This is a genomic window from Bacillus sp. BC08, assembly GCF_054326875.1.
Map to the genome: position 1 here is coordinate 461372 of NZ_JBTGPA010000037.1, position 57671 is coordinate 519042.

Consider the following 57671-nt stretch of genomic DNA (forward strand, 5'->3'; position numbering starts at 1 on the left):
AATTTTATTATACAATATTTGTATTGGATTTTGGGAAAATAAAGAAAAACGGAGTGGTTCATAGTGGGGATAGAGAGTAAAGAAATAAAATCGATTATTTCAACAGAGGAAGAATTACGGGAAATATTGGGGCAACCAAGTGAGCGAGCGTTAAAGAAAGTTATTTCATCATTAGACCACCATTGCGTAGATTTTCTGTCAAAATCTCCTTTTCTAGTATTGTCTACTGCAAATAAATTAGGAGAGTGTGATGCTTCGCCGAGAGGAGACGCACCTGGATTTGTATTCGTATTAAATCATAATAAAATTATTATTCCAGAAAGACCAGGTAACCGTCGTATAGATTCCATTTTGAACATTATTTCAAATCCATACGTAGGGTTACTCTTTTTGATTCCAGGTCTTGGGGAGACGCTCCGGATAAACGGCCGAGCGTATATTACAAACGACGAAGAGATATTGCAAGAAATGCAGGCGAATGGACGCAATCCGTTACTTGGAATTGTCGTTGAAATAGAAGAGTGTTATATTCATTGTGCAAAAGCTTTTATCCGATCTAAGATGTGGGATCCAGAATCATGGTTGAATAAAAAAGAGTTACCTTCAGCAGCAAAAATGTTGCTGGAGCATGCGAAAGTAAATACTTCTGAAGAAGATGTTGCACGTTCTTTAGAAGAAAGTTATACGAAAAGATTGTATTGAAAAAATTTTATTAATATAGTTTTGTAAGGTGGATATGTACGCGTTATAAAATGGGATATTTATATATGAACTGTTGATTTATAAGGTGGAAAAATTACAAAATAGGTAAATCAAGTGGTAGTTGCATAATGTTATTTTGAAATACAATAAAAAATGATTTTGAAAATTGTTAGTAAAAATAGGCTTGCTTTTTGAAAAGTTGATAACTATAATAAGTTAACAAATAGACATGAACGAAAAAGTAACGATAAGGACACGAAATCATTTTTACGGTTTACAGAGAGGGAAGTCAAGGGTGTGAGCTTCCTAACACGAGAAATGGTTTTACCACCTTTGAACTTCAATAGTGAACGAGTAATCTAGTAATTATTGACGGAATCAGCCGTTATCTGAACTTGAGCAATCTAGGGGGAAATACGTCTAGGTTGGAACAAGGGTGGAACCACGAAAACACATTCGTCCCTTTCCTAGGGATGAGTGTGTTTTTTTATTACTTTGAAAGGAGGTGCTGTAACATGAAACGATTTGTACGTACGGAAATAACCACTACCTGCATGATTAAAAAGCAGAGTAAGGTGATTGATAAAGATAAAAAATAGAATTGTAGGAGGAGATTAGAAGATGAATAACGTTATTAATGTTGGGGTGTTAGGCTTAGGTACGGTCGGAAGTGGTGTTGTCCATATTTTGAAAGAACATTATAAAAAAATTGCACTTGATACAGGGTATGAAGTGAAGGTAAAGACAGTCGTTGTACGTGACTTAGAAAAAGAACGTGATGTTTGTATTGATGGAATCGTAGTAACAAGTCATGTCGATGAAGTTCTAAATGATTCAAATATTGATATTGTAGTAGAGGTAATGGGCGGAATTGAAGAAGCAAAGCAGCACATTGTTAAGGCTTTACGAAATAAGAAGCATGTCGTAACAGCAAATAAAGATTTAATGGCTGTATACGGTGCAGAACTTCTCCAACTGGCGAACGACAATGATTGTGATTTATGTTACGAGGCAAGTGTAGCGGGCGGTATTCCGGTGTTAAGAGGATTAACAGACGGATTAGCATCAGATCAAATTGAAAAAATAATGGGAATCGTAAATGGTACAACAAATTACATGTTAACAAAGATGAGTCAAAATGGATGGTCGTATGAAGAGGCATTACAAGAAGCACAAAAATTAGGTTTCGCAGAATCAGATCCAACAGCGGATGTAGATGGGCTAGATGCAGCAAGAAAGGTAGCCATTCTTGCAAACTTAGGTTTTTCGATGAATGTTTCTTTAGATGATGTGCAAGTAAGAGGGATTCGAAAGGTCGAAAAAGAAGATTTACAAATGGCTGAAAAGTTAGGGTTTACTATGAAATTAATTGGGAAAGCAGAGAAACAAGGATCAGCCATTCATTTAAGTGTAGAACCGACACTTTTACCAAGCCATCATCCATTATCGAATGTAAATAATGAATTTAATGCAGTATATGTTCACGGTCAAGCGGTAGGAGAAGTAATGTTTTACGGCCCTGGAGCTGGGAAGTTACCGACTGGTTCTGCTGTAGTAAGTGATATTATTTCAATTGTTAAAAGTATGAATCAAGTTCCGAATAATAAAAGTGCGTTAAAAGAACCAGAACCGTATGAATTACAAGGAGATGAAGAAGTCGTTTCGAAATATTTCTTACGTATTTCATTACGAGATGAACCTGGGATGTTGCAAAAAATAACAGAATGTTTCGTTAATTATTCTGTAAGTTTAAAAGAAGTAATTCAATTACCTTTAAATCGTGAACTTGCAGAAGTCGTTGTTGTGACACATCAAACTTCAAAGTATCAATTCGAACGAGTACTAGGAGCGATAGAAGATGTCGCAAGTGAAATAAACAGTTATTACATTATTGAGGAGGAAAAACAATATGTATAAAGGATTATTAAAACAGTATGCTTCTTATTTACCGGTGAATGAAAATACACCTGATGTGAGCTTAATGGAAGGAAATACACCGCTTATTCCGTTATTAAATATATCAAAACAATTAGGAATTCAGTTATACGGTAAGTATGAGGGAGCGAATCCGACAGGTTCTTTTAAAGATCGTGGTATGGTAATGGCTGTTGCGAAGGCGAAAGAAGAAGGTTCGGAGGCAATTATTTGTGCATCAACAGGTAATACTTCGGCATCGGCCGCAGCATATGCGGCACGCCTTGGAATGAAATGTATAATCGTAATCCCTGAAGGAAAGATTGCACATGGAAAATTAGCGCAAGCAGTCGCCTATGGAGCTGAAATCATTTCAATAGAAGGAAATTTTGATGATGCACTTAAAGCTGTAAGAAATATTGCTGCTGAAGAGCCGATTACATTAGTAAACTCAGTAAATCCTTATCGAATTGAAGGGCAAAAAACAGCAGCATTTGAAATTTGTGACCAGTTGCAAAGTGCACCAGATGTTTTAGCGATTCCTGTTGGAAATGCTGGAAATATTACAGCGTACTGGAAAGGTTTCTGTGAATATGAGAAAGAAAAAGGCTATAAGAAGCCAAGAATTCATGGGTTTGAAGCGGAAGGAGCAGCTGCTATTGTAAAAGGACATGTCATTGAAGAACCTGAAACAATTGCAACAGCGATTCGCATCGGTAACCCAGCGAGTTGGTCATATGCAGTAGAGGCTTCTAAGCAATCTCACGGTGAAATAGATATGGTATCAGATGAAGAAATATTACATGCGTATAGATTATTAGCCAAAACGGAAGGGGTTTTCGCTGAGCCAGGATCAAATGCTTCATTAGCCGGCGTTATTAAACATGTTCAATCTGGAAAAATCAAAAAAGGAGAGACAGTTGTTGCGGTTTTAACTGGAAATGGGTTGAAAGATCCTGATATCGCAATCTCTTCTAATACATTAGATATTGCAAGTGTTTCAAATGATATAGAACAAATTAAAGAGCATATAAAAGGGGTGATTATGTCGTGATACCATTAAGTATTCGTGTTCCTGCTAGTACAGCGAATGTTGGACCTGGATTTGATTCAGTAGGAATAGCTTTGTCATTATATTTAGATGTAGTAGTAAAAGAGAAAGCTGATAAATGGGAAGTAATTCATTCCTTTGAAGAATCAATTCCGACAGACGATAAAAATTTAATCGTTAGCACGGCATGTAAAGTGAGTCCTTCTTTATTACCCCATATAATAGAGGTTACTAGTAATATCCCGCTAACAAGAGGTCTAGGAAGTAGTGCATCAGCCATTGTAGCAGGGATAGAGCTTGCGAATCAACTTGGCAATTTGAACTTAACAACTGATCAAAAAGTTCAAATTGCTACAAATTTTGAAGGACATCCAGATAATGTTGCTGCTTCTATATTAGGAGGAACTGTAATCGGAGCACTTGATGGAAAGAATGTTTCGGTTGTAAGAATTGAAAGTAAGGAATTAGGTGTAATCTCTCTTATTCCAAATGAAGAGTTAAATACAGATGAAAGCCGATCTGTATTACCAGAGGTGTTTCCATTTCATGAAGCAGTTAAGGCTAGTGCAATCAGCAACGTATTAGTAGCTGCGTTTTGTCAAAAGAAGTGGGAAGTTGTAGGTGAAATGATGGAAAGAGATCATTTTCACGAGCCATTTCGTTTAGAACTGGTCCCGTTATTACCATCTATTCGTAAATGTGCAAAAGAATTTGGAGCATACGGCACAGCGCTTAGCGGTGCAGGCCCATCCATTTTCATATTGACGCCATATGATAAACGTCAAGAAATTGCTGAGCAATTAGCGAGAGTATTTACGTCTATGAAAGTGTGTGAGCTAGAAATCGATCATAGAGGAATTACTGTAAATAAAGAAGAACATATAGGGCTAAAAAAAAGCTAGCATTGCTAGCTTTTTTTGTTGTAAATATCTTTTCAGTGGGCATATAAAAGAAAAGTAATAATGTATAATTTAGTAAAGCGTGTATTCATTTGGAGGTGATCGTATGAAGAAAGAGTCACCAGAAGAAAAAAGAGAACGTATAAGGCAAAGTGAATTGAAAAATAATCCTACCGGTTCTTTAAAGGATGGATTAAACAGAGCTGAATCCGGTAGTCCAGTTGATATGACAGGTGGTATGAATTGGAAAGGTACAGCGCTAGTAATTTTAGTGCTAGTTTTAGGCTATATTATATACACTTATTTTTTAAGTTAAGAAATGCACGTTAAAGTTATGAATTATTTGCTTTTATAAGTAGTGAGGATTGTATTACATATACTTTAAGTAAATTATAGTTGTTCATACACACTTATTTATAATACTCAAAATAGAGCTAGCGTTATGCTGGTTCTATTTTTTTGCCACATTCCTGTAACAAAGCCCCTGTATATTCAGTGGTGGAGGTGCAGAAGATGAAAAAAATGATAACGATATGTCTTCTTACAACTATGTCATTTTCGACTTTAGTTGGGTGTGATGTAAAAGGTAACAATGCTGTACAAGAGTCTAAAATAAAGAAAGCGACGTATAAAGAGTTTACTTACGATGTAAATCCAGAGACTTTCACGTTAACTGTAGAACATGATGGTGTAAAGGAACAGGCGTCACAGCCTTTACCGAAAATGAAGGTGTCGAATGTGAAAAAAGATAAGGGGCGCACATCATGGGAATACCCAGATCAAAAAGTAAAAGTGAATGTAGAAAAGAAAAAAGATCACTTAAATATTGAAGTGGAATCAATTGGTGCAGAAAGCTTCACATGGCCGAAAGTACAAGCTGAAAATTATACACTTCCGTTATGGGAAGGAAAGCAAATTCCGAGTAATGATGAAAATTGGAAGAAGTTTTTAAAGGATGATGCATATTCATTTGCTGAATCATTTTCTATGAAGTTTTTTGCATTAAACGGTGCGAAATATTCCATTGTATATATTGCGAACAATATGTTTAATAATGAATTGAAATTTCATTCGGATCCGAAAATAGGATTTGATTTTATACATGAATTCCCGAATATAAATAAAAATAAAACATATGGATTTCAATTATATGTGACCAATAATGATGCAGTCAGTATTGCTAAACTGTATAAGGATAATATTACTGGAAAAGGTGAATTTAAAACATTACAAGAAAAGGCTAGAAAAAATAAAGAGATTGAAAAACTTTATGGTGCGGCTCATTTTTATTTTTGGAATCAAAATGGTTTGTCTGACAGTAACGTAAATTGGCCGAAGATAAGAGAACAAATAAATAGTCCTGTGTTTAGCCATATAAAAGAGCTTATTCAAAAGAATAGTTCGGAGCCTGGAGAATTGAATGTATTTGAGCAAGTAAGTAAACAAGATTTCATTGATCAGTACCAAAAAAATGTTATTTTGCGTTATGTAAATGAAGTATTATCAATGAAGGAATTGTATAAAGAGGATATTTTCCCAAAAGTTGATCAGAAGGCTAGTGAGTTATTAAACAAAGGCGTGGATCAGTTATCGAAGATGGAGTTATATAACTTAAATAAGCATGTATTAAAGTCGGCGCTCGGTGATGCGATTGAAGAAGTAAGTAAATGGGGTAAGGCAGATGGAACGGATATTATAAAGGAAATGAAAGCAGCAGGAATAGACAATGCGTGGATTGGGTTACCGAACTGGGAACAAGGGTATATGCAGCCGGATTTCGTGACAGAAGCTAAGAAAATGGGATATTTAGTTGGCCTGTATGATTCTTATCATTCTATTCACGAAAAGGCTGATAAAAATTGGAATACAGCTTCTTTTCATGATCCATCGTTATATGAAGAGGCAACTGTGACGAAGAAAAATGGAGAAAAAGTGCAAGGGTTTTTAGGTAGAGGGCGAAAATTAAATCCAACTTTATCTCTTCCTAGTGTAAAAGAGCGAATGAACGATATATTACAAAATGGACCTAAATATAATTCATGGTTTATTGATTGTGATGCGACAGGTGAAATTTATGATGACTATTCAGCCAAACATATAACAACACAAGAACAAGATTTGAGAGCAAGGTTGCAACGCATGGATTATATTGCACAAGAAAAAGGTATGGTAGTTGGTTCAGAAGGTGGAAATGACTTTGCAAGTAGCACGATTGCATTTGCTCACGGTATTGAAACACCGGTTATTAAATGGGACGATGAAGATATGAGGAAAAATAAAATAAGTCCGTATTATGTGGGCGGATATTGGTCACCGAATCAAAATGTTCCAGAAAAATATGCAAAACAAGTACCGTTGAAAGAAGAATATAAACAAGTTTATTTAAATCCAGTATATTCGGTACCGTTATATAAATTAGTATACAACGATTCTGTAATTACAACGCATCACTGGGAATGGGGAAGTTTGAAAGTAAAAGATGAGGTAGGAAACCGTATGTTATATGAGTTATTGTATAATGTTCCTCCGTTATACCATTTAGATGAAGTAGAGTGGAATAAGCATAAACAAGAAATTACGCAGCATCTGAAAGTTTGGAATGAAGTTCATGAAAAGGCAGTAAAAGAAGAAATGACGAACTTTGCATATTTGTCAGAAGATAAATTAGTCCAATCTGCTTCATATGGAAAAGATATTAAAGTTATTGTGAATTTCTCAAATGAAGAGGTAGAAATAGATAAGGCGAAACTAAAAGCAAAATCCGCTGTTATTTATAATCATGGGAAGAAAACAATATATACACCGCTTGAGGGATAATATGAAATGTATTGTTGCATTCCTAATTTTTCAGGTGAAAATTGAAGGGTTCAAAACGAATAAATTTATCCCGCTTTAATGGGCAGTAAGACCCCCACCTCAAAATTCAGCGAAAGCAAAGAAGTTAGGTGGGGGATCAACTGCCCATAAAAGTCCGATTGGTGAGGGCTGATAATCAGTGGGGGATGAAGAAAACCCCCACTGATTAAAGTTTCACTTTATAAATCTGTAATTTCGGATGTTACGGAGTGTTAAATTTTTGAAGTTGAAAAATAGTGACTTGCCAAAAATAAGCACGAGAGTATAATGTGAAATGGAATACATATTGGATTCATCATGTAACCTTACAAAAATGTAAGGTGTTTGAAAGGAAATTCAATATGAAGATTGCTAGACATACATTATACTAGGGAAAGAGAAAGAGAGGCGAATGAAGATGAGCTCTGAATTAGAACAAAATACGAGAAACAATAAAAAACGTTCTAAAAGAAAGTCAATAAAATGGTTCATTTTAATTCCATTTTTCCTACTTATTTTTGGAGGAGTAGGATATGGATCATTAATATATAATAAAGCAAAAGCTGTTGTAAGTGATGCGTATGCACAAATTGATAAATCATCAAAACGTGATAAAGAAGTTGAGCCTTTAAAGGATAACATCTCTATTTTAATTATGGGTGTAGATGGTAGTGAAATGCGAAAAAGTCAATACGGAGAAGCAGTTCGAACAGATGCACTTTTATTAGCAACAATTAATAAAGATGATAAATCAGTAAAATTAGTAAGTATTCCGCGTGATTCACGTGTATATATTCCATCTAGAAAGAAATTAGATAAAATTACACACGCACACGTATTTGGTGGTGTTGAAAGTACACGAGATACAGTGGAAAGATTTTTAAATGTTCCTGTTGATTATTATGTGAAGTTTAACTTTGAATCATTCGTACAAATTGTCGATTCACTTGGTGGTATTGATATTGATGTACCTGTTACTTTCACAGAGCAAGATAGTAAAGACCAAGCAGGTATGATTCATTTAGAAAAAGGCTTCCAACATTTAAATGGAGAACAAGCACTTGCACTTGCAAGAACGCGTAAAATTGACAGTGACGCAATGCGTGGCCAAAGACAACAACTTGTAATAGAAGCAATTGCAAAAAAAGCAATGTCTGTCCAATCTATTAGCAAAATGGGCTCTTTACTTGATGCGGTTGATAAAAATATGAAAACGAACTTAACTTTCGATGATATGATTGCTATTACAAAAAATATGGCAGGATCTAATTTGGAAATGGAAAAAATGCAAATAGAAGGTACGGATAAACGTATCGGAGGTATTTATTATTACATTCCAAATGAAAAAAATGTGAAAGATATTTCGAAAAAATTAAATGATCATCTAGGTGTAACACCAAAACCAGTTCGAAACGAATAATAAAAAAAGATTGGCTTTCGCCAATCTTTTTTTAATCGGAATGGATTTGTAACTTTTCTGTAACGATTTTTTATTTTAGAAAAATTATACTCATATGTATGAGAATATTGGAGAAGCAAAAAGTAAAGGAAAATAATGAAAATCTGTAATAAGGAAAGATATCATATGCAGAAATGGATAGGCATTATGGGAATCATTTTTATGCTGACTGGATGTAAAATGTCTGAAGCTCCAACAAGTTTAATGGGTGCTCCTGCCAATGAAAAATGGATAAATGAACTAAAAGAGCAAGTAGATAAAGATTTGCCTGTAAATTATCGATTGCTTACTCCAATGTCTAATAAAGATAAACAGATGATTTGGTCAATGGATTTTAAACAAGATAATAAGAAAGAAGCCATCTTATTTTATAAATTGCCGAATGAAGATCATAGCTTATATTTAGCTGTATATGAAGAAGTCGGAAATGGCTGGAAAGTAAAATCCACGCATAAATTTGATGGTGGAGATATAGATATCGTTGAAGTCGGTGATTTTACAGGGAACGGGAAGCGAGAGTTATTAATCGGAATTTCAGTAAGTCGTGAATCGTTAGAACATGTTATGTATGTTTTTTCGGAAGAAAATGAAGATATGAAGGAAATATATAATCGAAGTTATACGAAGTTATTCATTGAGGATTTAAATAAAAATGGATTGAAAGATATAAGCCTTGTTACATATGAAAAGGATGAGAAATTGACAGTTGAGTTCATGGAACAATTTAAGACTTTATCTGAAGCGTCATTCGATCCATTTATAAATAGCATTCAAAGAATACAAATGGGCCGCATTTCTAAATCACTAAAAGCGGTTGTAATTGACGCAGGTGTTGGCGCTCATTCAGGGATAACATATGTAGCAAAATTTGATAAGGGTCATTATGAACCACTACCTATAGATGGAAAAGGAGACTTATTCAATGATTATGTAGTCGAAAGCAAAGATATAAATGAAGACGGCATTATTGAATTTGTTCGTACAGTGCGTCCAAAAGGATGGGAAGAAGTATCGTACGGAGAGAGCAAGATGTTTGAACGTTATATTCAGTGGAGTGAAGATGGAATTAAACCGATAGAAGAAAGATATGTAAATATAGAGAAAGGTTATTTTGTCAAAATCCCGCAAGTGTTAATTGGAAAAATAACTGTCCCATTTCAGCGAGAAGCATCAGATGTTCAAAAGTTTATAGATACTACGACAAATGAACTATGGCTTGAAGTCCGTATATTTAAGCGGAAAGAATGGTTCAAAATAAAAGGTTACGAGGCAGCAGTGAAAACGGCTTCTCACGTATACGCCGTACCGAAACAATCACATTTTAAAAAAGTGAAAGCATATGTAAAACCGCTAGCGGATTATCAACAAGAGTAGGGAGGTGGAAATTATGCCAACAATTTTAGTTTTAGAAGATGAAATGCCAATTCGTAGTTTTATCGTCTTGAATTTGAAACGTGCTGGATTTTATGTGTTAGAAGCTAGTACGGGAGAAGAGGCGTTACAGATTTTATGTGAACATACTGTTGATGTAGCATTGCTTGATGTAATGTTACCAGGAATTGATGGTTTTCAAGTTTGTAAATCTATCCGGGAAGAAAATAAAAAAATAGGTATTATTATGTTAACCGCACGCGTACAAAATGAAGATAAAGTACAAGGACTAGGAATTGGTGCAGATGATTATATCGCAAAGCCGTTTAGTCCAGTGGAATTAACTGCACGTATACAATCGTTACTAAGAAGAATAGAAGTACATGATGAAAAAGGGAATACGATCATATCTGGCCCGTTTTCGTTAAATGTTATAGAAGAAAGATTATATAAAAGTGGACAATTAGTTGATTTAACCCCTACAGAGTATATGATATTACAGTATTTGATGAATCAGGCTTCAAAGCCGGTTTCACGTGATGAAATTTTAAATATGATTTGGGGAACGAATTATGTAGGTGAGACGAAAGTAGTAGATGTAAATATGAGGCGGTTACGCCAAAAGATAGAATGTAATCCATCAGAACCTGAATTTATTCTTACTGTGTGGGGAAAAGGATATGTGTGGAAGGAAAGTATAAGATGAAAAGAAAAGTGACTTTATATTTTATGACGGTCATTATACTTATGCTTGTATTATTTGAAGTCGTATTTTCAGTCTCCATTTATCGTTATTATTATAATGGTATTGTGCAATATATAGAATCTCATGCGAAGACGAGTACACGATTTTTCTCTGAATACAATTCACTATACTTTATTCGATTGCAAGAATACAGCGGTGATATAATTGAGAGCTTTCAGTTAGAAGGAACAGAATTACAATTAATTGATCGACATGGTACGATTATACAGTCATCAAGTGGACGAAAGGTAGAAGGTAAAATAGTTATTCCGTATACGTTACTAGAAGGAGAAATGTATCATCAAGTGACTACTACGAAAGACAATGTGAAACAATTAGAAGTGATTAGTCCGCTTATTCATCAAGGACAAACGATTGGTGTTTTGAAATATACGACTGTTTTAACGAATGTAAATGCCAAGATTATCGAAATCATTATGTTTACTATTTCTGTAGGCATTGTTATTTCAGGAATTGTCTTCTTAATCAGTAGACGATTAGCGAATTCGTTTGTTAAACCTATCGAATCTATTATTCATGCTTCTTCACAAATTGCAGAAGGTACATTAAAGAAGAAAATTAAAGAGGATTATCCTGGTGAATTAGGTGAGTTGGCACATAGTTTAAATCATATGTCTAATAAAATAGAAAAAGCGGAACAGATGAAAAATGAATTTATTGCTTCGATTTCTCATGAAATACGAACGCCTTTAACTGGAATTAAAGGTTGGAGTGAGACGTTAAAAACGGTAGATCATTTAACGGAAGAAGAGATAAAGCAAGGCATGGGAATTATATCAGGTGAGACAGACCGATTGATTCATTTAGTAGAAGAATTGCTAGATTTTTCAAGATTACAATCAAATCATTTCAATTTATATAAACAAAAGGTGCAATTATACGATATACTAGAGGAGACGATTTGGCAATTAACTCCTAATGCTGAAGAGAAGCAAATGCAATTCATCAAAACTATAGAACGAATTGAATTGATGGGAGATCGAAATAGGCTAAAGCAAGTTTTCTTGAATATTGTTCAAAATGCCATTAAATATTCACATAAAAATGGTAAAGTATATATTGAAGCGACTAAAAATGAAGGACAAGCAGTGATAAAGGTGAAAGACGAAGGGATTGGAATTGCTAAAGAGCATTTACCATATATAGAACAGTCATTTTACCAGATTAATAACCATGCTACAGGTGCCGGTCTTGGTTTAGCTATCGTAAAAAAAATGGTAGAGCTTCATGGAGGTACACTTAGTTTTATAAGTAAAGAAGGAATAGGAACAACTATTTTGATAAAACTCCCATTATAATACATATATATATCTGTTTATATAGTGTAATAAAATAAATAGATGTATAATTATATTGGGTGATTTATATATAAGATTAATAGGGAGAGGAATTCGATAGAATGGAAAAAGCTTTTAAAATTAAACGAGTAGTAGTCGTTTTAATAGCGATTGCAGCAGTAGCTATTGGGTATTTCATGTTTCAATCCATTACTTCACCAGCAAAGGCTGTTGCAAAACAAGAAAACGTAGTACAGCTTGCAAGTGAACAACCGAAAGTAGAAATGAATAAAACGGCACCAAGTCGTTTTAATGGGAAAGAAAGAAAAGTTGCTTATCTTACATTTGATGATGGCCCAGGGAAATATACGGCTGAATTGTTAAATATGTTAAAACAGCATGATGCGAAGGCGACTTTCTTTTTAATTGGCGCGAATGTGAAACAGTTTCCGGATTTAGTGAAACGTGAAGATGCAGAAGGGCATTATGTTGGAATGCATAGTATGACACATAATTTTGCAAAGTTATATGTAAATGGCGAATATGTTAATGAAATGAAAGAAGATCAAGGCTTAATTGCAAATATTATCGGGAAATCACCTAAATTAACACGTCCACCATACGGATCGAACCCTGGTTTAAATGAAGCCCTTCGCAATAAAGTAGTAGAGGGCGGTTTAAAAGTATGGGACTGGACAATTGATTCTTCAGATTGGAAATATAATAAAATGCAGGTTGATGCAGCGGCAGCACAAATTGCTCAAAATGTAATAACAAATGCAACAAAACCACAGGAAGTTATTTTAATGCATGACATTCACCCACAATCAGTTGCTGCTGTGCCAGCAATTTTAAAAGGGTTAAAAGAAAAGGGTTATGAGTTTGAAGCTTATCATGAAGAGAGTCACTTCCCAGTGAATTTCTGGCATGATAACCGTATGTAATGGAGGAATGAACGTTGAAGTATGGAAAAGTAGCAGTAGTTGGAGCACTATCAGTAGGACTATTAACAGGTTGTTTCGGTGAAAAACCAGAAGAAAATCTTTATACAGCTTTTGAAACAGCGGCAACACAAGAAAAATCATTAGTTGATGAAGCGAAGAAGTTAGAGAAGTTAGAGAAGGAAGGTCAAGAGCTATATTCTCAAATTTTACAAGAAGGTAAAGATCATAACGACGCTGTTATGAAGAAGATAGAGCAAGCTACTGCAAATGTAGATGACCGTGAAAAAGTATTGAAAAATGAAAAAGAAATGCTAGAAAAAGCTCAGAAAGAAACAAAATCTGTGCAAGGAAATATAGAGAAGCTTGAAGATAAGAAGTTACAAAAACAAGCGAAAGCAGTAGAAGAGTCGTATAAAAACCGTTATAATGCATTCCAAAAGATGAATGAAAATTATACGAAGGCGTTAGCGACTGAAAAAGAACTGTATGAAAAATTAAAAGTAAAAGAAACGAAATTAAAAGAGATTGGTGAAAAAGTTAAAGCTGTTAATGAATCAACTGTGGAAGCACAAAAATCAAAAGAGCAATTTAACAATTTTACCAAAGAGTATAATGACAGTAAATTAGCATTCTACAAAGATGCAGAGATTAAGATTAAAGATCAGAAATAAAGAAGAATCTTAAGCAAAATAAAAAGCCGGAGAAACATCGTTACAAATGTTTTTTCGGCTTTTTACGTTAAATGAATAGAAAAGACTGGAATTGATATCATAAAAGAGTTATAGTGAATTATTCCAAGGGAAACATTGTAAAGTAAGGAGACTGGAAATATGTCATATGAATTTTTACTCAAATTAGGTTTAGCACTCTTTTTAGGATTATTCATCGGGATAGATAGGCAGCTAAAGAATAAACCGCTTGGTGTGAAAACAAGTATGGTTATTTCTGTAGCAAGTTGTTTAATTACGATGGTTTCAATTGAAGCCGTACATGTATATTCTGTTCCAGGGCATACAAATATGGATCCAATGCGTCTAGCTGCTCAAATTGTGAGTGGTATTGGTTTTCTTGGGGCAGGTGTTATTTTACGAAGAAGTAATGATGTTATTTCCGGGTTAACGACAGCTTCTATGGTGTGGGCTGCTTCAGCTTTAGGTATAGCAATTGGGGCAGGATTTTATTTACAAGCGACGGTTGCTATGATTTTAATTATTTTAGCGATTAACGTACTTCCACAACTTGTGAAAATTGCAGGTCCGTATTCATTAAGACAAAAGGATTTATCTATAAAAATTACTGTAAAAGAGCATCATGAGTTAGACGGTATATTTAAGCAAATTAAAAATTTAGGTATGCATGTGAAACGCGTAAAAATTAAAGATATAGATAGTGGAGCATTTCAGCAACTGGAGATGGTTATTTTAGCTCCAGAAGACTTGTATACGACGGAGTTATATAGTTCCCTAAAAGAGATTGATCGAGTAGTTTCAGTTGAAGTGGAAAGTAGATAATGGTGATAAAAAAGAGTGAAGTGAATTCACTCTTTTTTTCATTTGGATTTTTAAGGAAAGAAATTGATATAATGGTGAATAACAAGGGGGAGAAATGATGGGAATACATATAAGAAGAGCGGTAAAAGATGATATACCAGGTGGTATAGCAAAGGTGCATGTTGATAGCTGGAAAACAACATATAAAGGGATATTTTCTGACGGATTTTTAGAAAATATAACGTATGAGCAACGAGAAAAACAATGGAAAAACATTTTTCAGCAAGAAGATAAATATCAATATAGATTTGTAGCAGAGACGTTAGATGGAACAATAATTGGGTTCATTGACGGGGGAGTTGAAAGAAGTGGTGCATATAATTGTGATGGGGAATTATATGCGATCTACCTTTTACAAGAGTATCAAGGAATGAAAATAGGCCAAAAGTTATTTCAAGTTTTTTTATCGGAATGTATAAAGAATGATATGCAATCACTTTTAGTATGGGTTGTTACGAATAATCCTTCTAAAAAGTTTTATGAAAAATTTAATCCAGAAAAAATTGATACGAAATTTTTAGATAGAGTACAGGTGGAAGAGACAGTGTATTGTTGGAGAGATACGAAATTGTTATATAAACAGTTATGTGGATTAGTATAAATAATAATATTATGTAAACGAAAAGTGGAGAAAGGTATACCAAATAAGGTATACCTTTCTCCACTTTTTGATGAATTTATAAAAAATAGTAGGTAATTAGTTTGAAAACAAGAATTTTTCAAGTGTGTTTTTAACTAGATTAAAGAAAAAAAAGAAAACAAGAAAAATTAAATCAGATGAAAAAATTCTGAAATATACTATTGAATTGAATATCGTTATCAATTAGAATCATAATTGATAACGATATTCAATTGTTGTTTATAGTATGAAATTTCGATAGCTTAATATAAAGAGGAGGACCAATATGCAGCATGCGAAACAAATCGCAGAACATGCAACATTACAAAGTTTTTTAAACTGTTATTTAAGGGAAACAGGGAGTGGAGAATGGATTACAGAGGATGAAAAAATGAAAAGTATCTTCAGTAATACGTTGAATAGAGATATAGTCCCCACATATTTATATTGTCGGCTATCGGCACAGAACGTTACTTTGTATGGAGAAGTTATATATAAATCACCAACAGATCGCCATTTATTTGGAGAACAATTTTATTATCAAATTGGAGATAGTAATTCTGCTATTAAAGCTGATTATGTGACAGTTATTACATTCTTAACAAAAGAGATGTCTATCAACTATGGAGAAGGGACGAATCCTGCCGAACTTATGCTTCGAGTTATACGTAGTTGTCAAAATATTGAGGGATTTATAAAAGAGAGAATAGAAGATACATCTGCATTATATGGTTTCCATACATCCTTTATAGAAGCGGAGCAATCTTTATTATTTGGACATTTAACGCATCCAACCCCAAAGAGTAGACAAGGTATTTTGGAATGGAAAAGCGCAATGTATTCTCCAGAATTAAAAGGAGAATGTCAGCTTCATTATTTCAGGGCACATAAAAGTATAGTAAAGGAAAAATCATTATTATTTGATTCTACAACAGTAATTCTAAAAGAAGAGTTACGTAATGATGAGATGGTGAGTAAGGAATTTATATCGAAGTATTGTAAGGAAGATGAATATTCATTACTTCCAATTCATCCCCTTCAGGCAGAATGGCTATTACACCAATCTTACGTACAGGATTGGTTAAATCAAGGAGTACTTGAATATATCGGTCCGGCCGGTAAGTATTATATGGCAACATCATCACTTAGGACGTTATATCATCCCCACTCAAAATATATGCTTAAGTTTTCATTTCCAGTAAAAGTAACAAATTCAATGCGCATTAACAAATTGAAGGAACTAGAAAGTGGTCTTGAAGGAAAGGAAATGCTAAATACAGCGATTGGTGAAGTGTTAGAAAAGTTTCCGGGTTTTGATTTTATTTGTGATCCAGCATTTATTACATTAAATTACGGAGCAGAAGAATCTGGATTTGAAGTAATAATACGAGAAAATCCTTTTTATAGAGAACATGCAAATGACGCTACATTAATTGCTGGACTAGTGCAAGATGCTATACCTGGAGAACGTACTCGTTTATCGAATATTATTCATCGACTAGCAGATGTAGAAAGTAGAAGCTGCGAAGAAGTAAGTTTAGATTGGTTTAGGCGATATATGAATATTTCTTTAAAGCCGATGGTATGGATGTATTTACAGTATGGTGTTGCGTTAGAGGCTCATCAGCAAAATAGTGTTGTTCAACTAAAGGACGGTTACCCGGTAAAATATTATTTCCGTGATAATCAAGGGTTTTATTTCTGTAATTCAATGAAAGAGATGCTTAATAATGAGTTAGCTGGTATTGGAGAACGTACTGGAAATTTATATGACGATTATATTGTAGATGAAAGATTTCGTTACTACTTAATTTTTAATCATATGTTTGGACTCATTAATGGATTTGGTACAGCTGGATTAATTCAGGAGGAAATTCTTCTCTCGGAATTAAGGTCGGTACTTGAATCATTCCTTCCTTATAATCGTGAACCTTCGACCTTTTTAAGAGAATTGTTAGAAGAGGGTAAATTGGCATGCAAAGCAAATTTATTAACGAGATTTTTCGATGTCGACGAGTTAAGTAATCCTTTAGAACAAGCAATTTACGTACAGGTACAGAATCCGCTCGTTAGAGAAGTGGCTGTCCGTTCATAAATAACGTTAAAATTTCACGTAATACAAATAATGGTATTTTAATAAGATGGAGGAGCTTATGAGAGTGGACATGTATCATACGAAAATATTGAAAGCGCTTGAATCAGAAGATTACATTTCAGTGCGAAGAAGAGTGTTACGTCAATTAGTAGAATCGTTAATTTATGAGGGAATCATTACGCCAGTGCGTATAGAAAGTGAAGAACAAATTCTTTTTCTTATACAAGGACTCAATGAAGAGAACAAAAGTGTCACGTACGAATGTTATGGAAGAGAACGAATGACATTTGGACGTATTTCTATAGATTCATTAATAGTAAGAGTTCAAGAGGAAAAACAAGAAGTACAATCAGTTTCGCAATTTTTAGAAGAAGTTTTTCGAGTTGTTAACGTAGAACAAACGAAATTAGATTCTTTTATTCACGAATTAGAACAAACGATATTTAAGGACACGGTTGCACAATATGAAAGACATAATAAGGTGAAATATACTCAAAAATCATACGATGACTTTGAAAGCCATTTAGTAGATGGCCACCCATATCACCCTATCTATAAAGCACGCATTGGATTTCAGTATCGTGACAATTTTCAATATGGATATGAATTTATGAGGCCAATAAAACTTATATGGATTGCAGCGCATAAGAAATATGCGGCTGTAGGTTATGAAAATGAAGTGATTTATGACAATATTTTAAAAGGTGAGATAGGCGCGCATACATTAGAAACGTATATGGAACGAATTCACAGTGCGGGATGTAATCCAAAACAGTACGTGTTTATACCTGTACATCCTTGGCAATGGGAGAATTTCATCATTCCAAATTACGCTGATCATATACAGGATAAAAATATTATTTATTTAGGACAATCAGCGGATGATTATTGCGCGCAACAATCAATGAGGACGTTAAGAAATGTTACGCATCCAAAGAGACCATATGTAAAGTTATCGCTGAACATACTTAACACTTCAACACTCCGTACGCTGAAACCATATTCGGTTGTGAGTGCACCAGCTATATCGAATTGGTTAAGTGATATCGTAAGTCGGGATTCTTATTTAAGGGATGAATCACGCATCATTTTGTTAAAAGAATTTTCGAGTGTAACGTATGATACAAATAAGAAAGCCACATATGGTTCATTAGGATGCATTTGGCGTGAAAGTGTTCATCTTCATTTAGATGAGCAAGAGGATGCGGTTCCCTTTAACGGCTTATATGCAAAAGAGAAAGACGGTACACCAGTTATTGATATATGGTTAAACAAATGTGGGATAGAAAATTGGCTACGATTACTGATTCAAAAAGCGATCATACCAGTTATACATCTTGTGGTAGAGCATGGGATGACGTTAGAATCACACGGACAAAATATGATTTTAGTTCATAAAGAAGGGTTACCTGTCCGTATTGCATTAAAGGATTTCCATGAAGGGCTTGAGTTTTATCGTCCATTCTTAAAAGAAGTTAATAAATGTCCGGACTTTACTAAAATGCATAAAACGTATGCGAATGGAAAAATGAATGATTTCTTTGAAATGGATCGTATTGAATGTTTACAAGAGATGGTATTAGATGCACTGTTCTTATTTAATGTAGGAGAATTAGCTTTCGTACTTGCGGATGAATATGAGTGGAAAGAAGAAAGTTTTTGGATGATAGTGGTCGAAGAAATTGAAAATCATTTTAGAAAATATCCACACTTGAAAGATAGATTTGACAGTATTCAGCTATACACTCCTACATTCTATGCTGAGCAATTAACGAAGCGTCGATTATATATGGATGTGGAATCGCTCGTTCATGAAGTTCCAAATCCATTGTATAGAGCAAGACAACTTAACAAACAAAAATCAGTTGTTACAGGGGGAAATTATGCTAATCGTTAATAAAGAAGAGTATAGCAAAAGTGATTTTGATTTGAGGTTACAAGTTTATGAGGAAATGGAGCAATTTCAAGAAGCAGAAGGAAAGAGGTTTGCGCTTTGTCTGAAAGATCCATTCGATATTATTACGCTTGTGTTTTTCTTAAAAGAAAAGAAGGCCTCAGTATTACTTATACATGAAGATACGCCAAAAGAAACGGCTATTGAAATGGCAAAGCGTGCAAATTGTATAGGGATTTTATATGGAGAATTTAGTGGTTTTACGAACTTAGAAGTAGTGAATGCTTTACTAGAAGAGCCCTCTTTATTGCAATATAGTTCTGGAACTACGGGTGAACCGAAACTGATTCGTAGAGCATGGACGGAAGTGGATACAGAAATTGCTGCTTATAATGAAGCTTTAAACTGTGAAGTAGATGAAGTACCGATCGTTATGGCTCCTGTTTCACATTCATATGGACTTATATGTGGTACGTTATCTGCAATTACGAGGGGAAGCAAACCTATCATCATTACGAATAAAAATCCTAAATTCGCCTTAAATGTCGTTCGTCATACAGAAAAACATATTATATATGCAGTACCACTTATGTTACATATTATGGGGAGTTTCCCGCAAGGAACGTTTCAGTTTCATAAAATTATGACATCAGGAGCGCCTTTACCAGAAGCATTGTTTTATAAACTAAAAGAAACGACAACATATATGATGCAACAATACGGATGTTCTGAAGCAGGTTGTATTAGTATATGTCATGATATGAAAAGCCATTTAGATTTAGGAAATCCACTACCTCATGCGAGTATAAGCATAGGTTCAGATGAAAATATGCCTGAAGAAATCGTAGTGAAAATGAATGATAAGGAAATTTTCACGAAAGATTTGGGCTATAAATCTGAGCGCGGCCTTCATTTTATGGGGCGAATGGATGATGTGATTAACGTTTCAGGATTAAAAGTCTTTCCTATAGAGGTAGAAGAAACGATGCTTCGATTAGAAGGCGTTCAAGAGGCAATTGTATATCGAGGGAAACATCCTGTGATGGGGGAAATAGTTAAAGCAAAAGTAATCTCTCATATTGATCCAGTTCGAATAAGAGAATGGTGTATGGAGCATTTACCAGCTTATAAAGTTCCGCATGAGATTGAAAGTGTAACTGAAATTCCGAAAAATAAAACTGGAAAAGTAAGTAGAAAGCTACTAAAGATGGGAGAGGTTACAACGTGAGACGTGAAACATTAAAAAATGAAGTTTTGAAAATTATGACAGAAAAAATGGAACTAAAAAATGTAACGCATTTAGAAGAAACGATGCGTTTAAACCAAGATTTATATATAGATTCGGTAATGATGTTACAACTTATAGTTTACATAGAAATGGATGTAAAGCTATGCATTCCAGAAGATGAGGTAGACCCAAAAGCTTTTTTTACTGTAGGATCTTTACTTGATTTTATGGAGGAGTTACAGCCGGTATAAGAAGTGAATGTAAATAACTAACCTTTAGGAAAGTGGATGAGAATATGACTTCAATTAAAGTTCACTGTTTAGTGAGTTGTTTTTGCGAAATTATAAAAAGGCGTAGCGATATTGATTTTCGTCCCTTTTATTTTGGACTATGGGACGGCGATTTTGATATAACGGAAGGTGGTATTATATCGTATCACTCCGAAAATATTAACCATGAAAATTATTTATTATGGTATGAAAAGTTGTATGGCGTAAAAGTGTACGAATGGTATGATCATGCAAAAGATAAGGATAACAATGTAGAAACGTTTTTACAATTAGTAGAAAACAAGCCGGAGAATCGCTATGTCATTGTAATGGTAGATATGTCTCTATTGCCAGAGAGGGAAAATAAATTCCATCAAAAACCGTTTCCGCATTATTTAATGTTATCAAAGACGGAGAAAGAAGAAGAATGGTTCATGCTAGATCCTGATTTTCGCTGGGAAGGGAATATGGAAAGAGAAAAAGTGATTCACTCTGTTCAAGATAACCCATTTGGTGGAGGGTATTTCATTGATGTAGAAGAAATTCAGGAACCAACAGAAGAAATGGTAGCAAGTTATTTCATAGAAACTTTCAAAAAAAATGACAATGAACTGACTATGGAGCTGAAAAATTTAATTATAAAAATGGCAAATGAAGAAGAAGGGTATTCGCTTTCTGGCCTTATAGCGGCAGTAAAACAAATACCAGTACTTGCAATTCGTAAATATAGTTATGAACATGCCTTTGCATATTTCCGTGAAACGTTGCAATATTCGGAGCAAGAGTTTGATTATTGGTGTGATCGGGTAGAAGATATTGTACAAGGATTTACAAATGTACAGTATCGTACAATTAAAATGGCAATGATGAATAATAAAGGTATGTTATTAGCAATTGTTGAAAAGTTGGATGAAATGAATGCAATTGAGCTGCAAATAAAGGTTGAATTAGAGAGACAGTTTTTATTATGGAAAGAAATGAAAACAAACGAGTCTGTCTTAGTATTAAAAAAACCTAACTGAATTTAAGATAAGGGAGTTCGAACCTATGAAATATTCATTATGTACTATTTCCTTTCGTCATCAATTAATTTCATTTACTGATATTGTTCAATTTGCATATGACAACGGTTTTGAAGGGATTGAATTGTGGGGCACTCATGCACAAAATTTGTATATGCAAGAGTATGAAACGACAGAACGAGAATTGAATTGTTTAAAGAATAAAAACTTGGAAATTACGATGATAAGTGATTACTTAGACATATCCTTATCGGCAGATTTTGAAAAAACGATAGAGAAATGTGAACAACTTGTAATACTAGCTAATTGGTTTAAAACGAACAAAATCCGTACGTTTGCTGGACAAAAAGGTAGCGAAGATTTCTCGGAACAGGAGAGGAAAGAGTATGTGAATCGTATTCGCATCATTTGTGAAGTATTTGCTCAGCATAATATGTATGTACTTTTAGAAACGCATCCAAATACGTTGACGGATACGTTGCCTTCCACTTTGGAATTATTAGGAGAAGTAGATCATTCGAATTTGAAAATAAACCTGGATTTTCTTCATATATGGGAGTCTGGAGCAAATCCAATAGACAGCTTTCATCGACTAAAGCCGTGGATACAACATTATCATTTTAAGAATATATCGTCAGCAGATTATTTACATGTGTTTGAACCTAATAATGTATATGCAGCAGCGGGAAGTCGAATTGGTATGGTTCCATTATTTGAAGGTGTCGTAAATTATGATGATATTATTCAGGAAGTGAGAGGTACTAACCATTTTGCTTCACTCGAATGGTTTGGACATAATGCGAAAGATATATTAAAAGAAGAAATGAAAGTATTAACAAATAGAAATTTAGAAGTAGTAACTTCTTAATATAAAATGATGTAAGAGTCTCTCATCGTAGAGACTCTTTTTTTATAAAAAACAATAACCAAAAATTACCATGTATTTAAATTGAAATTTAACACAATTTATATATAAATAAGGAGGTGATTGGTAATGGCTAGAAATCGTAATTCTAATCAATTAGCATCACATGGAGCACAAGCGGCTTTAGATCAAATGAAATATGAAATTGCACAAGAGTTTGGTGTACAACTTGGCGCTGATACTTCTTCACGTGCGAATGGTTCTGTAGGCGGTGAAATTACAAAACGTCTAGTAGCGATGGCAGAACAACAACTTGGTGGCGGATATACTCGCTAATCGTAGAAGGTTATAGGAGAAAGGAAGGATTCTTCCTTTCTTTTTTTTTTCAATTAATTGGTATGGATATATTGCGAACGGGATTCAAAGAATAGGAATAATACTATATTTCCCCCAATTTCTTTTGTTGTAAATGGGAAGTAGTAAAGATGTAATAGCCCTGGTGGAATGAAACATTACGTTCCAGCAGGGCTATTATATGGTAAGAAATATACGATGAAAGGGTTCCGAAGCCAACATGTTAAAAAAAGAAACCTGTTGTTTAATTGCGCTTGCATCAGTTCCACTTGTTATGACATTAGGGAATTCAATGCTTATTCCAATCCTACCGACTATCGAAAAGAAATTACATATTTCATCGTTTCAAGTATCCATGATTATTACAATTTATTCTATTGTAGCCATTTTACTTATACCGATTGCTGGTTATTTATCAGATAGATGGGGACGAAAGATGGTAATGGTTCCGAGTTTGCTGATTGCGGCTATAGGAGGAGCGATAACTGGTTGGGTATCTTGGAAAGTTGATAATCCCTACACTTGGATATTGATCGGTAGAGCGATTCAAGGTATTGGTGCTGCTGGTGCAATGCCAGTTGTTATACCGTGTGTTGGTGATTTATACAAAGATGAAAAACAAGTTAGTACAGGTTTAGGAATCATTGAAACATCCAATACATTTGGAAAAGTGCTGAGCCCTATTTTAGGATCTGCTCTTGCTGCCATTGTATGGTTTTTACCATTTTGGGCGATTCCAGTTTTATGTGTAGTATCAATTGTTTTATTACTTGTTCTAGTAAAGGCAAAGAAACAAGAAGGAGAAGTACCACCACTTAAAGAATTTATAAAATCTATTCTCGCTACGTTTCGAGAAAAGGGAAGATGGTTGATTGCCATTTTTGCATTAGGTGCAATTATTATGCTTATTTTATTCGGAATTCTCTTTTATTTGTCGACTATACTGGAATCAAAGTATGACATTCATGGTATATGGAAAGGGTGTGTGCTTGCTATCCCGTTACTCGTTCTCTCACTAAGTTCATATATGGCCGGTAAAAAAATTGGAGATAATCAAAACGTGATGAAGAAGTGTATTTATATTGGTTTTTTAATGGCTTCTGCTTCAGTCATTATTCCTTTATTTATAAAAGGAATCTATTTACTACTTCTTTGTCTCGTTATTATGGGAATCGGAATTGGTATGGCACTCCCATGTTTAGATGCTTTAATTACACAAGGGATTGAAAAGGAGCAAAGGGGGACGGTTACGTCATTTTATAGTTCCATGCGATTTATCGGTGTAGCAGCTGGACCACCTCTATATTCTTTTTTCATGAAAGGTGCTGACCATGAAGTGTTTTATTTAACAAGTATATTCGCTGGTATTGGCGCTGTTATAGCAATGATTTGGATTAAACCAGCAAAAGATGAAAAGACGGTAAAACAGAAACCGGAACCTACTTCATAATTTGTAAGAGAATTGCATGATGTTTTATAGATCATGCAATTCTCTTTCGTTCATTAAGAATAAGTCACTTTTGTTAACATATAAAGTGCGACACCCCATATGATGAGACCCGAAAATTTATTTAATAATACGATTGTCTTTCCAGTTGAGTCTATTCTTTTTAGAAATTTCCCTGCTAAAGCTAAGCTAATAAACCAAATCCAAGAAACGATAATAGTTGCCAGTGTGAAAGCCCATTTTTCACTTCCTATGTATTGAATAGAATTTGTTCCAATTACACCGATTGTATCTAAAATTGCATGTGGATTTAATAACGAAACCGATGCAGCGAAAAGGATTTGCTTTTTTAAGGGCATGCTGTTTTCTTGTTTTATATCGTTGGAAGGGTTACTTCTCCAAATAACAAAGCCCATATATAGGAGAAAGAAAAATCCAATTATGTATAACGTGTTAGTTAACCAAGAAAAAGTAAGGAGTACAAGGGAGACACCCTGCACCGCAATTAATATGAGCAACGTATCACATATAGAGGCAGTTAATACTACAGGAGCAGCCCTCCAAATGTTTGGTTGGCTCGCACCTTGGTTAAAGACGAAAACATTTTGGACACCTAATGGAATGATAAGACCAAATGCAAGAATGATACCATGAATAACTGCTTCACTCATCATATTACCTCCTATTTAAATTTATTATGATAGTGTATATTGTATAGAAGAAATGAAAATTTGTATCCATCCATATGGTTGGGGAGGTTACCAACCAAAAAGAATATAAGGTGATATGATGGAAAGATTCGTTTGGAAACCAAATATGTCTCTTGCGACACCTCTGTATAAACAAATAGAAACGTATATAAAAGAAAGAATCGTTAATGGAGAATGGACTGTTGGAACGAAATTACCTTCACAAAGAGATTTGGCACATACATTTGGTGTGAACCGGAGTACAATTGTAATGGCTTTTGATGAGCTAGTGGCAAAGGGATACATTGAAGGGAATGGCAGGAAAGGGACAATTGTTGTAAATAATAATGTGAATACCTTAGCTTACGCCCCGCCACCTAATTGGCAGTCTTATGTAGAAACAGGACTTCATTATCCGAACCTTCCTGCTATTCAAGAGATTAATCAAGCTGAATTTTATCCGCATGTAATTCGTTTAGGAACAGGTGAGCTCGCGCCAAGTCTTTTACCTGAAAAAAAGATGAAAGATGTTATGAATAAGTTTTTAAAATCGAGCTTGATACTTGGGTATGAAGAACCGAAAGGGAATTTCTATTTAAGGAAGAAAATTGCGGACTATTTAAAAGGACATGGTGTATATGTAACTCCTGATTCTATATTAATTGTTTCAGGAGCAATTCAAGCTTTGCAACTTATTTCTATGGGGCTTCTTCCAAAAGGGGCATCCATCTTATTAGAAAAACCATCTTATTTATATTCTCTTAATGTTTTTCAATCAGCAGGAATGCGCTTAATTGGAATACCGATGGATGAGAATGGTTTACATGCATCATATATTAAGAAATATAAGAAGCAATTTAATGCATCTATTTTATATACAATCCCGTCTTTTCATAATCCGACGAACTTTAGTATGAACGAAAAGAAACGAATAGAAGTTATGGAAATATGTAACGAAATTGGATTGCCTATTATAGAGGACGCGGTGTATCAAGACTTATGGTTTGATGAACCTGTTTCAAAGCCTTTAAAAGCATATGATAAAAACGGAATTGTACTACATATCGGGAGTATGTCTAAAGTCATTAGTCCAGGGTTAAGAATTGGATGGATTGTTGGATCTGAGCCGGTCATTCAAAGATTGGCAGATATAAAAATGCAAACAGATTATGGTTCAAGTTCTATATCTCAGCAAATTGCAGCGGAATGGTTTGCAGATGGATTGTATGATGAACATTTACAGTTTGTAAGAGCTAAGTTGAAAAAGCGCAGAGATTTTATGATACAAATGTTAGAAAAATATTGTCATGATATAGCAACTTGGTATGAACCGTCAGGTGGTTTCTATATTTGGTTACATATGAATGTATCCGTTTCGAACCGTAGCTTATTTGACAAAGCATTGAAAGAAAAGATTTTATTAAATCCAGGTACTTTGTATGATAGAAGTGCAAACCAATTTTTGCGTCTATCCTATTCATACGCAACGTTAGAAGAAATTGAAATAGGTATCAAAAAACTTGCACAATTAATGAAAAAGTAAGAGGAGAAAGTAATGAAAAAATATGTAATTTGCCAAATTATTAATGGAGAAAAATATTTAGCTGCTTATGCGGAGACGAAGCAGGATGCAATTGAAAAAGCAGAATTGTTAGGATTGCGAACAGGAAGTCGATACACTGTTATTACTGCGGAGGACGCGGAAGGGTTAACGTATCCTTAAGCAACGAATAATAATTATGTAGGAAGTAAATAAGCCTAGTAATATATGATATTACTGGGCTTATTTTTGTTGGAAATGTTATGTGTTCTCGTATGAAAAATAATAGTATTATGAGTCAAGTTGACGGAAATACCGATTCGTTTTCCGGTCCTGATTTCCGTTTCTATAGTCATCAATATATTGTCTGAAGTTCCAAGATTGTAAAAACTTATTTGCGGCGTTATAACCAGAATTGTAAAGCCACTCTTTCTCTTCCTTTGTTAACTCGAAGTTTGTACTTGTAATGGAACCAGTCGGAATTGTAATTGTTCTTGCTTTTGATTCCTTATCTAAATGACGTAAATCATGGGCTTGCATCATAGTTTTAAATAGTCCTTTGAACATCGAGATAGGTTCGTTATAGTGAGCAGGATCAGCTTGAATCTCATCTTTGACGAAGTGAAACCCAAAAGTTGGCCAGCGAGGAGAGGAAGGTGAGTCGAAAATCCAAATTGGGTAATTGCTTAAAATCCCTCCATCAACCATATAACAAGGTTGCTTCCATTTTGGAGTTCGCCATTTTACTGGTTCAAAGAAGAAGGGGATTGTACTACTCATTCTTACAGCCTTAGCAATAGAGAAGCGATAATTTAAAAATCCGTAGTTTGGTAAGTCATCAGGAAAGATAACCATTTTACCATTACTTATATCAGAAGCGATAATTTTAAGCTTATTTAAATCAGGTAAATCAGTAAATAAGTGAACTCCTTTTTTTCGAAGTAATTCTTCAATCCATTCTTCTATAAAAGTATTAGAATAAATACCAAGAGTAGTCCATGCACTTAATCCTTTGCCGATAAATGGGATTCTATCAATAAAGGTTTTCTTCATAAATTTATTATAATCAATACCAGTTATAATTGTTTTTAACTCTGAACAAGAATATCCTGCTGCTAGGAGTGCAGCGATAATGGAACCAGCTGATGTTCCAGCTACACGCTCCCATTCATAGTCTTTTTCAGCTAACGCGCAAATCGCCCCTACATGCGCAATTCCGCGTACACCGCCTCCTTCAAAAACACCATCAATTTTCATTAAACATACTTCCTTTCGAATAAAAGATTTGGAAATGGCAAAAAAGCACGTATTGTACGTGCTTTTTTACAATAGTTTTTAAATTTACTAGCAGCTTACAAAGCCGCCCCAACAGCTAGCTCCGATGATGATTAGAAGGATAAATAAAACGATTAATAAAGCGAAACCTCCATAACCACATCCACCACCACAACTACCGCCGTAACCGTAACCGCCGCAACTATATCCGTAACCCATGTGGAATTCCTCCTTAAATTAAAAATAAAAATGAACGAGGGGAAAATGTACTGGAAGAAATAATGAACTATCGTGTTTGTAGGAACAATGTATACTATGCTTTTTTTAACTTGTTCGCGTATGGAGGAAGAGCCCGTTTTTTTGAAGGCTTGTCGTTTTTGCAAAGAATGGAGTATAATCTTTGTGCGATGATACAAATAAGTATGTAAATGTAAGGAGAATTTATGAAAAATAAAATTGAAGTATTAATTGGTAAATATGGGCTGACACATTTGAAAGAGGAACTTATTCATACTGTATTTCCTTGTGTGAAAGTTGTGCCAAACCAGGAGGAGACAGTAGCGTTAGGTAGTTCGAAAATGGGCGGCGTTCCTGATTTACCAGATTCATTTGAATACCCAATGCACAAAGGAAATCCGTTACAGTTTATCGCACAATTTAATTTAAATGATTTACAAAATATTGGTATGGATCATGATCTTCCTAAGACGGGGATGTTATATTTCTTTAGCATTGAAAATTACTTTGAAGAAGATGTGAACCCAACTGAAGCGGGACGTGTACTTTATTATGATGTTCCTGTAGAGCAATTACGAAGAGCCGATGAATTGCAAACGAATTATAGCCAGTGTGCAACTACTTTTGAACTGACATATAAATTGCCAGAGCTGTTCATTGAAGATGAGGCTGATTCAGATCGATTCTTACAATTGCTTGAAGAACTAATCCCAGACAACTACGATAACCATCAAATGTTTGGTGAGCCATTCTCTGTACAAGATGAGGTATTGCACGAGACTGGACAATATATGGACATAAACCCGCAGCAAATGACGCTTCTATTCCAAATTGATTCAGATACTAAAAATTGTAATATGATGTGGGGAGATTTAGGGATGCTTTATTTCTGCATTGGAAATGAAGACTTAAAAAGTCGACGTTTTGAAAATACATGTTGTGTATTACAAACTTGTTAATGAAGAAGGTTGTTCTTGTAGAAAGAACAACCTTTTTACAATGTTAAATATGCATAATCTCATATGACCTATACGAAAAAGTATTGTATACTCTGAAACTATACGATACTTTTTTCGTATAGTTATAGAATGTAAGGAGTGACGAGATGGGAAAGACAAGTAAGTATGTGACAGCGACCCTGCTTTGTTCAACTATAGTAATGGGAGGCTTACACGCGTCAACGGTATCTTATGCAGCTACGAATCCGACTGTAGCGACAACACAATCAGATGCAAAGCTATTAAATGATTTCAAAAAAGAAGTAAAAAAACAGGTTGATAATCGAGAAGAAAATATTACAATCACATATAAAACGAAAGATAGAAATGCTAGAAATGTTATGGACCAATTGTATGGTGAGTTTAATAAAATTGTAGATGCAGATGAGTATGTAAAATATAATGTAGCCTCTACTAAATATTCTATTAAAGGGTTACCAGGAAACTATACGTTTACACTGCAAGTGAAATACCGTGAATCAAAAGAGCAAACACAATATGTAAAATCTCAGGCAAAAGCAATTATCGGTTCAATTGTAAAACCTGGAATGGATGAGCATGAGAAAGTAAAAGCGATTCATGATTACGTTGTAAAACATGTATCTTATGATACATCTTATAAAGCGTATACAGCATATGAAGCATTAGCGAATCGCTCTGCCGTTTGCCAAGGATATACGTTATTAACATATGAATTGTTAAAAGAAGCGGGTATCCAAAATCATATTGTAACAGGTACAGGAAATGGACAAGCTCACGCATGGAATATAGTGAACATTGAAAACAAATGGTATCATCTTGATACGACATTCGATGATCCAGTACCGGATAAAGCTGGGCGCGTAACATATTCATATTTTAATATGTCTGATGAGCAATTAAGTAAAGATCATGACTGGGATCGCAGTAAGTATCCAGCAGCAACTACAAGTTACTTTGGTGAATTAACAAACAAAATAAAAGCGGGTAGCTCAAAGACTGCTGCATATGAACAAATGTTAAAAGAAACAAACTTAAAATACTTATCTGCACAATACGGGGCAGACAATTACAGTGAATTTAAGAAAAAATTACAGCAGCAATTCGCTTCTAAGCCAGAGAAGGTAGAAGTACGATATAAGCAATCCATGGATGGAACAATGCAAGATATAAAGAAAGTGTTAAATGAAATAAATTGGCCAAAAGGTGCAAAACGTGTATCTTATGAAGTAGCACCTTATAGTGCGATGGCAGATTATTCATTAGCGACAATTACATTTACCTATTAAGCAATGAAAAAGAGCATCTGTAAAAGGTGCTCTTTTTATTATGTATCACTTAAAAAACAGAATTGTGTGATAAAATGTAAAAAGGAAGGATGTGGAGTCTGAATGGATCTGTTCGAAAGTAATATTTTTACATTGATATATACTTGTTTAGTAATCGGACTTATCGTTTTGTTTTTCCTATCATTTACTTTGTTTGTTAGAAGGTTATTGCAAAACAGCGCTGCAAAAAAACAACATGTAATTCATATGAATAAGAAGCTAGAGCGAATTATTGAATTGCTTGAAAAAGATAAGAAATAATGATAGAAGATGTATGAAAAGGGGAAGAGGATGGCTAATTATATAAAAGAATTACGTGAAAAAGTAGGACACGACTGTGTTCTCATAAACTTTGCGGGTGGTTGTGTGTTGAATGAATATGGAGAAGTTTTACTACAAAAAAGAGGTGATTTTAATGCTTGGGGATTTCCTGGCGGTGCAATGGAAATCGGAGAATCTGCCGCAGAAACTGCGATTCGAGAAATAAAAGAAGAAACAGGCTATGATGTAGAAATAAATGAACTTCTCGGGGTGTATACAAAATATTTTCAAGCGTATCCAAATGGAGACAAAGCCCAGTCCATTTTAATATTCTTTTCATGCTCAATTGCCGGAGGAGAGCAAAAAATAGACGGTGATGAAACGTTGGAATTAAAGTTTTTCCCGCTAAACAAAATGCCACCATTGTTTAATCAACAACATGAGGATTGTTTACAGGACTTACTAGAGAAAAGGGTAGGGGTGTATCGTTAACATAAAAAAGAAGCTAATGAGATTAGCTTCTTTTTTATGTTTTATTTCCACCAATTATCAAACATTGATGCTGGAACTTGTCTTTTATGTTCGCTCACTGCGTAACGTTTTTCAATTTTTTCTGCAACGTCAGCTGGAACTGCTTTACCTTCTAAATAATCATCTAGTTGATCATATGTAATACCTAACTCTGTTTCATCAGCTTGACCTGGTTTTTCATCTAATAAATCAGCTGTTGGCATTTTTAAGTATAGTCGCTCGTCTGCACCTAATTCTTGTAATAGAGCGCGTCCTTGGCGTTTCGTTAATCCCGTTAATGGTAATAGGTCTGCACCACCATCGCCGAATTTCGTAAAGAATCCTGTTACAGCTTCTGCCGCGTGATCAGTTCCAATCACAAGTAGCCCTTGTTGACCACCGATTGCGTACTGCGTAACCATACGGATACGTGCTTTCACGTTACCTTTATTGAAATCTGTTAATGATTCACCTAATACGTTTTCGTATTGATTTGAGAAAGTATCAACTGTTGTCGCGATATCAAATGCAACAGATTGGTCAGCTTGAATAAATTGTAATGCTAATTGCGCATCATCTTCGTCTTTTTGCACTTTATAAGGAAGACGCACAGAGATAAACGTTGCGTTACCACCTTCATTACGAATTTCCTCTACTGCAAGCTGAGCTAAACGTCCAGCTAAAGTAGAGTCTTGTCCGCCACTAATTCCAAGTACAAATCCTTTCGCGCCTGTTTTTTTTACATAATCTTTTAAGAAATCTACACGTTTACGGATTTCTGCTTTCGGATTAATTACAGGCTGAACATGTAATGCTTTCATAATCTGTTCTTGTAATGTCATTATGTTTCCTCCTATTCATATTAAAGCGGTAATTAAGTTTATATGTATATTGGTACATACTTCTATCCTTTATTATTTCGCAAAACTAACGAATATACAATAGGATGCGTGTATGAATATGAATGTAGTCATTATAATGAAACTGTTTCATTTAAGCAATTTTTTTGAAACCTTTCAATAATGTAAGGTTTTTGTCATTTGAATCGATGGAAGCTATTTCTGCATTTTACTAATATAAGAACATAGTTAGCGGAAGGGCGGAGAAGTAATATGAACATTAGAGAACTCGCATACCGGAATGTAACGCGAAATAGACGAACATACTCAGCATATTTTTTAAGTAGTGCATTTGCAATTATGGCCTTTTTTGTGTATTCATTTTTTGCGTTCCATCCGGCATTAAGCGCTGGAGAATTGGGACGGTATGTATTCGTAAGTATGTCTTTTGCACAGTCCATTATTTACTTATTTACGTTTTTCTTTATTTTATATTCGATGGGAATGTTTTTAAAAACGAGAAAGCGTGAATTAGGAATTTTAATGATGTTAGGTATGACGAAATATCAATTAAAGCGTCTTATCTTCTTTGAAAATATTATGATTGGGATAGGGGCAATTATTTTTGGAATACTTGTAGGAATGCTATTTTCTGGAATATTAATATTTGTAGCTCCGATGATATTAAAGTTAGATATTTCCTTAGCTTATTACATACCAATGAAAGCCATTGTTGTAACGAGTATTATGTTTTTCATATTATTTATGATTATTTCATTATTTAGTGCAGGAATGGTTCGTAAAAATAAAATTATGAAATTGTTTAGAGGGTCAGCAGAAGCGAAGCCAGAACCGAAAGCATCTATTATTTCTTCTATATTAGCAGTCATATTGCTTAGTGCGGGATATGCAGGAGCGCTTCTATCACACGGTGCAATGGTATTTGTCATGATGATTCCTGTTACAACGGTAGTCATTATTGGTACGTATTTGCTGTACAAGCAGTTAAGTGTCTTTATTATTAGACTATGTAAAAAAAGTAAACGTTTCTATTGGACACAGACAAATATTATTACGTTATCAGATTTAGCTTACCGCATGAGAGACAACGCAAGAATGTTCTTTATTGTAACTATTATTTCAACTGTAGCATTTTCAGCAATAGGCACATTAGTTGGTTTCGCATCAATGACGAAAGGCATTATGGAGAGACCTATTGCGTTTCAGTATCATTCTAAGCAAGGAAATAGTAATGAATCACGGCATTTGAAGATGATTGACGAAGGATTAAAGAAACATAATATAACAGCTTCTAAAACGAACATTTCAACGAAAAAAACGGAGGAGCAGTCGTTAAGAAGTGCTATTTTCATAAAAGAATCAGATTATGAGAAATATGCGAAGTTAACCGGAGAACCATTTCATACTGTAGCAAATAAAGAAGCTTTATTTTTATCAGTCGATATACCAGGACCACCGATGAAAGAAAGAAAAGAAATTACATTACCACATTTGAATGAATCTTTAAAAGTGAAAAAAGTTAATACTTCTTCGTTAAGTAAAATACTACGAGGTAACGTTTATGTAATCTCTAAAAATCAGTATGATGCATTACAAGATGGCTTTAAAGAGGAAAAAGATTATGTGTACAAAACAGAAGGAAAGAAAGATGAAATTGAAGTTGGTAAAGAACTTACGCATCAGATGAAGCCTTATGAAGAACATGCAACGTTTAGTGCAGAAGAGTACGAACAAAACCAAAGTTTACAAATCGCAGGACCAATTTTATTTGTAGGCTTCTTCATTGGTATAGTATTTTTCGTATGTGCAGGAAGTTTCCTTTACTTCCGTTTGTTTTCTGATTTAGAGGATGATACTCGTTTGTTTGAAATGATTCGAAAAGTAGGCTTAACGAGCGGGGAATTATCGAAAGTAGTTACAATCAGATTGGCACTTTTATTTTTCGTTCCAATAGGTGTTGCAACATTACATGGGGCAGTAGCGTTAACGGCACTCGGACAGATGTTTGAGTACTCATTATTTAAAGAAAATGCGATTGTATTAAGTATTTTCGTAGGAATTCAAGTTGTATATTTCTTACTGATACGATCTCGCTATTTAAAACAATTGAAAGAGAGATTACGTATTCGTTAATTGTGTTATTTTGACTTGAGTACAAAATTTTCTAAAAAGAGACAAGTATTACCAAAAAGTGATAAAATGGAAAGAGCGAGGTGGAAAAAATAATAGTAAGTAAGGGGGGAGTAATATGAAAGCAACAGGAATTATTCGAAAAGTAGACGAATTAGGACGAATTGTTATTCCTAAAGAGTTACGAGAAGTATTAGGAATTCAAATCAAATCACCACTTGAAATTTTCGTAGAAGAAGAAAAAATCATTTTACAAAAATATCAACCTTACAATGCTTGTCAAATAACAGGTGATGTTTCAGATCAAAATATATCATTAGCAAATGGAAACATTACTGTTAGTATAGATGGAGCGAAACATTTAATAAAAGAAATAGAGAAGTTTTTAAATAAGAGTGAGGCTTAGTCTTAATTTATATTATTTTTGAAATTTCATATCATTCTTTAAAAATTATAAAAGGACCATTAAAATGGTCCTTTTATTTTGGTTATTGGTTGTACCAATCGGATGTTTGGTCCCTAAAAGTTACGAGGTTAATAAAAGAATAGTATAAAATTAGTAAGCTTTATTGAGAAATATTTTTAAGGAAGGAAAACGAAACGAATAAAACGAATGTTACATTTAAACCTTTTCAAAAGTGGTCTGAAATGAAAATAATATATTTTCAGGAGGGATTACGATGAATAGTAGTACAGCAAATAAACAAAAAGGTATACAATTGATTCCTTTTACAGTAGATAAGGTGGTTGAACAAGTAAATGAAATTCCACCAGGTGTACAACTTATTCATGCTCCGCAAGTATGGGAGAAGAGTGCGAAAGGAAAAGATATTGTTGTTGCCGTATTAGATACAGGTTGTGATGTGAATCATATAGATTTAAAGGATCGCATTATCGGTGGAAGAAATTTCACGAAAGATTACGAAGGGGATCCGAATATTTATCTTGATAATAACGGACACGGTACTCATGTAGCGGGGACAATTGCAGCGACTGAAAATGGTGTCGGAGTTTTAGGAGTCGCACCACTTGCTAAAATGTTAGTGTTAAAGGTTTTAGCGGGAGATGGTTCTGGAAGTTATGAGCAAATTATTGAGGCGATTCATTATGCTGTAAATTGGAGAGGGCCTAATAAAGAAAGAGTTAGAGTCATTTCAATGTCACTTGGTGGTCCGCAAGACGTTCCAGAATTACATGAAGCAATTCAAAACGCGGTAAAGCAAGATGTTCTCGTCGTATGTGCTGCTGGGAATAATGGTGATTGTAATGATAACACCGAGGAACTAGACTTCCCGGGTGCGTACGCAGAAGTAATTGAAGTCGGTGCTGTCAATTTAGAACGGAAAATCGCATGTTTTAGTAATTCGAATCAAGAAATTGATTTAGTGGCACCAGGCGATGAAATATTATCTACGTATCCTGAAGGGAAATATGCGGTATTAAGTGGTACTTCTATGGCGACACCGCATATTGCTGGAGCGCTCGCATTGCTCATTAAGCAGTGTGAGAGGGAATATGGTAGAAAGTTATCAGAGCCAGAAATATATGCACAACTTATTAAAAGAACTGTACCTTTAGGATATGAACGTACGTCTGAAGGGAATGGTTTAATAGATTTATTAAAAGAATAGTAAATATAAAAAACATCTCATAATTTTATGAGATGTTTTTTAGTATGGTTCTGTCGCATGTAATACGACGTCTAATAAACCAGGAAATCTAGCATGTAAGTCATCTTCACGAATTGAAATGAAGCGCTGTGTTCCTTCAAGGCGTGTATACATAACACCGGATTCACGTAAAACCTTGAAATGGTGAGATAAAGTTGATTTCGCAATTGGAATGTTTAACGCACCACAAGATTGTTCGTTTTTCTCTAATAACATAGTTACAATTTGTAAACGAACTTGATCGCTAAGTGCGTATAAGACAGAAGAGAATTGAATTTCTTCTCGGTTTGGATGATAGAGAGTACGCATTTTTTCACCTGCTTGTATAAGTTCATATAGTTTGCACTATAACATATAAAGTGGTATATTTCTATTGTTCGAATATATTCGAACAATAGAAATATAGGGGGGAGAAAAAATGAAGTATACAAAATTACAAAAGGCAGGACTACATATTTCGAAGTTGGGGCTAGGAACAAACGCTGTAGGGGGGCATAATTTATATGCTGATGTGAATGAGGAAGAAGGAAAACGATTAATAGAAGAAGCTATCCAGCAAGGGATTACATTTTTTGATACAGCAGATTCATACGGTTTCGGTAGATCAGAGGAATTGGTAGGAGATGCATTGAAAGGAAAACGCCATGAAGTTGTACTTGCTACAAAAGGTGGAATACAGCCGTTATTAAATGGAGAGGTTTATATTAATAATGAACGAAGCTATTTAAGAAATGCTGTGGAAAATAGCTTAAGAAGATTACAAACTGATTATATTGATTTATATTATTTACATTTTACAAATCCAGAAACAAGTTACATAGATTCAATTGGAGAGCTTACTCGCTTAAAAGAAGAAGGGAAAATTCGTTCAATTGGAATATCCAACGTAAACGTAGAGCAATTAAAAGAAGCGAATCAGCACGGACAAATAGATGTTGTACAATCACCGTATAATATGTTGGATCGTGCTGCTGGGGAAGGCCTTTTGCCATATTGTATAGAATCAGGTATTTCATTTATTCCATACGGACCGCTTGCCTTTGGGATACTAGGTGGAAAATATACAGAAGATTTTAAATTGAACGAAGGGGATTGGCGTCAAAGTGTAAATCTATTTGAAGAAAATACATATAAGAGTAACTTTAAAAAAGTTGAAAAGTTAAAAGGCTTAGCTAAAGAAAAAAATATCGAAGTATCGCATTTAGCTTTAGCATGGTTATTAAACAAAAAAGGAATTGATACTGTTATTCCTGGTGGGAAACGAGCGGAGCAAATAAGAGAAAGTGTAAGAGCGGTGGAAGTATCATTGAATGAGAAGGTTATGAAAGAGATTGAATCTATTTTAGAAGCTTAGTTGAGAAGAGGGGTACTTCCCTCTTTTTATATAAAAGGAGAAGGTTTAAATGAAAAGAGTACTAGCTGTATTCTTTACAATCATGTTTATGATAGGTACAGATACTTTCTTAATTTCACCACTTTTACCGATATTGCAACAGGTGTATCATGTTTCAACTGAGCTATCAGGATGGATGGTGAGTTCATATGCTTTAGGATACGCTGGATTTGCGCTTATTGCTGGTCCTATATCAGATGGTTTAAACAGAAAAAAAGTAATGGTAATAGGAATGAGTTGTTTTGCGTTAAGTACGTTTTTATGTGGAATGGCACCGAGTTTTCTATGGATGCTAGCATTTAGATTTTTAGCAGGTGTAAGTGCAGCCTTTGTATCTCCACAAGTATGGGCATCTATTCCGCTCCTTATAGAGAAGGAGCAAATTGTAAAGGCAATTGGAATCGCAACAGCAGGGTTAGCAATCTCTCAAATTTTAGGGTTGCCAGTTGGATCGTATTTGGCAATGATACACTACACAACACCATTCTTCATCATTGGTATATTATCAGCACTACTTGTCGTTCTTATCTATGTAGTATTACCAGAAATACAACCGGCTCATATAGGTGGAAGTAAAACAAACATCTTAAAGCGCTATAAACAATTACTTACAGATTCAAAGGTTTCACTTTCTTATTTTGCATATTTTGTTTTTCAAACTGGTAATTTTGCTGCATTTTCATTTTTTGGTGTATGGCTTTCCATTCAATTTGGCTTACAAGTTCATGAAGTAGGTACAGCTATGCTTGTATTAGGATTAGGGAATTTAACTGGTAATATTTTTGGCCCTAGAATCGTAAATAAAATTGGTTATAACCTTTCTTTCTATGGTGGAATTATATTTACAACAGTGCTATATGTATTACTTCCTCATGTAAAGAACATTGTATTGGTGGAGTTATTGTTCTTTGTTTTGTTTTTTGTAACAGGAATTTTATTTGTATTAATGATGAGGCGCTTACAAAACATGTCTAGTGTAGCAAGAGGAACAGGAGCCGCGCTTGCGAATGCTTCCATGTATATTGGTCAAATGATTGGAGCGGCAATAGCAGGAATGTTATTTGCAGTATCTCACAATTTTATATTGGTAGGGAGTTTTACTGCGTTACTATATGTAGTAGCTTTATTTCTGTTTAGAAGAAGTGAAAAGCTTAATGAAGATCATGAGATAGGAATTGCATCATGAAGCTTGTATTAATAAAAAAAGGATTTATCTATTATTTGAGGTGACATCGAATAAAACGAGTGTAAGAAGTGCGGTTAGTCTATCAATGAAAATAGCACTTAGAAACCACATATGAAATCAATATTAGTAGAGTAATAATACATGAAGGGATCTTTGAGTGCAGAAATTAAAGAAAGTAGATAAGTAATATAAAGGTAATATAACAAAGTTATAAGGAATCCAAAAATAAAAAATCCCTATAAAGATAGGGATTTATAAATCGGCATATAGTTCCTTGGAAAAGGATATACTTAGTTTATCATATAGGACTACTTATATTTGTGAAATAGATGTGAAAGTAATGTGAAAAATAGCGTAATAAAAAGCACTGTTTTAGCTAATGAACTAAAACAGTGCTTTTTTCTTTGATTGAACAGTTGCTGCATTTTCATCATGTATGCCTGCATCTTTAATAATTCGTTGTTTTGCTTTATTTAATAGATGGTTTACTGCTTCACCAAAATAGTTAGCTTCGCTTTTTGTGCGGGCTTCTCGTAAACATTTATAGTTTTCTAGCAGTTCCTCTTTTTCAGTGTTTGTTAAGAAATCTTCTATTTTCTTTTTTGTCATACGAAACACCCTTTCTTCTGACAAACGACGCAATAGAAAATATTTATTGTTTATTATAGCAATAATTTTTAAAGAAAGTATACACTAACGTCGTAATAATTTGTCAATTTCTTGAATCTTCTCATCAGCTTTCCCAATCTGTGTATTTTTAGCTTGCTCACCACCAAGCGCTTGGTGCAGTAAGAAAGTCTGACCAGAAATAGCAGTCACAATGGATACTTTTATAATTTCTTTTATTAAGGTGACATCGAATAAAACGAGTCCAAGAAGTGCAGCTAGACTACCAGTGAGAATATCAGTCAAAAACCCAAAGTGAAAAAAAGTTTTCAAACGGCGTGGAAGCAATAACTTGCCTTGGTTATTGATAAGATGGGAAACGAAACCAGTAATGCCACCAACAAGAACAGCAGTTAGCCATTGATACATTTCCATCGAATCCACTCCTTTTAGTGAATAAGATTCGATTCTTTTATATTGATTCCTTTTAATATTTCATAGAAGCATATTGAGAAAGTTTGTTTGGGTTTATTACGTATTCAATTTAATTATAACAAAAAAATCTGATATATTTCAGTCTATTATATGAAGCGGTTATTCCTTAATCTGGATACAGAAAGGGGTGCGTGAGATGAATATAGATTATCGAATAAGAAGTGTGGATGGTTATACAAAAAATATAGGGGAATTAGTAAGCATGCTGGAGCATACGAGGGCTGTAACATTACAGGAAATAAAAGATCTATCAGTTGAGCAATTAGATTTAATTATGCCGAGTGGAGGAAATTCCATCGGAGCGTTATTAAAACATATAGCAGCTATAGAAAAAGTTCATCAACTTATTTCATTTCAAGAGCGCGACTTTACAAAAGAAGAATTAGAAATATGGGAAGACGCACTGTATTTAGGGGAAACAGGGAGAATAATTCGTGGTCATGACATACAGCATTATGTACAACTTCTACAAAGTGTTCGAGAAGAATCTCTGAAGTATTTGAGTGAACAAGATGATGAATGGCTTATGTCAGAAAGAAAGTGGCCTAACGATGTAGCGTATAACCAGCACTATCTGTGGTTTCATGTGCTAGAAGATGAGATTAATCACCGTGGGCAAATTAGAATGATGAAAAATAAATTATTTGAAAATTACGTTAAATAAAGTAGCTTTTTAAATAAATATTCCATATAATGAGAGTAATTAAAATGAGAACGGGGTGATGTATTATGGCGAAAATAACTTATATGAATAATAAACCAAATACAAAGGTGGATGGAAAGTGCGAGACTGTATAAGTTAGCGCACGATCCTTCCGCTTAGCTTAAACTAGGGAGGATATAAATTTGAATCAAAATATTTTAGAATCGTTCGGCTGGGATTCTTTTTTTGAGGAACAAGCTGTAGAGAACTTTGAAGTAGGGCGTATTTTACTTGAGCATAAGCATATATATCGAATTATTTGTAATGATGGTGAATATATGGCAGAGCTGTCTGGAAAGTTTCGACATGAAGCAGTAACGAAGGGAGATTATCCAGCGGTTGGCGATTGGGTGTATATAAAGAAAATAGAGAATGAAAAGAAAGCAATTATTCATCGTATTTTTCCAAGAAGAAGTTCTTTTTCTAGACAAGAGGCTGGTACTCGAACGGAAGAACAAGTAATAGCAGCAAATGTAGATTATCTATTTTTAGTAAATGCACTTAATCATGATTTTAACGTAAGAAGAATGGAACGTTATTTACTATTAGCCTATGAAAGTGGTGCAATGCCTGTTATTGTTTTAACAAAGAGTAGCTTGTGTGAAGATGTGGAACAGAAAATTGTAGAAACGGAAGCCGTGGCAATTGGTGTTCCGATCTTCATCGTTGATAGTTTAGAACATACTGGCATAGACTCATTGCAGCAATTTGTTTCTTCTGGGAAAACAATTGCTCTAGTCGGATCATCCGGGGTTGGAAAATCGACTTTGCTAAATGCACTTATAGGAATTGAAGTAGCAAAAACGGGAGATATTCGTGAGGAAGATAGTAAAGGAAGGCATACGACAACTCATCGTGAATTGTTCCGATTACCGAGTGGTAGTTTAGTTATTGATACTCCGGGTATGAGGGAACTGCAACTTTGGGAAGGTAGCGATGCAATTCAAACAACATTTTCTGATATTGAAGAATTAGCAAAAACGTGTCGTTTTAGGGACTGTAAGCATGAAAATGAGCCAGGTTGCGCAGTGCATTATGCAATTGATAACGGAACTATTACGATAAATCGTTTGCAAAGCTATAAAAAACTACAAAGAGAACTGGCGTATTTTATGAGAAAACAAGATGCTGTTCTTGCAAGAGCAGAGCGTGATAAGTGGAAAAAGATTTCTAAGCAGCATAAAAAAATGTAAAAAGCCAAAGGGTGGTTCCCTTTGGTTTTTTGCATTTGTAAATTTTATAATAATATTATTCATATATATGGACAAAGAGAAATTAATTGTTTAAACTTTACAAAGTATTCATCATAATAGGTTATGAAAATAATAATTCGGGAATGGGACATATTTATAATTCACTAGATTTAACTTTTGAAATTGAAAAGCAGGAGGTTTGTAATGGATAGATTATTAAATTGGTTTCGTGATATGAAAGTAGCAAAAAAACTACTAATTTCATTTTTTGTCATTTTAATTGCGGCTGTCTCTATTATCGGAGGCATGTCTTATCAAACGGCTAAAAAGAATTTTGAATCACAAATTACGAGCAGTGCTCACGACAATATAAAAATATTAGATAATTTAATCAATCAAATGATTGATGCAAAATTTAATGATGTGAATAATTTTGCACGGGTGATTCAAGGTAATATGTATCAAGGGGATAATCAAGATGAATTAAGAAAAATGCTATCTCAATATATTAATTTGAATAAAGATGTTGAACAAGTATACGTTGCTGGGAATGATAAGAAATTTGTGCAAGAACCCAATATACAAATGGCAGCAGACTATGATCCAACAGAACGTTCTTGGTATAAAGATGCAGTGGCAAAACAAGGTGGTATTGTCATTACTGAGCCGTATAAGGCACAAGGAAATGGACATATTGTCGTAACGATTGCAAAACAAGCAGAAGATAAAAACGGTGTTGTAGCGATAGATTTAAGTTTAGATAATTTATTAAAAACAACAAAGTTAATCAATATTGGTAAAAAAGGATATGCTTTCATTTTAGATGGGAAACAAAAAATAATTGCGCATCCTCAAGAAAAATCAGGAGAAAAAGCAGCGGATTCTTGGGCGAAGAAAATTTATGAAGATAATCATGGCGCTTTTTCATATACGTATGACGGTAGCGAAAAGCAAATGGTATTTGCTACAAATGTAAAAACAGGTTGGAAAATCGGTGGGACGATGTACTCAAATGAAGTAATTGAAGCTGCTCAACCTGTATTTTATAATATGTTAATTGTTATGTTCATTTCATTAGTTATAGGCGGAGCACTTATTTATTTTGTGACACTTTCTATAACGAAGCCATTAAAAAGATTAGTTAATACTTCTAAAGAAATAAGTGAGGGAGATTTAACGCAAACAATCGAAATTCATTCTAATGATGAGATTGGCCAACTTGCAAAAGGATTCAATGAGATGACAGATGCATTGCGAACGTTAATTGGAAGAATTAATACTTCGGCTGGACATGTTGCAGCAGCATCAGAAGAGCTAACGGCAAGTGTAAGACAAGCAAGCGAAGCAACTGAGCAAATTACAATGGCAATGGATGAAATATCGAGCGGGGCAACGACGCAAACAACAAGTGTGGAAAATGGTGCAATGTTACTATTTGATGTAACAGAAGGAATTCAGCATGTAGCAAATAGTTCATCATCAATTAATACAGCTTCTGCTCATACTCGTGAAAAAGCAGAAGATGGTGGAAAACTAGTAGGAAAAACAGTAAATCAAATGCAGTCTATTGCAGAATCTGTTTCACAATCGGATGAAGTTATACAGTTACTAAATAATAAATCAAAACAAATTGGTGACATACTAGAAGTAATTCAAAATATTGCCGATCAAACAAATCTTCTAGCTTTGAATGCGGCAATTGAAGCTGCAAGAGCGGGAGAGCATGGAAGAGGATTTGCAATCGTTGCAGATGAAGTACGTAAATTGGCGGAGAAGTCTAGCGTATCTTCTAGTGAAATTAGTAAATTAATATGTGAAATACAAGAAGACATGAGTAAGACAGTAAAATCGATGAGTCATGTAAATGAAGAAGTTCAATCTGGACTTGTTATTGCGAATGAAACGAAGCAAAACTTTACTGAGATTTTACAATCTACAAATGAAATTGCAGATCAAATTAAAACGATGGTTGAAACGGCTAATGGGATGTCAAAAGGTGCAAATGAAGTATCTATTTCAGTAGGTCAAATTGCAATGACAGCACAGAATAATGCGACGAGTACTCAAAACGTTGCAGCATCAGCAGAAGAACAACTAGCGTCCATTGAGGAGATTAGTTCTGCGGCTGGTACATTATCTCAAATGGCTGAGGAGTTACAAGGGTTAATTGAAAGATTTAAAGTTTAACAGAGGACAGACTACTCCCAATTAGCAGTATGCTATTGGAGTAGTCTGTTTTTATTATGTAATATTAAATGAGATAGAGAGAATCTTTATAATATTTAAAGGAATATTTTGTGTTGTATTTGTCGAAAAATAGAGGTATTTGTTAACTTTGTGTATAATTATAATCATATAGAATGCAAATAAAGGAGATTACTATGGGAGTTTATTGGGGTACCAAAAGACATTCTTGGCTTAGTTATGTCTCATTTTGGTTAAGTATTTCATTTTTTATTGTTTTTCTAATTGAAGTGTTTATTTTAAAAACACTTTCGAATAGTTCGGTGCAAATTGTTAAATATTTTTATTTTATACTTGTACCAGTAAACATCTTTCTTAGTTTAAAGTTACTCTTTAAGAAGAATGAAAAGAAAGCATTACCTATTTTTAGTTTCATCGTGTCATTATTATTTACAATTTTAATACTAGTATTAGCGTTAGCAGCTACTGGGAAATTCTTTTAAGGAGAGTGTTATAAGTCACTCTTCTTTTTTGTTGTGGCAAGGAAATAATAAGTGGAGGATGGACAAAGAAAGCATTTCATTAAGTTTGATATGATTTGAAAGCTTTAGAAGAATAGTAAGAAATGAAATAAGAGATAATTCATATAATAATGAAGAGAATCAGGTGTTTTACATGCAGTTTTGAAGCAAATGAATACGGTAAGAACGGCGATATATGGTACAATACATATGGATAGTGATAGAGATAAAGGGTATATAAAATACTCATCGTTTTTTAGTAAGAGAGGGGTTATCTTATGCTATACGAGGATTTGATGACATTATTTCAAGCAGCTCCGAAAGAAGAAGGTAGAGGCAGCTGGAAATATATAATCCAGGAACGAAATGATAAATATGAAATTGTTGATGAAATGTTGAAAAATCAAATGAGTGTTGAATTGTATTTTAATGAATATGATGAGGTGAAAATCACTTTATATAAAGATGGAATGCCTATTTCTACTATGCAAAGAATTGCGATTTCAAAAGTGGAATTAGACGAAGAGGAAGAAGGGATTCAATTCGTTTTAGAACGTATGCCTAGTCGGATGATTCGCTTGCAATTAAAGCCATATTTAGCACTCGAATTGGGGCCATACTGGGAAGTATGTGATGATTGTGAATGAACATAAAAGAAGCATCCAATAACATGGATGCTTTTTTTATGTTTTTTGAAGTTGTTTAAAAGCAATGATTGGAAGTAAAATGATGCTGACCCATCCAATTATAGGATATAGAATGTGGAGTAATTCACTGTAACCAATGTAACTAAAGCAATAACTAATTAGTAAAATAAAGAAAATAATATGGTTACTTTTCCAACTGGTGATGGATTGCATTTGTTTTGTCATTCCGAACACATTGCCAACTAAAGTTGTGAACACTTCACCGAAAATGATAAGAACAAAGAAAAAGTGAAAAGTTGTATTGAATTTTCTTATGACTTCAGCCATTGGGATATTATATTGATAAAATTGATCGACTGATAAAATAGCTAAATGGCTACATAATAAAATTAAAGATAGTCCTGCACCACCTAAAATACCGCCCCATAAAATGGCCTTTCGATCTTTTACTTCACTGGCTAACGGGACGAGAACGCTTTGGGCGAGCGAAAGATTTAAGGCGACATATGTAATAGGACTAGTAATCCACTTCATATTCCAGCTTTCTGCAGGGATAGTGCTACTAAGAGGAGTTGTACCGTGAAAAAAAGTTGTAATAGCAAGTCCGATAATAAAAATCATCATAATAGGTACGACAAGTGTATTAACTTCAAAAACCCCTTGTAATCCGCGACTACCTATAATGAGACAGGCGATCACTGTAATGAAAATACCGAGTTGTCTTGGTAAACGAAGTTGCTCTTCAAATACCGCTCCAGCTCCGGATAACATAACGCTTGTTACACCAAATAATACGAGTAATAATAGTGTATTTACAACATTTCCAACTACATCCCCAAATAAATATTTGTTAAATTCTTGCGCTGAAAATGCACCGATTTGTGATGAAAGTAACATCATCTTTGTGCCAAGCCAAATAAAAAAAAATCCACTTACACATATGCCAATTGTTCCATAAAATCCGTTCACTGTAAAAAATTCAACAATTTCTCGTCCAGTAGCAAATCCAGCTCCAACGACTGTTCCAATATAAGTAGCAGCGACTTTCTTTGCTACTTGCCATTGTTGATTGTCCATGTTATCCCTCTTTCTACTATGATGAGCTTGATTTACTATTATGCATATGTATGAGCTTGGACAATTAGACGTATGAAGTGTTTGAAAACATACATGAATTAAAAGATATTAGGGAAGTATTAAAGGTGTTAAAACTTTGTTACATATGAGCCAATCTTTCGAAAGGAAAGGAAATGTATGGTAACATGTAACTAGGTTATTAAAAGATAAACATTATGAAATGATAAGAGGAGTGGATTGTATGAGTACGAAAACAAATGTTGTTGAAGTATTAAACAAGCAGGTAGCAAACTGGAACGTGTTATATGTGAAATTACATAATTATCACTGGTATGTGACAGGACCACACTTCTTTACATTACATGAGAAATTTGAAGAATTTTACAATGAAGCTGGAACAAATATTGATGAATTAGCAGAACGTATTTTAGCGTTGGAAGGTAAACCGCTAGCGACAATGAAAGAATATCTTGCAACATCTAGTGTGAATGAAGGGACAAGCAAGGAGTCTGCAGAAGAAATGGTGCAAACATTAGTGAATGATTACTCTGCACTTATTCAAGAATTAAAAGAAGGTATGGAAGTTGCTGGTGAAGCTGGTGATGAAACATCAGCGGACATGCTATTAGCAATTCATACAACATTAGAACAACATGTATGGATGTTAAGTGCGTTCTTAAAATAAATATAAGTATATAAAGAAAAAAGTCATTGAAAAATTCTTTCAATGGCTTTTTTTGTAATTTTTCAGTTTTCTTTTATGCTATAATATAGTAAAAAGGAGGCGATGCGATGTTTCGCTTTTTCAGAACTGGAAAAGAAGAGCGTGAAATAACGAAAGATGAATTAGAACAAGCGATGGCTAAGTTTCTAGAAAAGAATGCTAATATCGTTTATACAGTATTAGTAAATGATGATTATACAGTAAATTATGATTTGTTAAAGCCGTATTTACTTGCATTTCCAACAAATAGTTTTCTTATTACGAAGGAAACGCTTGAGGTATTTGAACATACAGAAGAAAATCTAAACCTAGTTAAAGAAATTGATATCGTACAAAAAGCAGTAGATCAATACGTAACAGAAAAAGAAATGTTTCCAATTGTTGAAGGTAGTGAAGATCGCCTTATATGCGGGATGAAATTAGGACCGTATTTAAATCGTATATTAAAAAGAGATTTATATATTTCAGAAAAACATTATTTAGTTTCAAGTAAACCAGACAGAAAAAAACAAAAGAGTGGATAGAAGTATGGAAAACAACAATAAATATATTGTTGTCTTTTTTTGTTTTTTAAAATATTGATTTTTCTGATTATTAAACTTTATAATAGACTTATTGGACGAAGAGGAATAATGATTAAGTACTGTTAGTATGAGCTATATACAGTGATTACAAAATGGTATAAAGGTTTGAGAAATAAATATTATAAAAGATTACGGGGGAATGGGTGTATGAAAAATAGTATGACTTACATTCAATTATTAAATGAAACGTTACATTGTTACGCAAATAAAGGAAGTTTGGAAGCATACACTTATATAATAGAGCATGCGAAAGGCATAGTGGGGAATGAGGCGCAAATATATAATTTCAAATATGCACTAGCGGGTGCAGCAGGGCTTGAAGAAGAAGCGATGCATGTAATGAAGGAAGCCATTATAGAAAAGGGTTTTTGGTATGGAAATGAATATTTAATGACCGACGACGATTTAAAACCACTACATAAATTTGAAGAGTTTCATAAAATGGTTCAATTATGTAAAGAAAGAGAAGAATTAGCAAAGAAAACAGAACGAGCAGACGTGAAATTTATAGATGGTAAGAAAAAAGAAAAACTATTTATTGCCATGCACGGAGATCAAGAAAATATAGCAATAGTAGAACCATATTGGAAATCTGTTCTGGATCAAGATTATACGTTAGCTTTACCACAGTCTTCGCAAATTCAGTTTTCAGATGGGTTTGTTTGGGATGATATACATAGAGGGAAAGAAGAATTAAAAGAGCATTACGTTAATTTTAAAGAAAATCATACGGGAGAAAGTGTAATAATTGGTGGTTTTTCTGCTGGCGCAAGAGTAGCTTTGTATACGATTTTACAAAAAGATATAGATGTAGATGGTTTTATTTTTGTAGCGCCGTGGCTTCCAGAGATTGAAGAATGGAATGAGTTGTTGGAAATGCTACAAGATAAAAATATAAATGGATATATAGTGTGCGGGGATCAAGATGAGGATTGTTTTGAATGTACGCAGCAATTTGTACAGTTATTAAGAGATAAGAATATAGAACATAAGTATAAAGTTGTACCCAATTTAAATCATGATTATCCTGAGGATTTTGAAGAGCTATTAAAAGAAGCTATTGCATATATAAATGACAAAAGCAATAAGTAGTAAGAAAGGGAGATGCATCATAATTGATGTATCTCCCTTTTATATTTATAAATTAAAAGCATTTGCTAGTAAGCGATAAGAATTTAATTTATCTTCAAATCGATGAGTAATTGTAACAATCATAAATTCATCAGTATTGTACGCTTTGCTTAAGTTTACGATTTGCTCTTTCACAGAAGATGGATCACCGACGATCATACGTTGACGATTTTCTTTTATACGGAATAAATCATAAGCGCTGTATGAATAATTTTGTGCAGTTTCAATAGAAGGAGTACCAGTTGTACGCTTTCCTTGCTCTAGTAATAAGATTGATAAATCTAAACTAGAAGCAATTTTTTCTGCCTCTTCATTTGTTTCCCCGCAAATAACAAAAATAGAGACGATTGATTTTGGTGTATCTCCTAAATAGGAAGGTTGGAATTGTTCCTGATAAGCTTTCATTACTTCAGGGCCACCGTATCCATTAATAAACTGTGCGAATGCAAAAGAAGCGCCTTGTTTTGCGGCAATCATTGCACTTTCTCCACTAGAACCGAGCAACCACATCTCAGGAGATGTTGGAATGACAGGGGTAGCCTTTAAATTTGCGTAATGATGGTTTTCTGGTACTTGATCATGTAAGTACATTGCAACATCTGCAATTTGTTCTGGATATTGATCAAGTGAGACCATTTTTCCTTCTTGTAGTGCGCGAGTTGCAATTGGCATACCACCAGGTGCTCTGCCGACACCAAGGTCAATACGATTTGGATAAAGAGCTTCTAAAACGCGGAAATTCTCGGCAACTTTATACGGGCTATAATGCGGTAACATAACACCACCTGAACCAACTCTCATACGATCTGTTTTTGCTGCAATATGAGAAATAAGTATTTCAGGACTTGAACCAGCAAGGCTGACGGAATTATGATGCTCAGATACCCAAAAACGTGTGAATCCTAGTTTTTCAACTTCTTGTGCAAGTGTAACTGTATGAGAAAAAGCTTGGGCTGCTGTACTACCATCTGAAATAGGTGATTGGTCTAATACACTTAATTTGATCATAGAATATACCTCTCAATCTTAATGTACATCCTATTATATATTTACTTACGAAAAATGCGTAATAAAATGCTCAAAATAAGAAGTGGATAAACCACCTATCCACTTTTAACGAGGAAAGCCTCGTTCATAATGATTCATTTCGACTAAAGTTAATATATATTCGTAGTTATCAATCTCAAGTTTTAGTTGTTCACGCTCTTTTTTAGATAGATGCATACTATTAAGTTTGTTGCATAGTTGTTGTTTCTTTTCTTCTAAATACTTCTTTGTAGCGTGGTAGTCGCAAGTTTGTTTCATTTTCAACCACTCCTTCTTTGCAATTGCTATATTATACGAGGCGTGAAGAAGTGTGAAAGCTAACTCTTATGTACTTTTAGTGAATATTCCTCTTTCCATGTTGTTATGTTTATGGGGATTTATGAATAAAATGCACTAAACCACTAATGCCCATTTTATCCCGCATTAACGGGCAGTAAAAATCCCACCTCAAAATTCGGCTGGAGCAAAGAAGATAGGTGGGAGATTAACTGCTCATAAAAGCCCGATTGGTGAGGGCTAATAATCAGTGGGGGAAGAACTCCCCCACTGATTATTAGTTGAACTTTATGAAGTAAGGGGTGGAATTGTGCAGAAAGATATAATGTATAACACTGAGATGGATGAAGTGTTGAAAGTTATAAATAAAGGATTAAAGAAGACGACGTGCCCGAAGCAAATTATTGTAGTAGGCGCAGGCATGGCTGGATTAGTTTCGGCCTCTTTATTAAAAGCTGCAGGGCATGAAGTAAAGGTTTTTGAAGCAAACAACCGGGTAGGTGGCCGCATAGAGACGGTTAGAATGGAAGATACCGGATTATATTTGGATGTTGGGGCAATGAGAATTCCGTATTCGCACACATTAACGATGGCATATATAAGAAAATTTGGGCTACAGGTAAGCCCTTTTATTAATAGGAATGAGACGGATATTATTTACGTAAATGGCCGGAAAACGACATTAAAACAATATGAAAAAGACCCAAGCATATTAAAATATCCTGTGGAAATGAATGAAATCGGGAAAACGTCTGAGGAGCTATTATTGTTAGCGGTACAGCCAATTATAAATTTTATAAAAAAGAACCCAGAGAAAAATTGGGATATTGTAGTAAAGGATTTTGGGAGATACTCTACAGGACAATTTTTAAAGTATCATCCTTATCAATATAATACTTACTTTTCGCCAGTAACAATTGAGATGATTGGTGTTCTATTAGATTTAGAAGGCTTTTTGGAAAGGTCATTTGTAGAGACGTTACGTTTTTTATATATTATGCAAGAGGAGAGTGGATTTTGTGAAATTGTAGGCGGGAATGATAGATTACCAAAGTCCTTTTTACCACAATTAGAAGAAAATATTATATATAATCAAAAATTAATGAAGCTACATCAGCACGATAAAGGTGTGACAGCTTTTTATCGAAACGAGCAAACATTTGAGTATAGTAGTATTACAGGGGATTTAGTTATTATTACAATTCCATTTTCGACGATGCGCTTTGTGGAAGTAGATCCATTTGATTCTATATCTCATGAAAAATGGAAAGCAATTCGTGAATTGCATTATATGCCAGCAACGAAAATAGGAATTCAATTTAAAAGTCGATTTTGGGAAGAACAAGGACAATTAGGTGGGAGAATTATAACGGATTTGCCAATTCGTTATGCCTATTATCCAAGTCACGGAATTGGAGAGAAAGGACCTGCTATGATGTTAGGCAGCTATACATGGTCTTATGATGCGTTGTTATGGGATGGATTATCAAAGGGAGATCGTATTTATTACACATTACACAACTTGGCAACAATATTAGGCGGTCAAGTATACGATGAATTCATGTCTGGCATATCAAAAAGTTGGACATTGGATCCATATGCACTTGGAGGATTTGCGCTATTTCAGGCTGGTCAAGAATCCGAACTACAACCAGCAATTATAAAACCAGAGGGGAGATTATACTTTGCCGGAGATCACACAACGTTATATCACGGATGGATACAAGGTGCAATTGAATCTGGCGTTCGTGTTGCGGTAGAGGTGAATGATTAAAATGTATAAAATTCAGAAATTTCTTTACTGTATAGTTTGAGATGGATATTATTATATATAAAAGAATTAAAAGGAGTGTTGAAAGTGAATCCGTTATTATTCGATTTTCCTTCTGAATTTTATACTGAAAGGCTATTTATTCGAATGCCGAAACCAGGTGACGGTAAAGCTGTATACGATGCAATTGGAGCTTCTATGCAAGAATTAAAACCATGGATGGTTTTTGCACAAAAAGAGCAAACAGAGGAAGAAATAGAAGTGAGTATTAGAAAATCGCATATTCAATTTTTGCAGCGTGAGGATTTAAGATTACTAGTTTTTTCGAAAGAAACAGGTGAATTTATTGCATCCGCTGGATTGCATCGTATTAATTGGGATATACCTCAATTTGAAATTGGGTATTGGATTGATTCAAGGTTTAGTGGAAAAGGCTATATGGTAGAGGCTGTAAAGGGTATAACGGATTATGCTTTTTCTGAGCTAAAAGCAAACCGCGTAGAAATTCGATGTGATTCTTTAAATAAGAAGAGTAGAGCGATACCTGCAAAATTAGGCTTTAAGTTAGAAGGTACATTGGAAAGTGCGAGTGTAGCGGTAGATGGAAATGGATTAAGGGATATGTGTGTATTTGCCATGACTAGAAATACATATGAAAAAGAAGAGCTGTAAAGAAACAGCTCTTCTTTTTCTATATTATGGTACAGGATGACCATTAGAGCTTTCGAAAATTGTAAACCATTGTTGACGATCTAAATTAACTTTTGTAGAAAGGGCGGCTGTTTTAACACGATCTAATTTACCAGATCCAACGATTGGCATCATGTTAGCTGGATGAGCAAGCAGCCATGCATACATAACTGTATCAATGCTAGTAACACCTAGTTCGGTAGCAACTTTCTGTAAAGTTTCACGTACACGTACGGCACGTTCTGATTGACCAGTAAAGATTTCTCCGCCAGCAAGAGGCGACCAAATCATCGGATTGATTCGTTTTTCTTGGCATAAATCAATTGTTCCTTTTTCGAAATGCTCAAGATGCATGGCAGATACTTCAATTTGATTTGTAAGGAGCGGGAAATCTAAATAGGAACTTAACATATTAAACTGTGAAGGTAAAAAGTTAGATACACCGAAGTGACGGACTTTGCCTTCTTGTTTTAAGCGTGAGAACGCTTCTGCTACTTCATTTGGATCCATAAATGGATCAGGGCGATGAATGAGCAATACATCAATATAATCTGTATGTAAGTTTTGTAATGAGTCTTCCGCGCTTTTTATTATATGTTCAGCACTCGTATTGTAGTGAGCAACATATCGCTCTGGAAATTTCGGTGATGGGGGAGCGATTCCACATTTTGTGACAATTTGCATGTCTTCGCGTAAGGAAGGCTTGAGTTGTAATGCCTCGCCAAATAATCCTTCACACGTATAGCCGCCATAAATATCAGCGTGATCGAAAGTAGTAATTCCCATCTCCATACAAGCTTCAATGAAAGAAAGTAACTCTTGCTTTGTCATATTCCATTCTGCTAAACGCCAAAAACCTTGAATAATACGAGAAAATTCTAGTGTTTCGGCCATTTGAACTCGTTCCATTATAAGTACCTCCTTGATGAATGAATAATTTTTTGAAAAGGCTTTCTTGCTATGTATTATTATATAGTTACAGTGTCGTACATACAATAAATATGTTTTGCTACAAAAACGATTTTCTCTGTATGCTATAATGTAGAAACATATAGCTATAAGGAGATGTAATGGATGATTCCAGTAACAATATTAACGGGTTTTCTAGGGTCAGGGAAAACGACATTATTAAATCGCATTTTATCAGAGAATCACGGTCAGAAATTAGCAGTGATTGTAAATGAAATAGGGCAAATTGGTATTGATAATCAGTTGATTATGAATGTCGAAGAAGAGATTATGGAGATGACGAATGGGTGTTTATGTTGTACTGTACGTGAAGATTTACTCGTCGCTTTAAAACAATTACTGGACGTAAAAGCAGAAGGGAAAATGGATTTTGATGGATTAGTAATTGAAACGACTGGTCTTGCAAATCCAGGTCCGATTATTCAAACATTCTTTTTAGATCCTGTTATTCAATCTGCATACCAAATTAACGGTGTTGTAACAGTAGTAGATAGTTATCATATACATAAACATTTTGAAAAAGGACTAGAAGCAAAGGAACAAATTGCATTTGCTGATGTCGTTTTAGTAAATAAATTAGATTTAGTGGATGAAGGTGAAAAGGAAAATCTCTTGCAGGAACTGCAAGGTATTAACCCAACTGCAAAGTTAATCGAGGCGACTAACTGTGATGTGGATATTCAATCGTTACTACAAATTCAGACGTTTAAAACGAAAGATACGTTACAAATTTATCCTCATACAGAGCATAATCATCTAGAAGGTGTAAAATCGTTTGTACTGCGTGAAGAACGTCCGTTAGATTTACAAAAACTAAATGAATGGATGTCAGCTGTCGTTCAAGAACTAGGTGAATATTTATATCGCTACAAAGGAATTTTATCGATTGATGGAGTAGATAAACGTATCGTTTTCCAAGGTGTGCATACACTGTTTGCTGCATCATACGATAGAGAGTGGCAAGAGGGCGAAGAACGAGTAAGTGAAGTCGTGTTTATCGGAAAAGATATTAATAAAGAATGGTTCCAAGAACATTTTGAGGAGTGTGTGAAATAAGTCTGCATATATTGCAGGCTTATTTTTTGGAATTAACTAAGTACTCTATGGAAAAATGCTAGATTGCAAGAAACAAAGGATAATAAAAAGCCTGTTTTCACAGGCTTGTATGTTCATCTAATAGTAACTCCATTACAACACCTACAACTGGACCATCGTCATCAATATCACCATTTAAACGGAAACCAAATGACTCGTATAATCCCATTGCGAGTTTGTTGTCTGGATGTAAACTTAAATAAATTATTTTACATTCATATTTATCTTGTAAGAATTGAATGAGTATACGAAGGAAACGTTTTGCGTATCCTTTTCCTTGATATTGTTGGTCAATCATAAATCGATCTAACCATACGCTTTTGCGTTTTTCCAAATACCATCCATACATTGCATACCCTACAAGTGTTTCTCCATCGTATAAACCTACTGACGTTCCGTTTCCCTCAAATAATGATTCTGCTAGAGAAAACGCATTGCTTTCAATAAATTGCTGCTGGTCTTTTGCGACGTTTAAAGCAGCTACCGAACGCCAATTTTTTTCTGATACTTCACAAATGTGAAGAGTCATAATTCCAACTCACCTTCTAAATTAATATAGCTTAAAAGCTAATATGGATAATTTTACTTGTTATTTTGGTCAAGTCAAGTAAGGACAAATAAAAAAGAAGCTGCATGACATATGCAGCTTCTTAAAAAAAGTTGATTAGTTAGTAGCTTCTTTCAATGTGTTTACGTTTTCTTCCATTAAAGTGAAGTAATCTTTATTGCTCTTCGCATCATCTTCAGAAATAGTAGCAAGATGATTTAAGCGTAAAATTTTTGTACCCGTTTCTTTTTGAATGACAGATGCTACTTTTGGAGTAGAAAAAGTTTCAAATAAAATATATTGTAGATTATGTTCTTTTACTGTTTTTGTAATTTCAGCAAGCTGTTTTTGAGATGGTTCATCAGAAGCTGAAATACCCGCGATAGCAATTTGTTTTAGGCCATAGCGTTGTTCCCAGTAACCATAAGCCGCATGAGAAACTAAAATATCTTTCGTTTTTGCATTCGCAACAGCTGCTTTAAATTGATCATCTAAATCAGTGAATTTTGTTTGAAGTGCTGCGAAGTTTTTTTCGAACTCTTGTTTATGGTCAGGTTGTAATTCTACAAGTGCATTTTTAATTTTTTCTGCCTGTTTCATTGCTAAAGTAGGATCTAACCAAATGTGCGGGTCTTTATCGTGATGATGTTCATCCTCTTTATGGCCGTCTCCGTGATCATGATGCTCTTCTTCTGTAGAAGTACGCAGTTCAATACCTTTTGATGCATTTACAATTTTAACATTTTCTTTTTGTAATGCTTTTTCCATTTTTTCAGCAAATGGTTCTAATTCAGCACCGTTATAAACGAATAAATCGGCTTTTGCAACTTGTACGGTTTGTTTTTGACTTGGTTCAAATGTATGAGAATCTGCACCAGGCGGGTAAATCGCTTCAACAGTTACATAGTCGCCACCAATTTTTTTTGCGAAATCAGCAAGAGGAAAAATAGTTGTATAAACAGTTAGTTTTCCATCTTTCTTGGCCTTACCTTCTTTTTTATTTGAGCAGCCAGTAAAAATTAAAGTGAAAATAAGTAAGAATGAAAATATAGTCAATCTTTTAGGCATGAAGTTCTCCTCTTTTCTTTTTTTACGGATATATTTTCCCCAATTATAGAAGAAAAATATCATTTTAATACAAAACGGAATAATTACGTTTTAGTTTGCGAACTTAGTATAATACATCTTTTATAAAGTTGCAATAAATAATAATCATTCCGATTTGATTTTGTTATAAAGTTGTCAAATATAGATGTGTTATTTTTGCGAATACATGCATATGTGACAACGCTGTGTTCATATATATGAAAGGAGGGTGTAGAGGGGGATGAGTGTTTGGGTTACTTAATGGAAGCTATTTTATTGATATTAGCGGTAGTATTCCCATTAGCCTTAGTCTTAATTTTTTTAAGAAGATTAATAAGTAATTTAGGAGATGCATCAACAGTCACAAAATTACGAGAGAAAGATGAGAAAAAAGAGTGAGTAAAGCACTATGCGTACGCATAGTGCTTTACTTGTGGTAAAATGAGAAAAGGAAACTCCTAAAAGTTGTATTTTACTGAAGGAGAGAAAAGTAAAATAAGAGGTATATGCATATATGAATAAGCGAACAGCGTTAGTACTTGGTGCAAGTGGTTTAGTTGGACAAGAGATAACGCGTCTATTACTTGAATCAGATTACTACGATTCGGTTACTATTTTTGTAAGAGAACCAATGCAATGGCAACATGAAAAGTTACAGCAAAAGCAAGTAGATTTTTCGATGTTAGAGGAATATAAAGAGTTTTTTGCTGTAGATGACGTATTTAGTTGCCTAGGAACAACAATCAAAAAAGCAAAAACAAAGGCAAATTTCAAAAAAGTAGATTATGAATATACGTTACGAGCTGCTTGTTTAGCTGAAAAACAAGGGGTACAAAATTTCCTTGTCGTATCCTCAATGGGAGCAAATCCTAAATCATTTTTCTTTTATTCGCAAGTTAAAGGGAAAATGGAAGAGGAATTACAAAAATTAGTGATTGGTGGTATTCACATTTTTAGGCCCTCATTATTAGTAGGAAATCGACAAGAATTTCGTTTCAGTGAACGAATGGCTGAAAAGTTATCTCGTATGATTCCTTTTATATTTAAAGGGGCTTTCAAAAAGTATAAGCCAATTTCAGCGAAAGATGTGGCGAAAGGGATGTATATCACTGCATTGCGAGAAGAAACGGGTATCTATTTTTATAACTCAAATGAAATTACAACGATAGAATAACAAACGAGAAGAATGATATGTACTAGTCCATACTTTTTGAGGGATTGCAAAAGGAGGATATACGAATGAGTAAAAAAGAAATGTTGCAAAATGGAATTAAGCAAGTTTTTTACGAAGAAGCATGGTATCCACCTATATCAGATGCGTTAAAGGATCTTACCGCTGCACAAGCGTGTTGGCAACCAGAAGGAAGGACTAGTAATACAATTTGGGAAAATGTAAACCATTTACTTACTTTTAAAGAACGCCTACTTGCCCGCTTACACGAAGATGAAACATTTGTTGCACCACAAAATAATGATGAAACGTTTGTCCAAGGTGGATGTAATGATGAAGATGCTTGGCAACAAACAGTGTTGCGAACAATTCAAGCGCATGATGCTTTACAATCTGTATTAATATCCCTTCAAGAAGCAGAACTAGATCGACTTACCCCTTCTCTTCCAATTTGGCAACAATATCAGAACATTCTTTTGCACGATGCTTATCATACAGGACAAATTGTACAAATTCGCAAGCTTCAAGGTTCATGGC

The 57671-nt window shown here is 34.3% G+C and carries 60 protein-coding genes and 1 other annotated feature (1 of these 61 cut by a window edge); of the genes, 47 read left to right on the plus strand and 13 right to left on the minus strand.

The window, feature by feature from the left end:
- Nucleotides 1-63: 63 nt before the first annotated feature.
- From ACXVYO_RS25945 to ACXVYO_RS26050, 22 genes are all read left to right on the plus strand, one after another.
- Complete coding sequence (locus ACXVYO_RS25945; protein WP_458469050.1) at nt 64-702, plus strand: pyridoxamine 5'-phosphate oxidase family protein; 639 nt, start codon at nt 64-66, stop codon at nt 700-702.
- A 235-nt stretch (nt 703-937) separates the two neighbouring features.
- Nucleotides 938-1169: a binding site (T-box leader), on the plus strand.
- Between the two features lie 154 nt (nt 1170-1323).
- A complete protein-coding gene (locus ACXVYO_RS25950; RefSeq protein WP_458469052.1) occupies nt 1324-2619 on the plus strand; it encodes a homoserine dehydrogenase in 1296 nt (431 codons plus the stop codon).
- The gene (thrC, locus tag ACXVYO_RS25955) at nt 2612-3670 is read left to right on the plus strand and encodes a threonine synthase (protein WP_458469054.1); all 1059 of its coding nucleotides are present in this window, start codon (nt 2612-2614) and stop codon (nt 3668-3670) included. The genes ACXVYO_RS25950 and thrC overlap by 8 nt, the downstream gene beginning before the upstream one ends.
- On the plus strand, nt 3667-4569 hold the full coding sequence (thrB, locus tag ACXVYO_RS25960) for a homoserine kinase (RefSeq protein WP_458469055.1): 903 nt from the start codon (nt 3667-3669) through the stop codon (nt 4567-4569). Before thrC ends, thrB begins: the two co-directional genes overlap by 4 nt.
- Before the next feature lie 103 nt (nt 4570-4672).
- Nucleotides 4673-4882 carry a DUF6366 family protein gene (locus tag ACXVYO_RS25965; protein WP_458469057.1) on the plus strand — a complete coding sequence of 70 codons (210 nt, stop codon included), beginning with the start codon at nt 4673-4675 and terminating at the stop codon, nt 4880-4882.
- 197 nt (nt 4883-5079) lie between these two features.
- Nucleotides 5080-7383, plus strand: a complete 2304-nt coding sequence (locus ACXVYO_RS25970; protein WP_458469059.1) for a glycoside hydrolase — start codon at nt 5080-5082, stop codon at nt 7381-7383.
- 436 nt (nt 7384-7819) lie between these two features.
- Complete coding sequence (locus ACXVYO_RS25975; RefSeq protein ID WP_458469061.1) at nt 7820-8821, plus strand: LCP family protein; 1002 nt, start codon at nt 7820-7822, stop codon at nt 8819-8821.
- 165 nt (nt 8822-8986) lie between these two features.
- Entirely contained in the window at nt 8987-10234 is a 1248-nt protein-coding gene (locus ACXVYO_RS25980) for a hypothetical protein (protein WP_458469062.1), read from the plus strand.
- A 13-nt stretch (nt 10235-10247) separates the two neighbouring features.
- The gene (locus tag ACXVYO_RS25985; RefSeq protein ID WP_458469063.1) at nt 10248-10937 is read left to right on the plus strand and encodes a response regulator transcription factor; all 690 of its coding nucleotides are present in this window, start codon (nt 10248-10250) and stop codon (nt 10935-10937) included.
- Nucleotides 10934-12295, plus strand: coding sequence for an ATP-binding protein (locus ACXVYO_RS25990; protein ID WP_458469064.1), 1362 nt, complete (start codon nt 10934-10936; stop codon nt 12293-12295). The genes ACXVYO_RS25985 and ACXVYO_RS25990 overlap by 4 nt, the downstream gene beginning before the upstream one ends.
- Nucleotides 12296-12396: 101 nt before the next feature.
- Entirely contained in the window at nt 12397-13218 is an 822-nt protein-coding gene (locus ACXVYO_RS25995) for a peptidoglycan-N-acetylglucosamine deacetylase (RefSeq protein ID WP_458469066.1), read from the plus strand.
- A gap of 14 nt (nt 13219-13232) precedes the next feature.
- Nucleotides 13233-13889, plus strand: a complete 657-nt coding sequence (locus ACXVYO_RS26000; RefSeq protein WP_458469068.1) for a YkyA family protein — start codon at nt 13233-13235, stop codon at nt 13887-13889.
- Between the two features lie 159 nt (nt 13890-14048).
- Complete coding sequence (locus ACXVYO_RS26005) at nt 14049-14729, plus strand: MgtC/SapB family protein (RefSeq protein WP_000119503.1); 681 nt, start codon at nt 14049-14051, stop codon at nt 14727-14729.
- A 97-nt stretch (nt 14730-14826) separates the two neighbouring features.
- A complete protein-coding gene (locus ACXVYO_RS26010) occupies nt 14827-15369 on the plus strand; it encodes an N-acetyltransferase family protein (RefSeq protein ID WP_458469070.1) in 543 nt (180 codons plus the stop codon).
- Between the two features lie 304 nt (nt 15370-15673).
- Nucleotides 15674-17482: an IucA/IucC family protein gene (locus tag ACXVYO_RS26015; protein ID WP_458469072.1), complete on the plus strand. Its 1809-nt coding sequence runs from the start codon at nt 15674-15676 to the stop codon at nt 17480-17482.
- Between the two features lie 58 nt (nt 17483-17540).
- On the plus strand, nt 17541-19379 hold the full coding sequence (locus tag ACXVYO_RS26020) for an IucA/IucC family protein (RefSeq protein WP_458469073.1): 1839 nt from the start codon (nt 17541-17543) through the stop codon (nt 19377-19379).
- On the plus strand, nt 19366-20604 hold the full coding sequence (gene asbC, locus ACXVYO_RS26025; protein WP_458469075.1) for a 3,4-dihydroxybenzoic acid-AMP ligase AsbC: 1239 nt from the start codon (nt 19366-19368) through the stop codon (nt 20602-20604). Before ACXVYO_RS26020 ends, asbC begins: the two co-directional genes overlap by 14 nt.
- Nucleotides 20601-20855 (plus strand): petrobactin biosynthesis protein AsbD, encoded by a 255-nt coding sequence (gene asbD / locus ACXVYO_RS26030; RefSeq protein ID WP_458469077.1) that lies wholly within the window; start codon nt 20601-20603, stop codon nt 20853-20855. Before asbC ends, asbD begins: the two co-directional genes overlap by 4 nt.
- A gap of 44 nt (nt 20856-20899) precedes the next feature.
- Complete coding sequence (gene asbE / locus ACXVYO_RS26035; protein ID WP_458469079.1) at nt 20900-21895, plus strand: petrobactin biosynthesis protein AsbE; 996 nt, start codon at nt 20900-20902, stop codon at nt 21893-21895.
- A 25-nt stretch (nt 21896-21920) separates the two neighbouring features.
- Nucleotides 21921-22763, plus strand: coding sequence for a sugar phosphate isomerase/epimerase family protein (locus ACXVYO_RS26040; RefSeq protein ID WP_458469081.1), 843 nt, complete (start codon nt 21921-21923; stop codon nt 22761-22763).
- Between the two features lie 126 nt (nt 22764-22889).
- On the plus strand, nt 22890-23096 hold the full coding sequence (locus ACXVYO_RS26045) for an alpha/beta-type small acid-soluble spore protein (RefSeq protein WP_000113545.1): 207 nt from the start codon (nt 22890-22892) through the stop codon (nt 23094-23096).
- A 238-nt stretch (nt 23097-23334) separates the two neighbouring features.
- The gene (locus ACXVYO_RS26050) at nt 23335-24564 is read left to right on the plus strand and encodes an MFS transporter (RefSeq protein WP_458469083.1); all 1230 of its coding nucleotides are present in this window, start codon (nt 23335-23337) and stop codon (nt 24562-24564) included.
- Between the two features lie 53 nt (nt 24565-24617).
- Here ACXVYO_RS26050 and ACXVYO_RS26055 read toward each other — a convergent pair whose 3' ends face one another.
- Nucleotides 24618-25232: a LysE/ArgO family amino acid transporter gene (locus ACXVYO_RS26055; protein ID WP_458469085.1), complete on the minus strand. Its 615-nt coding sequence runs from the start codon at nt 25230-25232 to the stop codon at nt 24618-24620.
- Nucleotides 25233-25350: 118 nt separating this feature from the next.
- On the opposite strand from ACXVYO_RS26055, the gene ACXVYO_RS26060 reads away from it, so the two are divergent.
- Complete coding sequence (locus tag ACXVYO_RS26060) at nt 25351-26793, plus strand: aminotransferase-like domain-containing protein (RefSeq protein WP_458469087.1); 1443 nt, start codon at nt 25351-25353, stop codon at nt 26791-26793.
- 12 nt (nt 26794-26805) lie between these two features.
- Entirely contained in the window at nt 26806-26973 is a 168-nt protein-coding gene (locus tag ACXVYO_RS26065; protein ID WP_458469089.1) for a DUF3933 family protein, read from the plus strand.
- Nucleotides 26974-27081: 108 nt separating this feature from the next.
- Here ACXVYO_RS26065 and ACXVYO_RS26070 read toward each other — a convergent pair whose 3' ends face one another.
- Together ACXVYO_RS26070 and ACXVYO_RS26075 are read right to left on the minus strand one after the other, a co-directional pair.
- Nucleotides 27082-28047: a patatin-like phospholipase family protein gene (locus tag ACXVYO_RS26070; protein WP_458469091.1), complete on the minus strand. Its 966-nt coding sequence runs from the start codon at nt 28045-28047 to the stop codon at nt 27082-27084.
- A gap of 87 nt (nt 28048-28134) precedes the next feature.
- A complete protein-coding gene (locus ACXVYO_RS26075) occupies nt 28135-28284 on the minus strand; it encodes a YjcZ family sporulation protein (protein ID WP_458469093.1) in 150 nt (49 codons plus the stop codon).
- Nucleotides 28285-28508: 224 nt separating this feature from the next.
- Between ACXVYO_RS26075 and ACXVYO_RS26080 the strand changes: the two genes are divergently transcribed.
- The 4 genes from ACXVYO_RS26080 (at nt 28509) to ACXVYO_RS26095 (ending at nt 31360) form a co-directional block, all read left to right on the plus strand.
- Complete coding sequence (locus ACXVYO_RS26080; RefSeq protein ID WP_458469095.1) at nt 28509-29261, plus strand: YwqG family protein; 753 nt, start codon at nt 28509-28511, stop codon at nt 29259-29261.
- 146 nt (nt 29262-29407) lie between these two features.
- The gene (locus ACXVYO_RS26085) at nt 29408-30568 is read left to right on the plus strand and encodes a transglutaminase domain-containing protein (RefSeq protein WP_458469097.1); all 1161 of its coding nucleotides are present in this window, start codon (nt 29408-29410) and stop codon (nt 30566-30568) included.
- A gap of 102 nt (nt 30569-30670) precedes the next feature.
- Nucleotides 30671-30868 (plus strand): DUF4083 domain-containing protein, encoded by a 198-nt coding sequence (locus tag ACXVYO_RS26090; protein WP_458469099.1) that lies wholly within the window; start codon nt 30671-30673, stop codon nt 30866-30868.
- A 30-nt stretch (nt 30869-30898) separates the two neighbouring features.
- The gene (locus ACXVYO_RS26095) at nt 30899-31360 is read left to right on the plus strand and encodes an NUDIX hydrolase (protein ID WP_458469101.1); all 462 of its coding nucleotides are present in this window, start codon (nt 30899-30901) and stop codon (nt 31358-31360) included.
- 41 nt (nt 31361-31401) lie between these two features.
- On the opposite strand, the gene nadE is transcribed toward ACXVYO_RS26095, so the two are convergent.
- Entirely contained in the window at nt 31402-32220 is an 819-nt protein-coding gene (gene nadE, locus ACXVYO_RS26100; RefSeq protein WP_458469103.1) for an ammonia-dependent NAD(+) synthetase, read from the minus strand.
- Between the two features lie 270 nt (nt 32221-32490).
- Between nadE and ACXVYO_RS26105 the strand changes: the two genes are divergently transcribed.
- The 3 genes from ACXVYO_RS26105 to ACXVYO_RS26115 all read left to right on the plus strand — a co-directional run bounded on the left by ACXVYO_RS26105 (nt 32491) and on the right by ACXVYO_RS26115 (nt 35999).
- Nucleotides 32491-34371 (plus strand): FtsX-like permease family protein, encoded by a 1881-nt coding sequence (locus ACXVYO_RS26105; protein ID WP_458469105.1) that lies wholly within the window; start codon nt 32491-32493, stop codon nt 34369-34371.
- A 115-nt stretch (nt 34372-34486) separates the two neighbouring features.
- Entirely contained in the window at nt 34487-34774 is a 288-nt protein-coding gene (locus tag ACXVYO_RS26110) for an AbrB/MazE/SpoVT family DNA-binding domain-containing protein (protein WP_000648284.1), read from the plus strand.
- Between the two features lie 274 nt (nt 34775-35048).
- Nucleotides 35049-35999, plus strand: a complete 951-nt coding sequence (locus ACXVYO_RS26115; RefSeq protein WP_458469107.1) for a serine protease — start codon at nt 35049-35051, stop codon at nt 35997-35999.
- A 39-nt stretch (nt 36000-36038) separates the two neighbouring features.
- On the opposite strand, the gene ACXVYO_RS26120 is transcribed toward ACXVYO_RS26115, so the two are convergent.
- Entirely contained in the window at nt 36039-36347 is a 309-nt protein-coding gene (locus tag ACXVYO_RS26120) for an ArsR/SmtB family transcription factor (protein WP_458469109.1), read from the minus strand.
- Nucleotides 36348-36456: 109 nt separating this feature from the next.
- Between ACXVYO_RS26120 and ACXVYO_RS26125 the strand changes: the two genes are divergently transcribed.
- Nucleotides 36457-37392, plus strand: coding sequence for an aldo/keto reductase (locus tag ACXVYO_RS26125; RefSeq protein WP_458469111.1), 936 nt, complete (start codon nt 36457-36459; stop codon nt 37390-37392).
- Nucleotides 37393-37441: 49 nt separating this feature from the next.
- On the plus strand, nt 37442-38617 hold the full coding sequence (locus tag ACXVYO_RS26130) for an MFS transporter (RefSeq protein WP_458469113.1): 1176 nt from the start codon (nt 37442-37444) through the stop codon (nt 38615-38617).
- A 384-nt stretch (nt 38618-39001) separates the two neighbouring features.
- Here the strand turns inward: ACXVYO_RS26130 and ACXVYO_RS26135 are convergent, their stop codons facing one another.
- Both ACXVYO_RS26135 and ACXVYO_RS26140 read right to left on the minus strand, forming a co-directional pair.
- A complete protein-coding gene (locus tag ACXVYO_RS26135) occupies nt 39002-39226 on the minus strand; it encodes a hypothetical protein (RefSeq protein ID WP_142286529.1) in 225 nt (74 codons plus the stop codon).
- 84 nt (nt 39227-39310) lie between these two features.
- Entirely contained in the window at nt 39311-39658 is a 348-nt protein-coding gene (locus ACXVYO_RS26140; protein WP_061676465.1) for a DUF4257 domain-containing protein, read from the minus strand.
- 196 nt (nt 39659-39854) lie between these two features.
- Here ACXVYO_RS26140 and ACXVYO_RS26145 point away from each other — a divergent pair, with 196 nt between their 5' ends.
- The 5 genes from ACXVYO_RS26145 (at nt 39855) to ACXVYO_RS26165 (ending at nt 44966) form a co-directional block, all read left to right on the plus strand.
- Entirely contained in the window at nt 39855-40382 is a 528-nt protein-coding gene (locus ACXVYO_RS26145; RefSeq protein WP_458469115.1) for a DinB family protein, read from the plus strand.
- A 182-nt stretch (nt 40383-40564) separates the two neighbouring features.
- Nucleotides 40565-41614 (plus strand): ribosome small subunit-dependent GTPase A, encoded by a 1050-nt coding sequence (gene rsgA / locus ACXVYO_RS26150; protein WP_458469117.1) that lies wholly within the window; start codon nt 40565-40567, stop codon nt 41612-41614.
- 204 nt (nt 41615-41818) lie between these two features.
- Nucleotides 41819-43801 carry a HAMP domain-containing methyl-accepting chemotaxis protein gene (locus ACXVYO_RS26155; RefSeq protein WP_458469119.1) on the plus strand — a complete coding sequence of 661 codons (1983 nt, stop codon included), beginning with the start codon at nt 41819-41821 and terminating at the stop codon, nt 43799-43801.
- A 194-nt stretch (nt 43802-43995) separates the two neighbouring features.
- Entirely contained in the window at nt 43996-44301 is a 306-nt protein-coding gene (locus ACXVYO_RS26160; RefSeq protein ID WP_060490078.1) for a hypothetical protein, read from the plus strand.
- 296 nt (nt 44302-44597) lie between these two features.
- Nucleotides 44598-44966, plus strand: a complete 369-nt coding sequence (locus ACXVYO_RS26165) for a DUF3979 family protein (protein WP_242241631.1) — start codon at nt 44598-44600, stop codon at nt 44964-44966.
- Between the two features lie 36 nt (nt 44967-45002).
- On the opposite strand, the gene ACXVYO_RS26170 is transcribed toward ACXVYO_RS26165, so the two are convergent.
- Nucleotides 45003-46043 (minus strand): YkvI family membrane protein, encoded by a 1041-nt coding sequence (locus ACXVYO_RS26170; RefSeq protein ID WP_458469121.1) that lies wholly within the window; start codon nt 46041-46043, stop codon nt 45003-45005.
- A 241-nt stretch (nt 46044-46284) separates the two neighbouring features.
- On the opposite strand from ACXVYO_RS26170, the gene ACXVYO_RS26175 reads away from it, so the two are divergent.
- The 3 genes from ACXVYO_RS26175 to ACXVYO_RS26185 all read left to right on the plus strand — a co-directional run bounded on the left by ACXVYO_RS26175 (nt 46285) and on the right by ACXVYO_RS26185 (nt 48443).
- Entirely contained in the window at nt 46285-46728 is a 444-nt protein-coding gene (locus ACXVYO_RS26175) for a Dps family protein (RefSeq protein WP_000105194.1), read from the plus strand.
- A 107-nt stretch (nt 46729-46835) separates the two neighbouring features.
- Nucleotides 46836-47291, plus strand: coding sequence for a DUF3939 domain-containing protein (locus ACXVYO_RS26180; RefSeq protein WP_048543159.1), 456 nt, complete (start codon nt 46836-46838; stop codon nt 47289-47291).
- Nucleotides 47292-47498: 207 nt separating this feature from the next.
- Nucleotides 47499-48443, plus strand: coding sequence for an alpha/beta hydrolase (locus ACXVYO_RS26185; RefSeq protein WP_458469123.1), 945 nt, complete (start codon nt 47499-47501; stop codon nt 48441-48443).
- 45 nt (nt 48444-48488) lie between these two features.
- Here ACXVYO_RS26185 and ACXVYO_RS26190 read toward each other — a convergent pair whose 3' ends face one another.
- Nucleotides 48489-49490 (minus strand): LLM class flavin-dependent oxidoreductase, encoded by a 1002-nt coding sequence (locus ACXVYO_RS26190; RefSeq protein ID WP_458469124.1) that lies wholly within the window; start codon nt 49488-49490, stop codon nt 48489-48491.
- Between the two features lie 105 nt (nt 49491-49595).
- Nucleotides 49596-49787 carry a DUF3896 family protein gene (locus ACXVYO_RS26195; protein ID WP_458469125.1) on the minus strand — a complete coding sequence of 64 codons (192 nt, stop codon included), beginning with the start codon at nt 49785-49787 and terminating at the stop codon, nt 49596-49598.
- A 328-nt stretch (nt 49788-50115) separates the two neighbouring features.
- Between ACXVYO_RS26195 and ACXVYO_RS26200 the strand changes: the two genes are divergently transcribed.
- The gene (locus ACXVYO_RS26200; RefSeq protein WP_458469127.1) at nt 50116-51579 is read left to right on the plus strand and encodes a flavin monoamine oxidase family protein; all 1464 of its coding nucleotides are present in this window, start codon (nt 50116-50118) and stop codon (nt 51577-51579) included.
- A gap of 84 nt (nt 51580-51663) precedes the next feature.
- Entirely contained in the window at nt 51664-52248 is a 585-nt protein-coding gene (locus tag ACXVYO_RS26205) for a GNAT family N-acetyltransferase (RefSeq protein ID WP_458469128.1), read from the plus strand.
- 24 nt (nt 52249-52272) lie between these two features.
- Here the strand turns inward: ACXVYO_RS26205 and ACXVYO_RS26210 are convergent, their stop codons facing one another.
- A complete protein-coding gene (locus ACXVYO_RS26210; protein ID WP_458469129.1) occupies nt 52273-53175 on the minus strand; it encodes an aldo/keto reductase in 903 nt (300 codons plus the stop codon).
- A gap of 165 nt (nt 53176-53340) precedes the next feature.
- On the opposite strand from ACXVYO_RS26210, the gene ACXVYO_RS26215 reads away from it, so the two are divergent.
- Nucleotides 53341-54291, plus strand: coding sequence for a CobW family GTP-binding protein (locus ACXVYO_RS26215; RefSeq protein WP_458469131.1), 951 nt, complete (start codon nt 53341-53343; stop codon nt 54289-54291).
- Nucleotides 54292-54388: 97 nt separating this feature from the next.
- On the opposite strand, the gene ACXVYO_RS26220 is transcribed toward ACXVYO_RS26215, so the two are convergent.
- Both ACXVYO_RS26220 and ACXVYO_RS26225 read right to left on the minus strand, forming a co-directional pair.
- On the minus strand, nt 54389-54859 hold the full coding sequence (locus ACXVYO_RS26220; RefSeq protein WP_458469133.1) for a GNAT family N-acetyltransferase: 471 nt from the start codon (nt 54857-54859) through the stop codon (nt 54389-54391).
- 135 nt (nt 54860-54994) lie between these two features.
- Complete coding sequence (locus tag ACXVYO_RS26225) at nt 54995-55945, minus strand: metal ABC transporter substrate-binding protein (RefSeq protein WP_458469135.1); 951 nt, start codon at nt 55943-55945, stop codon at nt 54995-54997.
- A gap of 267 nt (nt 55946-56212) precedes the next feature.
- Here ACXVYO_RS26225 and ACXVYO_RS26230 point away from each other — a divergent pair, with 267 nt between their 5' ends.
- From ACXVYO_RS26230 to ACXVYO_RS26240, 3 genes are all read left to right on the plus strand, one after another.
- Nucleotides 56213-56362 (plus strand): hypothetical protein, encoded by a 150-nt coding sequence (locus ACXVYO_RS26230; protein WP_000540924.1) that lies wholly within the window; start codon nt 56213-56215, stop codon nt 56360-56362.
- A 115-nt stretch (nt 56363-56477) separates the two neighbouring features.
- A complete protein-coding gene (locus ACXVYO_RS26235; RefSeq protein WP_073518601.1) occupies nt 56478-57137 on the plus strand; it encodes an oxidoreductase in 660 nt (219 codons plus the stop codon).
- A gap of 65 nt (nt 57138-57202) precedes the next feature.
- Nucleotides 57203-57671, plus strand: the 5' portion of a protein-coding gene (locus tag ACXVYO_RS26240; RefSeq protein WP_458469137.1) for a DinB family protein. It continues 23 nt past the right edge of the window; the window shows 469 of its 492 coding nt (coding positions 1-469); it begins with the start codon at nt 57203-57205; its stop codon lies beyond the right edge, outside the window.

Bases quoted from the DNA above. Each gene is read 5' to 3' on its own strand.
- ACXVYO_RS25950 (WP_458469052.1), top strand. From the start codon at position 1,324: ATGAATAACGTTATTAATGTTGGGGTGTTAGGCTTAGGTACGGTCGGA.
- thrC (WP_458469054.1), top strand. From the start codon at position 2,612: ATGTATAAAGGATTATTAAAACAGTATGCTTCTTATTTACCGGTGAAT.
- ACXVYO_RS25965 (WP_458469057.1), top strand. From the start codon at position 4,673: ATGAAGAAAGAGTCACCAGAAGAAAAAAGAGAACGTATAAGGCAAAGT.
- ACXVYO_RS25970 (WP_458469059.1), top strand. From the start codon at position 5,080: ATGAAAAAAATGATAACGATATGTCTTCTTACAACTATGTCATTTTCG.
- ACXVYO_RS25975 (WP_458469061.1), top strand. From the start codon at position 7,820: ATGAGCTCTGAATTAGAACAAAATACGAGAAACAATAAAAAACGTTCT.
- ACXVYO_RS25980 (WP_458469062.1), top strand. From the start codon at position 8,987: ATGCAGAAATGGATAGGCATTATGGGAATCATTTTTATGCTGACTGGA.
- ACXVYO_RS25985 (WP_458469063.1), top strand. From the start codon at position 10,248: ATGCCAACAATTTTAGTTTTAGAAGATGAAATGCCAATTCGTAGTTTT.
- ACXVYO_RS25990 (WP_458469064.1), top strand. From the start codon at position 10,934: ATGAAAAGAAAAGTGACTTTATATTTTATGACGGTCATTATACTTATG.
- ACXVYO_RS25995 (WP_458469066.1), top strand. From the start codon at position 12,397: ATGGAAAAAGCTTTTAAAATTAAACGAGTAGTAGTCGTTTTAATAGCG.
- ACXVYO_RS26005 (WP_000119503.1), top strand. From the start codon at position 14,049: ATGTCATATGAATTTTTACTCAAATTAGGTTTAGCACTCTTTTTAGGA.
- ACXVYO_RS26010 (WP_458469070.1), top strand. From the start codon at position 14,827: ATGGGAATACATATAAGAAGAGCGGTAAAAGATGATATACCAGGTGGT.
- ACXVYO_RS26015 (WP_458469072.1), top strand. From the start codon at position 15,674: ATGCAGCATGCGAAACAAATCGCAGAACATGCAACATTACAAAGTTTT.
- ACXVYO_RS26020 (WP_458469073.1), top strand. From the start codon at position 17,541: ATGAGAGTGGACATGTATCATACGAAAATATTGAAAGCGCTTGAATCA.
- asbC (WP_458469075.1), top strand. From the start codon at position 19,366: ATGCTAATCGTTAATAAAGAAGAGTATAGCAAAAGTGATTTTGATTTG.
- asbE (WP_458469079.1), top strand. From the start codon at position 20,900: ATGACTTCAATTAAAGTTCACTGTTTAGTGAGTTGTTTTTGCGAAATT.
- ACXVYO_RS26040 (WP_458469081.1), top strand. From the start codon at position 21,921: ATGAAATATTCATTATGTACTATTTCCTTTCGTCATCAATTAATTTCA.
- ACXVYO_RS26045 (WP_000113545.1), top strand. From the start codon at position 22,890: ATGGCTAGAAATCGTAATTCTAATCAATTAGCATCACATGGAGCACAA.
- ACXVYO_RS26050 (WP_458469083.1), top strand. From the start codon at position 23,335: ATGTTAAAAAAAGAAACCTGTTGTTTAATTGCGCTTGCATCAGTTCCA.
- ACXVYO_RS26055 (WP_458469085.1), bottom strand. From the start codon at position 25,232: ATGAGTGAAGCAGTTATTCATGGTATCATTCTTGCATTTGGTCTTATC.
- ACXVYO_RS26060 (WP_458469087.1), top strand. From the start codon at position 25,351: ATGGAAAGATTCGTTTGGAAACCAAATATGTCTCTTGCGACACCTCTG.
- ACXVYO_RS26065 (WP_458469089.1), top strand. From the start codon at position 26,806: ATGAAAAAATATGTAATTTGCCAAATTATTAATGGAGAAAAATATTTA.
- ACXVYO_RS26070 (WP_458469091.1), bottom strand. From the start codon at position 28,047: ATGAAAATTGATGGTGTTTTTGAAGGAGGCGGTGTACGCGGAATTGCG.
- ACXVYO_RS26075 (WP_458469093.1), bottom strand. From the start codon at position 28,284: ATGGGTTACGGATATAGTTGCGGCGGTTACGGTTACGGCGGTAGTTGT.
- ACXVYO_RS26080 (WP_458469095.1), top strand. From the start codon at position 28,509: ATGAAAAATAAAATTGAAGTATTAATTGGTAAATATGGGCTGACACAT.
- ACXVYO_RS26085 (WP_458469097.1), top strand. From the start codon at position 29,408: ATGGGAAAGACAAGTAAGTATGTGACAGCGACCCTGCTTTGTTCAACT.
- ACXVYO_RS26090 (WP_458469099.1), top strand. From the start codon at position 30,671: ATGGATCTGTTCGAAAGTAATATTTTTACATTGATATATACTTGTTTA.
- ACXVYO_RS26095 (WP_458469101.1), top strand. From the start codon at position 30,899: ATGGCTAATTATATAAAAGAATTACGTGAAAAAGTAGGACACGACTGT.
- nadE (WP_458469103.1), bottom strand. From the start codon at position 32,220: ATGACATTACAAGAACAGATTATGAAAGCATTACATGTTCAGCCTGTA.
- ACXVYO_RS26105 (WP_458469105.1), top strand. From the start codon at position 32,491: ATGAACATTAGAGAACTCGCATACCGGAATGTAACGCGAAATAGACGA.
- ACXVYO_RS26110 (WP_000648284.1), top strand. From the start codon at position 34,487: ATGAAAGCAACAGGAATTATTCGAAAAGTAGACGAATTAGGACGAATT.
- ACXVYO_RS26115 (WP_458469107.1), top strand. From the start codon at position 35,049: ATGAATAGTAGTACAGCAAATAAACAAAAAGGTATACAATTGATTCCT.
- ACXVYO_RS26120 (WP_458469109.1), bottom strand. From the start codon at position 36,347: ATGCGTACTCTCTATCATCCAAACCGAGAAGAAATTCAATTCTCTTCT.
- ACXVYO_RS26125 (WP_458469111.1), top strand. From the start codon at position 36,457: ATGAAGTATACAAAATTACAAAAGGCAGGACTACATATTTCGAAGTTG.
- ACXVYO_RS26130 (WP_458469113.1), top strand. From the start codon at position 37,442: ATGAAAAGAGTACTAGCTGTATTCTTTACAATCATGTTTATGATAGGT.
- ACXVYO_RS26135 (WP_142286529.1), bottom strand. From the start codon at position 39,226: ATGACAAAAAAGAAAATAGAAGATTTCTTAACAAACACTGAAAAAGAG.
- ACXVYO_RS26140 (WP_061676465.1), bottom strand. From the start codon at position 39,658: ATGGAAATGTATCAATGGCTAACTGCTGTTCTTGTTGGTGGCATTACT.
- ACXVYO_RS26145 (WP_458469115.1), top strand. From the start codon at position 39,855: ATGAATATAGATTATCGAATAAGAAGTGTGGATGGTTATACAAAAAAT.
- ACXVYO_RS26155 (WP_458469119.1), top strand. From the start codon at position 41,819: ATGGATAGATTATTAAATTGGTTTCGTGATATGAAAGTAGCAAAAAAA.
- ACXVYO_RS26160 (WP_060490078.1), top strand. From the start codon at position 43,996: ATGGGAGTTTATTGGGGTACCAAAAGACATTCTTGGCTTAGTTATGTC.
- ACXVYO_RS26165 (WP_242241631.1), top strand. From the start codon at position 44,598: ATGCTATACGAGGATTTGATGACATTATTTCAAGCAGCTCCGAAAGAA.
- ACXVYO_RS26170 (WP_458469121.1), bottom strand. From the start codon at position 46,043: ATGGACAATCAACAATGGCAAGTAGCAAAGAAAGTCGCTGCTACTTAT.
- ACXVYO_RS26175 (WP_000105194.1), top strand. From the start codon at position 46,285: ATGAGTACGAAAACAAATGTTGTTGAAGTATTAAACAAGCAGGTAGCA.
- ACXVYO_RS26180 (WP_048543159.1), top strand. From the start codon at position 46,836: ATGTTTCGCTTTTTCAGAACTGGAAAAGAAGAGCGTGAAATAACGAAA.
- ACXVYO_RS26185 (WP_458469123.1), top strand. From the start codon at position 47,499: ATGAAAAATAGTATGACTTACATTCAATTATTAAATGAAACGTTACAT.
- ACXVYO_RS26190 (WP_458469124.1), bottom strand. From the start codon at position 49,490: ATGATCAAATTAAGTGTATTAGACCAATCACCTATTTCAGATGGTAGT.
- ACXVYO_RS26195 (WP_458469125.1), bottom strand. From the start codon at position 49,787: ATGAAACAAACTTGCGACTACCACGCTACAAAGAAGTATTTAGAAGAA.
- ACXVYO_RS26210 (WP_458469129.1), bottom strand. From the start codon at position 53,175: ATGGAACGAGTTCAAATGGCCGAAACACTAGAATTTTCTCGTATTATT.
- ACXVYO_RS26215 (WP_458469131.1), top strand. From the start codon at position 53,341: ATGATTCCAGTAACAATATTAACGGGTTTTCTAGGGTCAGGGAAAACG.
- ACXVYO_RS26220 (WP_458469133.1), bottom strand. From the start codon at position 54,859: ATGACTCTTCACATTTGTGAAGTATCAGAAAAAAATTGGCGTTCGGTA.
- ACXVYO_RS26225 (WP_458469135.1), bottom strand. From the start codon at position 55,945: ATGCCTAAAAGATTGACTATATTTTCATTCTTACTTATTTTCACTTTA.
- ACXVYO_RS26235 (WP_073518601.1), top strand. From the start codon at position 56,478: ATGAATAAGCGAACAGCGTTAGTACTTGGTGCAAGTGGTTTAGTTGGA.